The sequence below is a fragment of the Streptomyces sp. NPDC059010 genome (assembly GCF_042740355.1).
GTDB lineage: Bacteria > Actinomycetota > Actinomycetes > Streptomycetales > Streptomycetaceae > Streptomyces.
Genome location: NZ_JBHYJA010000019.1, coordinates 103,790 through 159,934 on the forward strand (window position 1 = coordinate 103,790; position 56,145 = coordinate 159,934).

53 protein-coding genes (2 of these 53 only partly in view) are annotated in these 56,145 nt (G+C 69.8%); 19 read left to right on the forward strand and 34 right to left on the reverse strand.

The features are described from left to right. The 20 genes from ACFWYS_RS22090 to ACFWYS_RS22185 form a co-directional block, all read right to left on the reverse strand. Positions 1–269, reverse strand: the 5' end (the start) of a protein-coding gene (locus ACFWYS_RS22090) for an ABC transporter permease (RefSeq protein WP_384771457.1). It extends 529 nt beyond the left edge of the window; 269 of the gene's 798 nt are visible here — the first part of the coding sequence; its start codon is at positions 267–269; the stop codon falls past the left edge of the window. Then, positions 266–1,237 carry an ATP-binding cassette domain-containing protein gene (locus tag ACFWYS_RS22095; RefSeq protein WP_384771459.1) on the reverse strand — a complete coding sequence of 324 codons (972 nt, stop codon included), beginning with the start codon at positions 1,235–1,237 and terminating at the stop codon, positions 266–268. The genes ACFWYS_RS22090 and ACFWYS_RS22095 overlap by 4 nt, the downstream gene beginning before the upstream one ends. Next, a complete protein-coding gene (locus ACFWYS_RS22100; RefSeq protein ID WP_384771462.1) occupies positions 1,234–2,424 on the reverse strand; it encodes a twitch domain-containing radical SAM protein in 1,191 nt (396 codons plus the stop codon). The genes ACFWYS_RS22095 and ACFWYS_RS22100 overlap by 4 nt, the downstream gene beginning before the upstream one ends. Next, entirely contained in the window at positions 2,421–3,257 is an 837-nt protein-coding gene (locus ACFWYS_RS22105; protein WP_384771465.1) for a class I SAM-dependent methyltransferase, read from the reverse strand. Before ACFWYS_RS22105 ends, ACFWYS_RS22100 begins: the two co-directional genes overlap by 4 nt. Further along, positions 3,254–4,195 (reverse strand): phytanoyl-CoA dioxygenase family protein, encoded by a 942-nt coding sequence (locus ACFWYS_RS22110; protein WP_384771468.1) that lies wholly within the window; start codon positions 4,193–4,195, stop codon positions 3,254–3,256. The genes ACFWYS_RS22105 and ACFWYS_RS22110 overlap by 4 nt, the downstream gene beginning before the upstream one ends. Continuing rightward, positions 4,192–4,923 carry an FkbM family methyltransferase gene (locus ACFWYS_RS22115; RefSeq protein WP_384771470.1) on the reverse strand — a complete coding sequence of 244 codons (732 nt, stop codon included), beginning with the start codon at positions 4,921–4,923 and terminating at the stop codon, positions 4,192–4,194. Before ACFWYS_RS22115 ends, ACFWYS_RS22110 begins: the two co-directional genes overlap by 4 nt. Position 4,924: 1 nt before the next feature. Next, positions 4,925–5,641: a methyltransferase domain-containing protein gene (locus ACFWYS_RS22120; protein ID WP_384771473.1), complete on the reverse strand. Its 717-nt coding sequence runs from the start codon at positions 5,639–5,641 to the stop codon at positions 4,925–4,927. Then, positions 5,638–6,651, reverse strand: coding sequence for an SDR family NAD(P)-dependent oxidoreductase (locus ACFWYS_RS22125; protein ID WP_384771475.1), 1,014 nt, complete (start codon positions 6,649–6,651; stop codon positions 5,638–5,640). The genes ACFWYS_RS22120 and ACFWYS_RS22125 overlap by 4 nt, the downstream gene beginning before the upstream one ends. Further along, entirely contained in the window at positions 6,648–7,940 is a 1,293-nt protein-coding gene (locus tag ACFWYS_RS22130; protein WP_384771478.1) for a nucleotide disphospho-sugar-binding domain-containing protein, read from the reverse strand. Before ACFWYS_RS22130 ends, ACFWYS_RS22125 begins: the two co-directional genes overlap by 4 nt. A 58-nt stretch (positions 7,941–7,998) precedes the next feature. Then, positions 7,999–8,670: a phytanoyl-CoA dioxygenase family protein gene (locus ACFWYS_RS22135; RefSeq protein WP_384771481.1), complete on the reverse strand. Its 672-nt coding sequence runs from the start codon at positions 8,668–8,670 to the stop codon at positions 7,999–8,001. 36 nt (positions 8,671–8,706) lie between these two features. Further along, positions 8,707–9,396: a class I SAM-dependent methyltransferase gene (locus ACFWYS_RS22140; protein WP_384771484.1), complete on the reverse strand. Its 690-nt coding sequence runs from the start codon at positions 9,394–9,396 to the stop codon at positions 8,707–8,709. An 83-nt stretch (positions 9,397–9,479) separates the two neighbouring features. After that, positions 9,480–10,508: an NAD-dependent epimerase/dehydratase family protein gene (locus ACFWYS_RS22145; RefSeq protein ID WP_384771487.1), complete on the reverse strand. Its 1,029-nt coding sequence runs from the start codon at positions 10,506–10,508 to the stop codon at positions 9,480–9,482. A gap of 69 nt (positions 10,509–10,577) precedes the next feature. Next, entirely contained in the window at positions 10,578–11,633 is a 1,056-nt protein-coding gene (rfbB, locus tag ACFWYS_RS22150; RefSeq protein ID WP_384771676.1) for a dTDP-glucose 4,6-dehydratase, read from the reverse strand. 29 nt (positions 11,634–11,662) lie between these two features. After that, positions 11,663–12,730, reverse strand: a complete 1,068-nt coding sequence (locus ACFWYS_RS22155) for a glucose-1-phosphate thymidylyltransferase (RefSeq protein WP_384771490.1) — start codon at positions 12,728–12,730, stop codon at positions 11,663–11,665. A gap of 112 nt (positions 12,731–12,842) precedes the next feature. Next, positions 12,843–16,646, reverse strand: coding sequence for an acyltransferase domain-containing protein (locus ACFWYS_RS22160; protein ID WP_384771492.1), 3,804 nt, complete (start codon positions 16,644–16,646; stop codon positions 12,843–12,845). Between the two features lie 26 nt (positions 16,647–16,672). Beyond that, positions 16,673–17,707: a ketoacyl-ACP synthase III family protein gene (locus tag ACFWYS_RS22165; protein WP_384771495.1), complete on the reverse strand. Its 1,035-nt coding sequence runs from the start codon at positions 17,705–17,707 to the stop codon at positions 16,673–16,675. Positions 17,708–17,856: 149 nt separating this feature from the next. After that, the gene (locus ACFWYS_RS22170) at positions 17,857–19,275 is read right to left on the reverse strand and encodes a cation:proton antiporter (protein WP_384771497.1); all 1,419 of its coding nucleotides are present in this window, start codon (positions 19,273–19,275) and stop codon (positions 17,857–17,859) included. 13 nt (positions 19,276–19,288) lie between these two features. Continuing rightward, positions 19,289–20,512 (reverse strand): class I SAM-dependent methyltransferase, encoded by a 1,224-nt coding sequence (locus ACFWYS_RS22175; RefSeq protein WP_384771500.1) that lies wholly within the window; start codon positions 20,510–20,512, stop codon positions 19,289–19,291. Next, positions 20,509–21,204 (reverse strand): NAD(P)-dependent oxidoreductase, encoded by a 696-nt coding sequence (locus tag ACFWYS_RS22180; RefSeq protein ID WP_384771503.1) that lies wholly within the window; start codon positions 21,202–21,204, stop codon positions 20,509–20,511. Before ACFWYS_RS22180 ends, ACFWYS_RS22175 begins: the two co-directional genes overlap by 4 nt. Beyond that, positions 21,201–21,611 (reverse strand): cupin domain-containing protein, encoded by a 411-nt coding sequence (locus ACFWYS_RS22185; RefSeq protein WP_384771507.1) that lies wholly within the window; start codon positions 21,609–21,611, stop codon positions 21,201–21,203. Before ACFWYS_RS22185 ends, ACFWYS_RS22180 begins: the two co-directional genes overlap by 4 nt. A gap of 354 nt (positions 21,612–21,965) precedes the next feature. On the opposite strand from ACFWYS_RS22185, the gene ACFWYS_RS22190 reads away from it, so the two are divergent. Then, the gene (locus ACFWYS_RS22190) at positions 21,966–22,217 is read left to right on the forward strand and encodes a LuxR C-terminal-related transcriptional regulator (RefSeq protein ID WP_384771509.1); all 252 of its coding nucleotides are present in this window, start codon (positions 21,966–21,968) and stop codon (positions 22,215–22,217) included. 438 nt (positions 22,218–22,655) lie between these two features. Beyond that, entirely contained in the window at positions 22,656–22,907 is a 252-nt protein-coding gene (locus tag ACFWYS_RS22195) for a response regulator transcription factor (protein WP_384771512.1), read from the forward strand. Here the strand turns inward: ACFWYS_RS22195 and ACFWYS_RS22200 are convergent. Continuing rightward, on the reverse strand, positions 22,904–23,971 hold the full coding sequence (locus tag ACFWYS_RS22200) for a GDSL-type esterase/lipase family protein (RefSeq protein WP_384771515.1): 1,068 nt from the start codon (positions 23,969–23,971) through the stop codon (positions 22,904–22,906). The genes ACFWYS_RS22195 and ACFWYS_RS22200 overlap by 4 nt on opposite strands. Before the next feature lie 168 nt (positions 23,972–24,139). Here ACFWYS_RS22200 and ACFWYS_RS22205 point away from each other — a divergent pair, with 168 nt between their 5' ends. After that, positions 24,140–25,021, forward strand: a complete 882-nt coding sequence (locus ACFWYS_RS22205; protein WP_384771516.1) for a glycosyltransferase — start codon at positions 24,140–24,142, stop codon at positions 25,019–25,021. Positions 25,022–25,079: 58 nt separating this feature from the next. Here the strand turns inward: ACFWYS_RS22205 and ACFWYS_RS22210 are convergent, their stop codons facing one another. Next, positions 25,080–26,048 (reverse strand): NAD-dependent epimerase/dehydratase family protein, encoded by a 969-nt coding sequence (locus ACFWYS_RS22210; RefSeq protein WP_384771519.1) that lies wholly within the window; start codon positions 26,046–26,048, stop codon positions 25,080–25,082. A gap of 182 nt (positions 26,049–26,230) precedes the next feature. Here ACFWYS_RS22210 and ACFWYS_RS22215 point away from each other — a divergent pair, with 182 nt between their 5' ends. Both ACFWYS_RS22215 and ACFWYS_RS22220 read left to right on the forward strand, forming a co-directional pair. Further along, positions 26,231–26,983, forward strand: coding sequence for an rRNA methyltransferase (locus ACFWYS_RS22215; protein WP_384771521.1), 753 nt, complete (start codon positions 26,231–26,233; stop codon positions 26,981–26,983). Positions 26,984–27,073: 90 nt separating this feature from the next. Continuing rightward, a complete protein-coding gene (locus ACFWYS_RS22220) occupies positions 27,074–28,105 on the forward strand; it encodes a hypothetical protein (RefSeq protein ID WP_384771524.1) in 1,032 nt (343 codons plus the stop codon). On the opposite strand, the gene ACFWYS_RS22225 is transcribed toward ACFWYS_RS22220, so the two are convergent. The 3 genes from ACFWYS_RS22225 to ychF all read right to left on the reverse strand — a co-directional run bounded on the left by ACFWYS_RS22225 (position 28,077) and on the right by ychF (position 31,687). Further along, the gene (locus ACFWYS_RS22225) at positions 28,077–28,940 is read right to left on the reverse strand and encodes an RNA methyltransferase (protein WP_384771528.1); all 864 of its coding nucleotides are present in this window, start codon (positions 28,938–28,940) and stop codon (positions 28,077–28,079) included. The genes ACFWYS_RS22220 and ACFWYS_RS22225 overlap by 29 nt on opposite strands. Before the next feature lie 87 nt (positions 28,941–29,027). Then, positions 29,028–30,446, reverse strand: coding sequence for an ATP-binding protein (locus ACFWYS_RS22230; RefSeq protein ID WP_384771531.1), 1,419 nt, complete (start codon positions 30,444–30,446; stop codon positions 29,028–29,030). 152 nt (positions 30,447–30,598) lie between these two features. Next, positions 30,599–31,687 (reverse strand): redox-regulated ATPase YchF, encoded by a 1,089-nt coding sequence (gene ychF / locus ACFWYS_RS22235; RefSeq protein ID WP_384771534.1) that lies wholly within the window; start codon positions 31,685–31,687, stop codon positions 30,599–30,601. 365 nt (positions 31,688–32,052) lie between these two features. Between ychF and ACFWYS_RS22240 the strand changes: the two genes are divergently transcribed. Beyond that, positions 32,053–32,688, forward strand: coding sequence for a DUF6542 domain-containing protein (locus ACFWYS_RS22240; protein ID WP_384771537.1), 636 nt, complete (start codon positions 32,053–32,055; stop codon positions 32,686–32,688). Between the two features lie 19 nt (positions 32,689–32,707). Here the strand turns inward: ACFWYS_RS22240 and ppgK are convergent, their stop codons facing one another. Both ppgK and ACFWYS_RS22250 read right to left on the reverse strand, forming a co-directional pair. Beyond that, positions 32,708–33,460: a polyphosphate--glucose phosphotransferase gene (ppgK, locus tag ACFWYS_RS22245; protein ID WP_384771540.1), complete on the reverse strand. Its 753-nt coding sequence runs from the start codon at positions 33,458–33,460 to the stop codon at positions 32,708–32,710. Between the two features lie 29 nt (positions 33,461–33,489). Next, positions 33,490–34,515 carry a 4-hydroxy-3-methylbut-2-enyl diphosphate reductase gene (locus ACFWYS_RS22250; protein ID WP_384771543.1) on the reverse strand — a complete coding sequence of 342 codons (1,026 nt, stop codon included), beginning with the start codon at positions 34,513–34,515 and terminating at the stop codon, positions 33,490–33,492. A 323-nt stretch (positions 34,516–34,838) separates the two neighbouring features. Here ACFWYS_RS22250 and xseA point away from each other — a divergent pair, with 323 nt between their 5' ends. From xseA to ACFWYS_RS22265, 3 genes are all read left to right on the forward strand, one after another. Beyond that, positions 34,839–36,059 carry an exodeoxyribonuclease VII large subunit gene (gene xseA / locus ACFWYS_RS22255; protein ID WP_384771545.1) on the forward strand — a complete coding sequence of 407 codons (1,221 nt, stop codon included), beginning with the start codon at positions 34,839–34,841 and terminating at the stop codon, positions 36,057–36,059. A 9-nt stretch (positions 36,060–36,068) separates the two neighbouring features. Continuing rightward, positions 36,069–36,320: an exodeoxyribonuclease VII small subunit gene (locus ACFWYS_RS22260; RefSeq protein WP_384771548.1), complete on the forward strand. Its 252-nt coding sequence runs from the start codon at positions 36,069–36,071 to the stop codon at positions 36,318–36,320. A gap of 146 nt (positions 36,321–36,466) precedes the next feature. After that, entirely contained in the window at positions 36,467–37,057 is a 591-nt protein-coding gene (locus tag ACFWYS_RS22265) for a malonic semialdehyde reductase (RefSeq protein WP_384771551.1), read from the forward strand. Between the two features lie 100 nt (positions 37,058–37,157). Here ACFWYS_RS22265 and ACFWYS_RS22270 read toward each other — a convergent pair whose 3' ends face one another. Further along, positions 37,158–37,679 (reverse strand): DUF4245 domain-containing protein, encoded by a 522-nt coding sequence (locus ACFWYS_RS22270; protein ID WP_384771554.1) that lies wholly within the window; start codon positions 37,677–37,679, stop codon positions 37,158–37,160. Between the two features lie 127 nt (positions 37,680–37,806). Between ACFWYS_RS22270 and glpX the strand changes: the two genes are divergently transcribed. Further along, on the forward strand, positions 37,807–38,844 hold the full coding sequence (glpX, locus tag ACFWYS_RS22275; RefSeq protein WP_384771557.1) for a class II fructose-bisphosphatase: 1,038 nt from the start codon (positions 37,807–37,809) through the stop codon (positions 38,842–38,844). 78 nt (positions 38,845–38,922) lie between these two features. On the opposite strand, the gene ACFWYS_RS22280 is transcribed toward glpX, so the two are convergent. Further along, a complete protein-coding gene (locus ACFWYS_RS22280; RefSeq protein WP_384771560.1) occupies positions 38,923–39,300 on the reverse strand; it encodes a WhiB family transcriptional regulator in 378 nt (125 codons plus the stop codon). A gap of 174 nt (positions 39,301–39,474) precedes the next feature. After that, positions 39,475–40,158 (reverse strand): DUF1707 domain-containing protein, encoded by a 684-nt coding sequence (locus ACFWYS_RS22285; RefSeq protein ID WP_384771563.1) that lies wholly within the window; start codon positions 40,156–40,158, stop codon positions 39,475–39,477. Positions 40,159–40,344: 186 nt separating this feature from the next. Here ACFWYS_RS22285 and ACFWYS_RS22290 point away from each other — a divergent pair, with 186 nt between their 5' ends. The 4 genes from ACFWYS_RS22290 (at position 40,345) to ACFWYS_RS22305 (ending at position 46,760) form a co-directional block, all read left to right on the forward strand. Next, positions 40,345–42,012 carry a fumarate hydratase gene (locus tag ACFWYS_RS22290; protein WP_384771566.1) on the forward strand — a complete coding sequence of 556 codons (1,668 nt, stop codon included), beginning with the start codon at positions 40,345–40,347 and terminating at the stop codon, positions 42,010–42,012. A 178-nt stretch (positions 42,013–42,190) separates the two neighbouring features. Beyond that, entirely contained in the window at positions 42,191–43,576 is a 1,386-nt protein-coding gene (locus ACFWYS_RS22295) for a class II fumarate hydratase (RefSeq protein ID WP_384771568.1), read from the forward strand. A gap of 72 nt (positions 43,577–43,648) precedes the next feature. After that, the gene (locus ACFWYS_RS22300; RefSeq protein WP_384771571.1) at positions 43,649–44,344 is read left to right on the forward strand and encodes a DUF402 domain-containing protein; all 696 of its coding nucleotides are present in this window, start codon (positions 43,649–43,651) and stop codon (positions 44,342–44,344) included. Between the two features lie 277 nt (positions 44,345–44,621). Beyond that, positions 44,622–46,760: a SpoIIE family protein phosphatase gene (locus ACFWYS_RS22305; protein ID WP_384771574.1), complete on the forward strand. Its 2,139-nt coding sequence runs from the start codon at positions 44,622–44,624 to the stop codon at positions 46,758–46,760. Between the two features lie 109 nt (positions 46,761–46,869). Here the strand turns inward: ACFWYS_RS22305 and ACFWYS_RS22310 are convergent, their stop codons facing one another. Further along, positions 46,870–49,281: a transglycosylase domain-containing protein gene (locus ACFWYS_RS22310; protein ID WP_384771577.1), complete on the reverse strand. Its 2,412-nt coding sequence runs from the start codon at positions 49,279–49,281 to the stop codon at positions 46,870–46,872. A gap of 237 nt (positions 49,282–49,518) precedes the next feature. Here ACFWYS_RS22310 and ACFWYS_RS22315 point away from each other — a divergent pair, with 237 nt between their 5' ends. From ACFWYS_RS22315 to ACFWYS_RS22335, 5 genes are all read left to right on the forward strand, one after another. Next, positions 49,519–50,475 carry an SPFH domain-containing protein gene (locus ACFWYS_RS22315; protein WP_384771580.1) on the forward strand — a complete coding sequence of 319 codons (957 nt, stop codon included), beginning with the start codon at positions 49,519–49,521 and terminating at the stop codon, positions 50,473–50,475. Then, positions 50,472–50,717 carry a hypothetical protein gene (locus tag ACFWYS_RS22320; RefSeq protein WP_384771583.1) on the forward strand — a complete coding sequence of 82 codons (246 nt, stop codon included), beginning with the start codon at positions 50,472–50,474 and terminating at the stop codon, positions 50,715–50,717. The genes ACFWYS_RS22315 and ACFWYS_RS22320 overlap by 4 nt, the downstream gene beginning before the upstream one ends. A gap of 116 nt (positions 50,718–50,833) precedes the next feature. Beyond that, a complete protein-coding gene (locus ACFWYS_RS22325) occupies positions 50,834–51,358 on the forward strand; it encodes a PadR family transcriptional regulator (protein WP_234766647.1) in 525 nt (174 codons plus the stop codon). Continuing rightward, positions 51,355–52,044 (forward strand): ABC transporter ATP-binding protein, encoded by a 690-nt coding sequence (locus tag ACFWYS_RS22330; RefSeq protein ID WP_384771586.1) that lies wholly within the window; start codon positions 51,355–51,357, stop codon positions 52,042–52,044. Before ACFWYS_RS22325 ends, ACFWYS_RS22330 begins: the two co-directional genes overlap by 4 nt. Continuing rightward, positions 52,041–54,377, forward strand: a complete 2,337-nt coding sequence (locus ACFWYS_RS22335; RefSeq protein ID WP_384771589.1) for an ABC transporter permease — start codon at positions 52,041–52,043, stop codon at positions 54,375–54,377. The genes ACFWYS_RS22330 and ACFWYS_RS22335 overlap by 4 nt, the downstream gene beginning before the upstream one ends. Positions 54,378–54,453: 76 nt before the next feature. Here the strand turns inward: ACFWYS_RS22335 and ACFWYS_RS22340 are convergent, their stop codons facing one another. The 3 genes from ACFWYS_RS22340 to ACFWYS_RS22350 form a co-directional block, all read right to left on the reverse strand. Next, a complete protein-coding gene (locus ACFWYS_RS22340; protein WP_384771592.1) occupies positions 54,454–54,882 on the reverse strand; it encodes a hypothetical protein in 429 nt (142 codons plus the stop codon). 4 nt (positions 54,883–54,886) lie between these two features. Next, the gene (locus ACFWYS_RS22345) at positions 54,887–55,285 is read right to left on the reverse strand and encodes a roadblock/LC7 domain-containing protein (RefSeq protein ID WP_384771595.1); all 399 of its coding nucleotides are present in this window, start codon (positions 55,283–55,285) and stop codon (positions 54,887–54,889) included. Between the two features lie 91 nt (positions 55,286–55,376). Continuing rightward, positions 55,377–56,145 carry the 3' portion of a MarR family transcriptional regulator gene (locus ACFWYS_RS22350; protein ID WP_384771598.1) on the reverse strand. Its footprint extends 77 nt past the window's final position, so only the last 769 of its 846 coding nucleotides appear in the window; the start codon falls outside the window, past its right edge; it ends in the stop codon at positions 55,377–55,379.

Sequence of the window (56,145 nt, forward strand, 5' to 3'; positions counted from 1 at the left end):
ACCGCGCTGGTGACGGCCAGCATGCTCGTCACGACGCCGAACATCATCGCCTGTCCGAACAGCCCCGGCATCAGGAACTCGCGGTAGTCCCCGCCGCCCGCCACCGACATGGCACTGCCGAACACGTACCCGAAGACCACCGTCATGATCGGGAACATCATGCAGTAGAAGATCAGCCCGGGATTGCGGCGCCAGTTGATCATGTTGGCGCGGCCGACCACCCAGCCGTCGGCGAGGGCCCACCGGGCCCTTCCCAGCAAGGCCGTCATCCGACCGGCTCCTTCCTACGGCTGGAACGGTTGGTCGCGTGCAGGAACACGTCGTCCAGCGTCGGGCGGCGCAGCGACACGTCGGCCACGCCGTGGCCCTGTCCGCGCAGCGTCTGCACGATCTCCACGAGGTCCCCGACCCGGTCCCGTACCGGCGCGTCGATGCGGCGGGCCTCGGTGTCCACCTCGGGCTCGGTCCCCGTGAAGCGGGCGACCTGCGACGCGGCGGCCGACAGGTCCGCGGTGGCCGCCAGGGTCACCACGATCCGGTCGCCGCCGACGAGGGACTTCAGGGTCTCGGGGGTACCCTCGACGACCCCGCGTCCAGCGTCGATCACGGAGATCTGGTCGGCGAGCCGGTCGGCCTCCTCCAGGTACTGCGTGGTGAGCAGCACGGTCGTGCCCTGCTCGACCATCGAACGGACCATCTTCCAGACCTCGTTGCGATTGCGCGGGTCGAGGCCGGTGGTGGGCTCGTCGAGGAAGAGCACCTTGGGAACGGTGAAGAATCCGGCGGCCAGGTCGAGCCTGCGCCGCATACCGCCCGAGTAGTGCTTGAGCCGCTTGTCGGCGGCCTCGGTCAGGTCGAACAGCTCCAGCAGTTCGGCCGTACGGCGCCGCGCCTCCTTGCGGCCCACGTGGTAGAGGCGGCCCCACATCTCCAGGTTCTCGCGGCCGGTCAGGATCTCCTCGACCGCCGGGTACTGGCCGGTGACCCCGATGCTCCGGCGCACCTCGGCGGGTGCGCGGGTCACATCGTGGCCGGCCACCACGGCACGGCCGCCGTCGGGCTTGAGCAGGGTGCTCAGGATGCGTACGGCGGTGGTCTTGCCCGCGCCGTTGGGACCGAGCAGGGCGCACACGGTGCCCTCGGGCACGACGAGGTCGAACCCGTCCAGCGCGGTCTCGGACCCGTAGGTCTTGCGCAGGCCCTCGGCGACCAGGGCGGCGTTCGCCGACCCGCTCATACTCCTCCTTCCGCGACCAGTTCGGACGGGTCGGCGGCGTTCATGAACGCGGTCAGTGCCCGCAGGTGTCCGGCGGGCTTGGTCCAGTCCAGGCCGTCGCACCACTCGGCGAGTTCGGTGAGCTCGACGGTCGCCCGACGCTTCTCCTCGTCCGGGAGATTGGCCACCGACAGGTCGTCGGGCCACTGCACGACATTGGCCAGGTCCGCGTCGAGGCCCTCCTCGCGGGCGAAGTGCAGCAGGTCCCGCAGCCCCCACAGGTTCAGCCGCTGCGGTGCGACCTGGAGCCACAGGTTCACCTCGGTCTTGGCGCGGCGTACGTTCGCGACGAAGACGTCCCACTTCGCGGGCTGGCGAATGAGCTCGAAGACCTCGCCGACCCCGTCGCAGGACGCGCCGATCCCGATGCTCTTGAAGTGCGGGAAGCGATCGAAGATCTTCTCCGGCAGCACCGTGAGGTTGGAGTTGTAGACGATGTCGACGTTGCCCGCGTTGCCGGTCTCGATCAGCAGGTCCAGCATCGCGAAGTGGCCGGGCTGCATGAACGGCTCGCCGCCCGCGAAGTACAGCCGCCTGATGAGGTGGGCGTTCTCGCGCAGCGTCGCCCACAGCTCCTCGTCCTCCCGGTAGGGGTCGATCACCGCGGACGACCACGGCGGCCGCTTCTTCGCACCCCAGCCGGAGCTGACCGGGTAGGCGCACATCACGCAGCGCAGGTTGCAGGTGTTGCCGAACCGGATGTCGAGGAAGAACGGGAACGCGTCGAACGAGCCGTCGGGAGCGGTGCGTTCGGCCAGATCGGCGAAGTCCACGGTGTCGGCGAACCGCTCGTTGATGCTCTGCCGGTAGGAGGTCGCGCCCCGGTCCTCGCGGTGGTAGCAGTAGTCGCACGCGGACACCCGCTCGCCGGCGAGCATCGCCAGCCGGGTCCGACGCATGTTGGGGCTGTTGAACGCCTCGGTCAGCCCCCGCACCTCGTCGGGATTGTCGCGCGCGTAGCGGGAGTGGGGCGCACAGCCGATCGCGTCCTCGTTGAGCTTGAAGACCGGCTCGTCCACGGATTCGTACAGCTCGTTGTGGTACATGGAGTCGTCCACACAGCAGCGGCCGTAGACACCGTCGATGGAGGCGCACTGGTGGATCCACGGCAGCACACACATGGTGGGGCTCGGCGGGTGCTCGGTCATGTCGCGTGCCTCTCCGGCTTCTCCGGTACGCCCGGCTTGGTGGCGGTCAGCAGGATGTCCAGGTAGAACGGCTCGGTCGGGCCCTCGACGCGGCCCCGGTCGGCGAAGACCCTGTCGAGGTAGTCGTCGACGAGGCGCGGGCGCAGCCGGTCGGCCAGGGTCAGGGTCCGCAGCAGCAGGCCCACCGGACCGCCCGCCGGCCAGCCGTGCTGCCGGCCGTGGTAGCGCAGCAGGAGCAGCAGACCACGGGGTCCGCAGGTGAGCTTGACCGCGCGGTCCACGGTGAACCCGGACCGCTCGGCCTGGGCCGCGAGTCCGTCGGCGGTCCAGCGCCACAGGTCCTGGCCGCCGTGCTCCTCCCAGACCCCGTGCGTGGAGAGCACCAGCCGGCCGCCCGGCCGCAGCAGCCGCAGCGCCTCTCGCAGGTGCGTGTCCGGGTCCGTCACATGCTCCAGGACCTGGGTGGAGAGCACACCGTCGAACGAGCCGTCGGGAAGGCCGGACAGCCCGTCCTCGTCGAGTTCGTGATCCGCCGTCAGGTCCTCGCCACCGCGCATCTCGGCGGTCTCCAGCCGGGCGCCGGGGAGCAGATCGCGGTACGGCGAGGTGCCCGCACCGAAGTCGAGCCAGCGACCCGTCGCCCCGGCGAGCTGCTCGGCCAGCGCCAGGCGCAGGTCGAGCAGATGGGCGTAGGCCCAGTCGCCGGGACGCGGATCGGTCCGCTCCCGGTAACGCTCGGCGATGACCTCCTCCGCGGTGGGCGCACCGCCCGAGCGCGTCATCGCCGGGGCCAGCGCACCCACCAGTGGCAGACGGTTCAGCAGGTTCGTCACCGCCAGTACTCCTCGTGCGGGAACCGCAGTCCGGAGATCGCCGGGGACTCGTCCCACAGCCGGTACTGCTCCACCGGGCGGTACTCGAAGGGCTCCTCGTCCTGGTGTGCCCCGGACGCGGCCCGCTGCTCCAGGCAGGAGCGCAGCACCTGCTGCTTGAGCCCCACGTACTCGGGCACGTGCGGGCCGATGTGGCGCTCCACCTCGCCGGGCCGGTACTCGTAGTAGACGACCCTGCGCTGCTTGCCCACCACCGCCGGAGCACCGTGCAGCGTCAGGATGTTGTGCAGCAGGGCGTCGCCCGGGTTCATCACGGCCGGGACGGCCCCGGTCGCGTCCCACTCGGTGGCGTTGAGCCGCTCGGCGGTCTCGGTGATCTGCTCGTCCGGCCAGTAGTTGGACTGCGGGATGGCCCAGACGCAGTTGTCCTCGGGGGCGGGGTCCAGGTAGACGCCGACGTCGATGACACGGCCGCCGCCGGTGACCGCGACCGGGTCGGAGTACATCTGGCCGTCGCGGTGCCAGGCCAGCCGGGGCGCGCCCGCGGTGGTCTTGAACACCATGCTGTCCCAGGTCGGGATCAGGTTCGGTCCGACCAGGGCCTCCATGGCCTGCAGCAGCAGCGGATGGCCCGCCAGCCGGGCCATCACCGGGGACTTGTCCACGACGTACTCGATACGGACCGGGGCCGCGTCGGGGTCGTCGGGCTCCAGCGTCCAGATGGTGTCGTGCAGGGACCGGGTGCGCCAGGCGTCGTCGATCAGGCCGGCCGCCGCCTCCTGCACCGACTCCAGTTCGGCGGGGCTCAGCAGGCCGCGCACGGCCAGCACACCCTGCCGCCGGAACGCGGTGATGTGCTCGGGGAGCAGGCCGGTCTCCCGGATATGGCATTCGGGGACCGCGAGGGAGGTGAGGGAGGGGGCAGTTGTATCGGTCATGACGGATGCTCATCTCCTCGGGGGGAACGGGCGGACAGGGACGCACGGTCGGCGACGAAGTACCACTGCGTGCGCAACTCGGCTGCCAGGGCGGCCCGGTCGAGTCCCGGTTCCGCCGCCAGCCAGCCCGGCAGGGTGTACAGCGTGTAGCCGAGGTCGTCGACCAGCAGTGCCCACAGTTCGTCGCTGGTGGTGCCGTAGTCGCGCATCGCGTGGTCGCCGCCGTGTTCGAAGACCACGACGGGGGACTGCCGGCGCAGCAGCTCCGCGGCCCCGCGCAGGGCGCCCACCTCACCCCCCTCCACATCCACCTTCACCAGATCGACGCGGGTGTCCTCGGGGACGACGTCGTCCAGCCGTACCGTGTCCACCACGATCTCTTCCAGGGTTTCGTCGGCGCGGTCGTACGGACGGCGGCGCAGGCCGCTGTAACCGGGGTTGGAGACCACGTGGACGAAGCTGTCCCGGCCGTTGGCGGCGGCCGCGGCGGCCTGCCAGACCGTGACATCGGGGAAGTCGCGGCGCAGTTGGTCGGCGTAGTACGGCAACGGCTCGAACGCGAGGTGCCGGCCCTGCGGGGCGGCCCGGCGCATGTGCGTGAGGATCTCGCCGCCTCCGGCACCGATGTCCAGACAGCCGGAGTCCGGGGCGCAGACGCGCTCGATGATCTCGACGGTCAACTGGTCGTACCAGTCGTTGAGCTGGGGAACGGGCACCTCGGAAGCCATCTCAGTCCGATTCCCTGCGCAGGGTGAGGAAGCAGACGCCGCCGTGGTCGTCCAGTGACCCGGGGACCGGTGTCAGCCCGGCCTCCGCCGCGAGCTTGTGGATCACGTCGGTGCCGAGCCAGGACATGAATCCCTTCACGGCGACCGGGTGGGCCCCGGGGTAGCTCTTGACGTACTCGTGGAACTGCGGCCGGGTGACGTCGCCGAAGTCGAGGTAGTTGAAGAGGAATCGGCCGCCGGGCCGCAGCACCCGCCGGATCTCGCGCAGATAGAGGTAGACCTCGAAGGCGTTCAGGTGGATGAACACATTGAGCGCGAATCCGGCGTCGAACGAGGCGTCCTCAAGTCCGGCCAGATAGTCGTTCTCGATGTGGTGGAAGGCGACGTTCGGCGCCCCCTCACAGGTGGCGCGGGCCTTGTCCAGGAAGGACCGGCTGACGTCCGCGCACAGCAGGCTGTTGACCCTGGGCGCCAGCTCGCGGGCCATGACGCCCTCGCCGCTGCCGATCTCGAACAGATCGGTGCCCGGGTCCAGGGACAGCGCCCCGGCTATCTGGTCGATCCGCCCGGCACGGTCGCGCAGATACTCGTCACGCGGCTGGTAGCCCGCCAGCCGCACCTGCATTCCCTCGGGGTCGTCCCATTCCCAGACCACGTTGAGGTCCTCGACGCTCCTGGGCATGCGCACCCCCTTGCCCGCCGGTGTCTCGCTTGTCATGCCGCTCCACTCCTGATCTCGCTGGAACCATTCACGCCGTCGCGGGCCGTGTCTTGCGGGTAGGCGCTCTCCCACCAGAGCAGGGTGCGCTTGAGCCCTTCGGCCAGGGGCACCTCGGGCTTCCAGCCCAGCTTCGTCCTGGCGGTCTCGATGTCGGGGCAGCGTCGGCCGGGCTCGTCCTCCGCGGGCGCGCGGAACTCGGTCCGCAGCTCCACCCCCGCGTGTCCGGCGATCGCTTCCGCGATCTCGCGCACGGTCATCTCACCGGTCGCGCCGATGTTGACCGGGCCCGGGAAGGAGGAGTCCATCAGGGCCATCAGGCCCCGCACCGTGTCCTCGACGTAGCACAGCGACCGGGTCTGCTCACCGGTCCCGTTGATGGTGAGCGGCGATCCGGCGAGCGCCTGGTCGATGAAGGTCGGCACCACCCGCCCGTCGTCGCGGCGCATCCGCGGCCCGTAGGAGTTGAACAGGCGGGCGATGCCGGTGTCCGCGCCGAGCGTGCGCGCGTAGGCGGCGGTCAGCGCCTCGGTGAACCGTTTGGCCTCGTCGTACACCGAACGCGGACCGATCGGGTTGACGTTGCCCCAGTAGCTCTCGGACTGCGGGTGCTCCGCGGGATCGCCGTAGATCTCCGAGGTGGAGGCGACCACGAAGCGGGCGCCGTGCTCCAGCGCCAGCCGCAGCGCGTTCTCGGTGCCGGCCGAGCCGACCCGCAGTGTCTCCAGCGGCAGCGCCAGATAGTCCAGGGGGGACGCCGGCGACGCCAGGTGGACGACGTGGTGGACCGGCCCCTCGACGGAGAACGGCTCGGTCACGTCGGCCCGCAGCAGCGTGAACCGCTCCTCGTCCGCCAGCGCCTCGACGTTCGCGGTCCTGCCGGTCGACAGGTTGTCCACGCAGGTCACCGACAGACCCAGCTCGATGAGCCGTTCGCACAGGTGGGAGCCGATGAACCCGGCTCCCCCGGTGACCACGGCCCGCTGTCCCTTCTTCAGACCGACTGTCACGCGACCCTCCGGGCCTCGGTGTTGTTGTCCATGGCCTCGGCGACGTCCTGCGCCGTCAGCCCGCCCTCCGCCGCGAGGCGGGTCAGCAGCCCGGCGACCACGGCGGGCGAAGGCGCCCGCTCGACGCCGTCGCGGAGTTTCTCCGCCGCCTGGCGGTAGCGGTGGTCGAACAGCGTCTTGCGCAGCGCCTCATCGACCTTCTCGGCGGTGGTGTCCAGGCCGGAGAGGGTCAAGGTGGCGCCGGCGGGATCGATACGGCGGCCGCAGATCAGCGTGTCGTAGTTGAGGGCGAGCGCGAGCTGCGGGATCCCCGCCACGATGCCGTTCATGTAGCAGTTGGCGCTGCCGTGATGAACCAGCAGGTCGCAGTGCGGGAGGATGAGTTCCACCGGGCAGTTGCGCAGCACGCGGACGCCGGCCGGCAGGGTTCCCAGCTGCTCCACCTGTTCCGCCGGTGCCGTGAGCACCACCTCCGCGCCCTGCTGCACCGCCGCGTCGACGGCATGGCGCAGCGCCGGTACGTTGGCGCCGAAGACGCCCGATGCCGAATTGCCCCAGACGATGCACACGCGTTTGCCGCGGACCGGTCCCAACTGCCACGGGTCCACGCCCTGTGCGCCGTTGTAGGGCACGTATCGCATGGGCAGCCGCAGCGCGCCGCCCAGCGGCGGCACCGCCACATCCGGCGAGGGGTCCACGGCGTACTCGATCCGGTCGCGGCCCCATTCGACGCCGTACTTCTCGAAGCACGACAGCGGGTCCGCCGAGACCAGGTCGAGGCCCGGCTCGGTCTCCACGGTCCCGATGAACCCGGGAGAGGCGTAGACACTCGGTACGCCCCTCAGCGCGGCGACCAGTGCGCCCTCGACGGCCATGATGTCGTGCACCACCAGGTCGGGCTTCCAGTGTTCGCCGAAGCTCACCGCGTTGTCATAGCTGCGCTGCACCGCTTCGATCGACTTCTTCCAGAAGTCGCGCAGTTCGCCGGCGTCGAAGTCGTTGAGCGACTCCATCGGCCGCCCGGTGAACGGGTGCAGCGGCAGCGGCCGCGGACCCGCCTGCGGCGGTGTGTACATGGCCTGCACATAGAACGCCAGCCGGGCGCTTTCCATCATGTCCGGCCCGTCGAGCACCGGGACCGGCATCAGGCCGGTCGAGGCGACTCCGCGTTCCTGCGACGGCGAGCACGCCACCCGGACCTCGTGCCCCGCACCGCGCAGCGCCCAGGCCAGGGGCACCATGCACATGTAATGTCCCGCCCAGTTCGAGGCGGTGAACATAATCCTCATCCGAAAGACTCCCTGACCTGCCGTTCGATCATTCCCGGCGCTCGGCGGCGCAGCGCTTTCAGGGCGCCGGCGGTGCGGCCGGGTCGGCGTACTCGATGACGACGGTCCGCCGCCATGAGCCGTTGCTGTTGGGGCCCGAACCGTGGACGAGCCGGACGTCGTGCACCATCACATCGCCCTGCTTCGACGGCACCGGAACCACGGGTCCGGCGGCGCGCACCTGCGCCACCTCGGCGTCGTCGGGGAGCAGTTGCGATCCCGGGACCGCCACCAGGCATCCGTTCTCCGGTCCCGCCTCGTCCAGGCAGATGCTCAGATTGCAGACCGTGCGCGGGCCGACGTTGACGCGGTCCCGGTGCCAGGGCACCTCCGCGGCCCGGTACGGCTCCTTGAGGACGAGTGCGTAGGCGGTGGGCACGACCGGCCCGTCCACGAACGCGGCGGCGAGCTCCGCCAGTTCCTCGCGGTGCAACAGGTCCCGTTCCGGGGCCCAGTCCTGCTTCTCCAGGTTGTGCACGCGGTAGAGGACGGGACGCTCGTCGCCCTCGACGGGGAAGTTCCAGTAGTCGTCGGAGCGCAGGCCCTCGTCGGTGAAGCGGGCGATGAGCCGTTCGGCGCCGGCCTTGAGACGAGCGATCGCGTCCGGGGCGAGAACCGGACCCGCGTTCGCGAAGCCGTCCCGTCGGAACTGCTCGATCGCCGCGGTCCGGTCGGGTGTCACCGTGGTCATGGATTCATCCACTCCTTTCGCCTCGTCCTGGCAGCGTCACGAGCGGGGCACGCCGGCCTTGCGGCAGGCCGTGACGATGTTGCAGACCTCCGGCGTGACCCGCTCCTGGAGGACCTCGACGTCGGTGAAGCCCGCCCGCTCCAGGGCGCGCATCAGCGACGGCCGGTCCAGCCAGCGCACATCGACGCTGAGGCCACGGGCCTGGGGCTCGGGGTGGTCTTCGCGGACGGGGTGGAACGCGTAGCCGTCGACCTCGGTCAGCCCTTCCGAGCTGCCCCAGTAGTGGGTGGAGAGGTAGAGGCAGTCGGAGACGGAGCCGATGTCGGCGAGCAGTTCCCAGGGCCGCTGCACGTGGTAGAGGAGGCCGGCGCACAACGTGGCGTCGAAGTGGCCGAGTTCGGCGTACTCCATCGCCTCCACGTCGGCGAGCCGGAGCTCCACGTTGGTGACCCCGTGCACCTCCATGACGAACTCGGCGCGGCGCAGGTTCTCCTCGCGGCCCTCCAGGGCGAGGATGTCGACGCCGGGCTGCCCCGCCAGTGCCAGCGTGTCCGCGCCTTCGAGCGCGCCGAGCTCCAGGACGCGCTTGGCCTTCGGGAACGCCGCGAAGAACGCGTCGGCCCGGTCCTGCGGCGGGTGGCTCAGCAGGTAGTCGCGCGTGGAGGCGGTGGCGTACCGGACCCCGTTGTAGACGAAGTCGCCCACCCACGGTTCGAGCTCACGCACCCGACGCTGAATCTCAAGATCGTTCACTGTGCCTTACCTCCACTGTCACTGCGCTCTGGAACGAGACCGGCCTGGGCCGGGGATCACCGGTCGGCGGCGCTCAGCCGGTCGGCCACGCACTGCGCCCACTCCGGGACGCGCTCTCCGCCGATCTCGATCTCGAAGGAGGAGCGCAGTTCGGCGGGGCCGACGGAAGCGGCCCACGCGGCGGTCCGGGCCAGCCCGTCCGCGAGCGGGGTGTCCGCCCAGTCACCGAAGACCTCGCGGGCCTCGTCGGTGGCGGTGTAGGCGACCATCACCTCGTCCCGGGCGGGCAGGTGCGCGATGGGATGGCCGGGGACACCGGCCGCCTGGCGCACGGCCTGAGCCAGTTCCAGCACCGTGTTGGTGCGGGACGAGCCGACGTTGAAGGCCCGGCCCCAGGCCTGCTTCGTCTCGGGGGCGCGGACGATGACGTCCACGATGTCCTTCACATAACTGAAGGCGCGCACCTGACCGCCGTCGCCGTAGACCGAGATCGGCTCACCGCGCAGGATCTGGTTGAAGAAGATGGCGACCGCGTTGCGATAGGGGTCGCGCATGTTCTGCCATTCGCCGTACACGTTGTGCATACGGAATGCGGTGAAGCGCAGGCCCTGGGTCCGCATCGTCGTTTCCAGCTCGCGCTCGACCGTGAGTTTCGCGTTGCCGTAACTGTCGGCCGGCACCGGGATCGACGACTCCCGCATCGGAGTCTCGCCGTGCCCGTACACCGCGACCGAGGATGCGAAACAGAAGAACGAGACACCGGTCCGCAGCGCCGCGTTGACGAGGTTCACGCTGCCCATCACGTTGGTGCCGTAATTGAGGCTCTTCACGGAGTGGCTGATCGCCTCCGCCGCGAACGCCGCGAAGTGGAAGACCTGGTCGAATCGCTGCTCGGCGAAGAGCTTGTCGACCAGTTCCACATCGGTCACCGACCCGGTGAACAACTCCGCACCGTCGGGAACACGTTCGGCGCTGCCGCCGCTGAGGTCGTCGAGGACCGATACCCGGTGCCCGCGACTGAGCAGAGCCTCCGCCACATGCGAGCCGATGAAGCCGGCTCCGCCGGTCACCAGACAGTGCGCCATCAAGTCTCCTGGAAAATAACGCGAAATGGAATTTCGTCAGCGAAGGGGAATATCGCGGGCAGCGTTTCCCTAGTCATGGGTACGGCCGGCGCCGGCCAGCGCCGCGCCGTCGGAGAGCGCGCGCTTGTTCAGCGGCTCCCACCAGTCCCGGTTCTCGGCGTACCAGCGCACGGTGTCGGCGAGGCCCTGCTCGAACGACACGCGGGGCGCGTAGCCGAGCGCGCCGAGCCGGGCGTCGGAGAGCGAGTAGCGCCGGTCGTGTCCCTTGCGGTCGGGTACGCGCTCGACCCGGTCCCAGTCGGCGCCCAGGGTTTGCAGCAGCCGTTGCGTGAGTTCCAGATTGGTCAGCTCGGCCGAGCCCGCGATGTGGTAGACCTGCCCCGGCTCGCCGCGTTCGGCGACCAGCCGGATGCCCCGCACATGGTCGGACACGTGCACCCAGTCCCGGACGTTGCCGCCATCCCCGTACAGCGGGATGCCGTGTCCGTCCAGCAGCCGGGTGGTGAACAGCGGAACGACCTTCTCCGGGAACTGGTAGGGCCCGTAGTTGTTGCCGCACCGCGTCACGCTCACCGGCAGCCCGTGTGTGCGGGCGTAGGCGAGGGCGACCATGTCGCCGCCCGCCTTGGACGCCGCGTAGGGCGAGTTGGGGGCGATCGGCGCGTCCTCGTCCCACGAGCCCGTCGCGATGCTGCCGTACACCTCGTCGGTGGAGATCTGCACGACCTTGGGTGTGCCGGCCTCCACGCACGCCTGCATGAGGGTCTGCACGCCCTGCACATTGGTGTGGATGAAAGGCGCCGCGTCGGCGATCGACCGGTCGACGTGCGACTCGGCCGCGAAGTTGACCACCAGATCGTGTCCGGGGACCACTTCGGCGAGCAGCCGGGCATCGCAGATGTCGCCGTGGACGAAGGTGTACCGGCCCGCGACCGGCTCCAGGTTCGCCAGGTTCCCGGCGTAGGTCAGCTTGTCCAGCACGGTCACCCGCGCCGGACCGCCGTCGCGGATCAGTTCGCGCACGTAGTGGGAGCCGATGAAGCCCGCTCCACCGATGACCAGGACGTGCAGTCCCTGTTCCGCGCCCGCGCCGCCGCCTCGCACGTCGCCGTACGCCGTCTTCATCGTCGCGTTCCCCGTCTCCGGAAGCCTGCTCACACCGGGACCTGGACGCGGCTGTGGTCTCCCAGCACCAGACGGTGCGCGGTCGACGCCCGGGGGGCGGCGTTCACCTCGGTCTCCCGGCCGATCACCGAGTCCTCGACACGGGCGACCCCCTCGATCGAAGCGCCGCGCAGAACGATCGAGTACTGGATCTCACTGAGTGCGACCCGGCAGTTTCCCTCGATGGACGTGAAGGGGCCGACGTAGGAGTCCTGCACCACCGTGTCCGGGCCGATGACGGCGGGACCGACGATGCGGGAGCCGGAGATCTTCGCTCCCGCCTCCACCACGACTCGGCCCACGAGTTCGCTGGCCTCGTCCACCTCGCCGTCGATGCGGGTCTCCAGAGACTCCAGCAGATGCCGGTTCATCTCCAGGATGTCGGTGACGCTCGCGACGTCCTTCCAGTACCGGTCGATCACCGTGGAGCCGACCTCGTGCCCCTGGTCGACCAGCCACTGCAGCGCGTCGGTGATCTCCAGCTCGTTCCGCCAGGAGGGCCGGATGCCGGCGACGGCCTCGTGCACCTGCGGGCCGAAGGCGTAGACGCCGACGATCGCCAGGTCGCTCCTGGGGTCCTGGGGCTTCTCCACGACCGCGGTCAGCCGGCCGTTCTCGTCCAGCTCGGCCACGCCGAACGCACGCGGGTCGGCGACCCGGGCGAGCATGACCTGCGCGGCGGGCGAGTCACGGCGGAAGTCCGCGACGAAGTCGACGATGCCGTCCACCACGTAGTTGTCGCCCAGGTACATGACGAAGGGGTCGTCGCCGAGGAAGTCACGGGACACGAGCACGGCGTCGGCCAGCCCGCGCGGGGCATCCTGCTGGATATAGGTGACGTCCAGGCCGAACTCCGCACCGTCTCCCACGGAAGCCTGGATCTCCGCCGCGGTCGCCCCGACGACAATCCCGACCTCCGTTATTCCGGCCTCCTTGACGGAATCCAGAACATAGGAGAGGACGGTCCTGTTGGCCACCGGAACCAATTGCTTGGCCGAGGTATGCGTTATAGGCCGCAACCTCGAACCAACCCCACCCACCAATATGAGTGCCTTCATATCCCGCACCTTGCCGTCAACGCCGTCAGATCAGGTCGTTTCAAGGGAACTCCAGATGGCATCGGCTTTCTCCGCCAACAACGATCGTAGTGGCGTGTTCTTCAGGTTTTCCCTAAGCTTCGGAGAGGCTTTCGGTCAGGTGATCGACGATGGCGCTGATGGTGGGCAGCTTCCAGAAGATATTGGCGGGCACGTCCCGGCCCAGGCGCTTGACCAGCCGGCGGCGGACCACCACCGTCATCACCGAGTCGAGCCCCTGCTCCACCAGCGGGCGGCGGACATGAAGGGCCGTGGGTGCCAGTCGCATCTCCTGCGCGATCTGGTCGCGCACCTCTTCGAGCACCCGGGAACGCAGCTCGTCCGGCGACAGACCCTCGAACGACACCGCGTCCGCGTCCGCTTCGCTCCCCGGCTCGTCGGTCTCCGGTGCGGCCGGCTGCTCGACCACCGGGTACCGCAGCCCGCGCAGGCTCGCCACCGGGCGGCCGTCCGGGTCCGTGACCAGGGCGTGCACCGTATCGGCGGCACGGGGATCGGGCACGATCTCGACCGTCGCCTCCCGCGGTGGTGCGCCGTCGACCGTGATCTCGTCGACCTGCACGACCATGCGCAGCAGCGGGAGGCCCACGAAGGCGGCGGGCGCGATCGACATCACCGCGTCCAGCAGCGGGGCCCAGGACCCGGTGTCGGGCGAGACGACCTGGGCGCGCAGCACACCGAGACCGGCGGACAGGCTCTCGACGCTCCAGTCGAAACCGGTCGAGGGCACACCCACCTCGGCGAGGCGCCGGGAGACCAGGCCGGGGTCCGCGGGTTCGAGCCGGTGCTCGGCCGGGTCCAGCAGCGTCCGTGCCGCCAGCGCGGCGCGGTCCGGCGCGGCGGTCCCGGCCTCGGAATGCACGAGCCAGGCGGGGTTCGGGTCGGACGCGTCCGCGACTGTACGCGAGGCCAGGCGCACCGCGTCGCCGTCGCGGACGACCTGGAGCTGCCGCTGACCCGCCGTCAGCACCGGGTGGGTCATCGTCATGTCCGTGAGGGCGCAGCCCTCGTCGCCCTCGGCTCCGGCGGCCAGGAACGTGGCCACCAGCACGGCGGCCGGGACGATCTCCACGCCGTTGAGCGCGTGGCTGCCCGGGTAGGGGCGGCTGTCGTCGTCCAGTGTGCTGTGCCACAGCCGCAGGTCGCTGCCCGCGACACCGCCGGGCGTGCCCAGCAGCGTGTGGGAGTTGACGTCGTGGCCCCGCTCGGCCCCGCGCGAACCGGCGATGGAGCGCCAGAGCGAGCGATGCTGCCAGGGGTAGGGCGGCAGGGTTTCGAGGGTGCCGTTCGCCGGCTGGAGCGCCGACCAGTCCACGGTCACACCGTGGCAGTGGGCCGCACCGACGTTGGTGCGGAAGGTCTGCACCTCGGGTTTGTTCCGGCGCAGCGTCGTGCCGATGAACACGTCCTCCACGTCGCGCTCGGCCAGCGTCTCGTGGATCGAGTGCGCGACGACGGGGTGCGGGGCCAGCTCTATGAACGCCCGGTGGCCGTCCTCGGCCGCGGCGGTGATCGCCGCGGCGAGCCGCACCGGGTTGCGCAGGTTCGCCGCCCAGTACGCGCCGTCGGCGGTCACCGTGGCCCGCGGGTCGGCGAGCGCCGTCGTGTAGAGGGGCGTGTGCGGTGCGCGCGGGCTCAGCTCGGCGGCGGCCGCGCGCAGCCGGTCGAGCAGGGGCTCCATGTGCGGGCTGTGGAAGGCCACGTCGGAGGCGACCCGCCGCACGATCAGTCCCTCGTCGGTCCAGCGGTCGACGACCTTGTCCACCTCCGCGGGATCACCCGAGATCACGGTGGACGTCGTCGAGGACGCGATGGCCGCGACGACCGCCTCGTTGCCCGCGAGCCGCTCGGCGGCCTCGTCGAAGGGCAGGGTGACCATCGCCATCGCGCCCCGCCCCGCGGCCTCGCGCAGCAGCAGCGACCTGCGGCAGATCAGCCGGGCCCCGTCGGTCATGGTCAGCGTCCCGGCGGTGACGGCGGCGGCGATCTCACCGACCGAGTGGCCGATGACGGCGGCGGGCACGACGCCCTGTGACCGCCACAGCGCGGCGAGCCCGAGCTGCATGGCGAAGATCATGGTCTGGGCGCAGTCGACCTCGGTGTGCTCGCCCTCCAGCAGCATCTGCCGGGGCGAGAACCCGATCTCTTCCTTGAACACCGGCTCCAGTGCGTCGATCACCTCGGCGAAGACCGGCTCGGATTCCAGCAGTTCCCGGCCCATCCCGGCCCACTGGGAGCCGTGCCCGGAGAACACCCAGACGGGATGCCCGGCGTCCGGCAGCGCGGCCCCGGTGACCAGACCGGACGCGGGTTCCGCGGCGGCCAACGCGCGCAGTGCGGCGGCCAGTTCGTCGCGGTCGGTCGCCACGACGGCCGCCCGGTGGCCGAGTGAGGACTGCCGGTGGGCCAGGGTGTGACCGACCGAAGCCAGGTCCACGCCCTCCTCGACCAGTTCGGCGAGCGCGCCCGCGCGGTCCCGGAGCGCCTCCGGGGAGGCGGCGGACACCGGGAACAGGGCTCCGGCCGGCTCCGGCTCGGGGCGGGCGGACGCGGTGGGCGCCTGTTCGAGGATCACATGGGCCACGGTGCCGCCGTAGCCGAAGCCGGACACAGCGGCACGGCGAGGGTGCGGACGCTCGGGCCATGCCTCGGCCCCGGTCGCCAGCCGGATGTCGAGGCCGTCCCAGTCGATCTCGGGATTCGGGTCGCCGTCCAGCAGGGTGGCCGGGATCCGGTCCTGGCCGAGGGCGAGGACGGCCTTGATGACCCCGGCGACCCCGGCGGCCCCTTCCAGATGCCCGATGTTGGACTTCACCGACCCGACCACGCACGGCTCCGAGCCGGAGCGGTCACGTCCGTAGACCGCGCCGATCGCGCCGATCTCCATGGGGTCGCCGAGGCGGGTACCGGTGCCGTGGGCCTCTACGAAGTCAACGGTGTCGGCCGCGACGCCCGCGGCCGTCAGGGCGCGCCTCATGACGTGCTCCTGGGCCTGACCGCAGGGAGCCATGATGCCGTTGGTACGCCCGTCCTGGTTGACGGCGCTGCCGCGCAGCACCGCCAGCACCCGGTCGCCGTCGCGTTCGGCGTCCGCCAGCAGTTTGAGGATGAGGACGCCGCAGCCCTCGCCCCGGCCGTAGCCGTCGGCCGACGCGGCGAACGGCTTGCTCCGGCCGTCGGGGGCCAGCGCGCCGGCCGTGCCCAGGGCGAGCGTCTGGCCCGGTGACACCACCAGGTTGACGCCTCCGGCCACCGCCAGGGTGCACTCGCCGAGCCGCAGGCTCTGCGCGGCGGTGTGCAGCGCCACCAGCGAGGCCGAGCACGCGGTGTCGATGGAGAGGCTGGGCCCGCGCAGGTCGAGCGCGTGCGAGATGCGGTTCGACACGGCGCACACCGCCGCGCCGATCCCGGTCCACGCGTCGATGTTCGGCAGGTCTTCCAGCTGGCCGGCGCCGTAGTCGTAGGTGCAGACTCCGGCGAACACACCGGTGTCGGTCCCGGCCAGGGCGTGCGGCGGGATGCCCGCGTGCTCCAGCGCCTGCCAGGCCACCTCCAGCATCAGGCGCTGCTGCGGGTCCATCAGTTCGGCCTCGCGCGGGGAGATGCCGAAGAACTCGGCGTCGAAGCCCGCGATGTCGCCGTCCAGGAAGCTGCCGGAGCGAATCGCTGTCCGCAGCGCCGCGTCGAATCGCGGGCCGAAGTCCCGGTAGCCTTCCCAGCGGTCGGGGGGCAGCTCGCCGACGGTGTTACGTCCGGCCGTCAGCAGGTCCCAGAATTCTCCGGGTGAGTTGACACCACCGGGGAACCGGCATCCGATCCCGACCACGGCCACCGGGGGGAGGGAGTCCGCCGGGCGATCAAGGGATATCACGGGCATATTCCGTTCGTCGTTGCCGGTATTCATCATTCGTCCCAGTCCGGCGATTCGAGAACTTGAAGGACGGCGCTGGACACCACCAGGCCCGGGGCCGTGGCGAGTTGCAGGACATGGTCGCCGGGGGCGAGCTCACCGGTCCGTACGAGGTGTTCCATGGAGAGCAGGTGGTCGCTGGCCCCGCAGTGGCCGATCTCCCGGCCGAATTCCCAGGTCGAGCGGGACAGCGGCAGTTCCCAGGCCGCCATGCAGCGCTGCTCGACGACTTCTCGCGAGTAGTTCATGAAGGAGACGCGGGCGACGTCCGACATTCCGATGCCGGCCCCCGCGAGGGCGCGCTCGGCCACGTCCGTCATATGGTCCTGGATATCGGCCATCGCGATGGAGGCAGGGCTGCGGGTGGCGAACTGCTGGCCGATACGGGCGCTGAAGTCGGTGGGCCGGCCCCGGGTGATGCTCGGCGGGAACAGCGGCTCGTCCCCCCGGTGCAGCGACTCGATCTCCGGCAGCCCCTTGGAGGACAGCGAGCAGAGCCGGGCGAAGCCGGGCCGCTTGGTCAGCACCAGTGCCGAGGCGGCATCACCGCCGATGAAGCCGGGACCCATCCGCCACCGGTCGATCAGCGGCGTTCCGTAGTTGTCGGCGGCGACGATCAGCGCGCTCGTGCGGTTCGGATCGGCCTGGAGGTAGGCGGCGGCGAGTTCCAGCGCGCTGAACACGCCGTTGCAGCCCTGTCTGATCTCCAGGGCGAGCATGTCCCCGCCCACCAGGTGCCGCTGCAGATATGCCTGCGGCGGCCAGCCGTCCGGGCCCTGGTGCCAGGTGCTCGCATAAAGCAGCAGATCGAATTCGGTCGGCGATCCGCCCCACCTCTTCACCGCCTGCTGCGCCGCCCGCAAGGCCATTTCCGGAGGGGGGATGTCGCCTGCGATGGCGACTCCGCCGAGCTCGTGTGCCTCGGCCTCTTCGACCGGATAGAGGCCGCGTTCCACGGCCCATTCGACGCTCACCACGGGCGGTACGAAGACGCCGAGAGCACCGATGTACAGGTCGGCTATTTGCACCAACCCACCTCCCTGTTTTCAGGCTTACTGGACCCGGCGTGCACAAATCCGCATTCCGTGACGATCATAGTCAGTGAGTTGTCGGCATTCTTGAGGGAATCACCTAGACCCGACCCGGCATTTCGTGGTCGGAATTCGCCGCGCTTTCGTCAGCCGACGGCGGACGTCGCCTTTGTGCGCGCGGGCGCGGTGCGCCGCTCGGCGCGGTCGAGCAGGTCGAGCAGGGGCGCGGTCATGACGGTGGCGCACAGGGTGACCATGACCAGCATGGTGAACAACGCCGGTGACAGAACGCCGAGTTCGAGCCCGATGGTGAGGATCACCAGCTCGGTCAGTCCGCGGCAGTTCATGAGCACGCCGATGCGCAGGGCGTCGATGCGTTCCACCGACATCAGTGCCGCTGCCGCCGCGCTGCCCGCCAGCTTGCCGGCGACGGCCACCAGCAGAGCGACGCCGGCCCACGCCCACAGGGCTCCGCCGCTCTGGCCGAGCCGCAGCAGGTCTGTCTTGAGGCCGACCGAGGCGAAGAACGGCGGCAACAGCACGGCGGTGACGAGTTCCTGCAGTTTGCCTCGGGCGCCGACCAGGGCCGGCTCGTTCTTCGGGCAGATGGCGCCGAAGAGGAAGGCGCCGAAGATGAGGTGGATGCCTATGAGTTCGGTGGCGACCCCCGACAGCAGTGCGCAGGGGATGATCAGCGCGAGCACGCCGCCGTCGGGGAGCCAGCGCTCGGGCCGCTGCAGGACGCGCCGCAGAGCGGGGCGGACGAGCGTCACCATGACGCCGAAGAAGACCGCGGTGAGTGCGAGGGTGCGCAGCACCCCCAGGAGCGAGTCGCTGCGCAACAGCGCGACGACCCCCGCGAGCAGCAGCCAGCAGGCGAGATCGGCGGTGGCGGCGCCCACGATGGCGTACGTGCCCGCCCGGGACTGGAGCATGCCGCGTTCCATCAGCAGCCGGGCCAGCACGGGGAAGGCCGTCACGCTCATGGCGATGCCCAGGAAGAGGGTGAACGGCAGAAATCCGATGCCGTCCGGAGCGTAGCCGGAGTACAGCGCGTACCCCAGGCCGCAGCCGAGGGCGAGCGACAGGCAGACGCCGACGACACCTACGGCGACGCCTGTGCGGCCCGCGCGTTCGTGCCGGGTGTCACCGAACTCCATGCCGATCAGGAACATGAACAGCGCCAGCCCGATCTGGGCGACGAGATTGAGATAGGAGTGGAGGGCTGCGGGGAAGAGGGCGTCGTAGACCCCGGGGGCGACGATGCCGAGCGCCGACGGGCCGAGGACGATCCCGGAGATCATCTCGCCCACCACGCGTGGCTGGCCCAGGTGCCGGCTGACCAGCGCTCCGACGGCCCGCGCGGTGGCCACCACCACGGCGAGGGCCAGCAGCAACTGCCACCCCTCGACATGCGACGCACCCGGCGTGCCGCTCGCGGACCCGGGCCGCTGCGCGGCGTCCTCGCCCGTGGCGCCGTGCCACAGCAGCAGCGCCGCGGCCAGCAGCGGCAGCACGGCCAGCAGCACCACGGCGAGCACCCGCCTGGTGCCGCGTGCTTTCACGTTCGGCACCTGATCACACCACTTCCAGGGCGGGCAGCGGGAACACCAGGTTGCCGCCCGAGGCGAGGAAGTCGCGTTCGCGGGCGACCATCGCGTCCCGGTAGATCCACGGCAGGACCAGGAACTGGTCGGGCCGCAGCGCCCGGGCCTCCTCCTCGGAGACGATCGGGATCCCCGTGCCGGGCGTGTAGCAGCCGAACTTGTCCTCGTTCACCTCGGCGATGCAGGGCAGGAGGGTGTCATCCAGACCGCAGTACTGAAGGATGACGTTGCCCTTCGTCGAGGCGCCGTAGCCAAGCGTGCAGAGCCCCTTGTCCCGCGAGGCGGTGAGGAATTCCAGGAGCCGGTCGCGGGACTCCTCGGTCCGCCGGGCGAACTCCGTGAAGGGCAGGTCCGTCTCACCGGCGCGGATGCGGGCCAGGGCCGGCTCGTTGACCTTGCGGGTGGAGCCGCGCCGGGCCAGCACGATCGAGAGGCTGCCGCCGTAGACGGGGGTCAGCTCGGCGTCCACCACCTTCAGGCCGGTGCGCTCGGCCATCCACTCGATCTGGCGGAGTCCGTAGTAGTCCAGGTGCTCATGGCAGACGACGTCGTAGGCGGAGGCCTGGAGCATCGCGGGCAGGTAGCTCTGCTCGGTCACCCAGATGCCGTCGTCCGTCAGGAGACGGCCGACCTCCCGCATGAACTCCATCGGACGCGGCAGGTCGTAGAACATCGCGATCGAGGTGACGACCTTGGCGCGGCGCCCGCCGAGCAGGTCGTAGGCGAAGAAGTCGGGGATCAGCTCGACCCCCGGCGGATAGGACCCGGCGAAGACGGTGGCGGCGGGGTCCACGCCGACCAGGGAAGGCCCGTCGGCGGGGTAGGCCGCGAGCAGGGTGCCGTCGTTGCTGCCGATGTCCACGACGAGGTCACCGGGGCCGAGGTCGACCAGGTTCCTGATGGCGGCGACCTTCCCGCGCAGGTGGTCCGCCATGGAGCGGTTGAGGCTGGACCGGTAGCCGTAGCCCTCGCCGTACATGAGGCCGAAGTCGGCGGTGTGGCGCAGCTGCACCAGCCCGCACCCGCCGGGCGAGCAGCGCACCAGCTCCAGCGGAACGTACGGCACGTCCTCGTCGCGGGTCCGCGGGAACACGCCGGTGAGGGCCTGCGCACCGAGGTCGAGTACGGGCAGCAACTCGGTGTTGTCGCAGATCCGGCAACGGTCGATAACTGTCGAGTGACCGATCGTGGTCATGATTCTCCAGTCAGTGCTCGGCTTCGGGCCCTGAGCCAGCCGATGACATCCGCGGCATCCGGCCAGTCGGGTTCGGTGGCCAGGGGGAACTGGTCGTCGTTGCGGTCGCCGGCGAAGACGGAACGCGAGCCGACCGCGTCTCTGATCTCCCGCAGGCTGACCGTGGTCCGCGCGCCCACCTCCCGAACACCCTCGGCGCCGAGGTGGGAGGCCACCCATTCGCCGCACCACTCGACGGGCGCGAAGCTCTGGCGCGACTCGCCGTGCGTGTAGACCGGCTGCTCCTTGAGGATGTCCATGAGGACGCCCTTGGTGTTGCTGTCGCCGTACATGGGGCCGAGGCGGACGACCAGGTGGCCCTCGCAGAGCTTCTCGGCCTCGGCCCGGTTCCTGCCGTAGGGGGTGTCCAGCTGGGTGCGCGCGGAGATGGTGCTGATCTGGACGAAGCGGTCCCACTCCCAGTCGCGAAGGAGTGCCCGGGTCGTGTCGAGCGTCTCGCGGCGGTCGTCGTCGGGGTGCTGCCGGGCCCAGTAGCGCCGGGACGAGCAGGCCGCGTTGACCAGAACGTCGAAGGGGCCGCTACGGCGCGCCTCCTCGTAGTTCGCACGGGTCACGGGAACGGCCGCGGACCCCAGCGCCCGGGTGACGGCCGTGCCGACGAACCCGCCGGCGCCGACCACCGCGACCCTCACCCGCGCTCCAGGGTGTGCGGCAGCGGCTCGACCTGGACCAGCGGGGGATCGCATTCGTCCCAGGGCTTGGTGAGCATGGCGATGAACGTCAGGGGCGTGATGGCGTGGACGGCGTGCATGACCCCGGCCGGCGTCCTGGTGCAGATCCCTCGCGAGACGTGGATGAATTCCTCTTTGCAGTTGGGGTCTTCGGCGTCGTCCTTGGTGGTCAGCACGCCCGAGCCCTCGACGAAGAGCAGGTATTCGACAAAGTGCGGATGGTAGTGCAGGCCGCGCACCTTTCCCGGATACAAGTGCAGCATATTGAATTCCAGGATGGGCTCCGGGGGCACCCAGGTAAAAATTCCGCCGCGCCCGTCCCGGACCGTGTCCAGGTTGCAGGTCGGCTGGAGCACATCGATTTTCATGGCCGTCTCCACTCGTTCCGCGCCACGTATTCGCAGACGTCGAGGATACGGCGTACTCATATAAGGAAATTGCTAGTCCTGTCGGCGGTTCCCTTGATTCGGGACGTGTCCGGTACGTCCCGGCACGCCGCCAAATCGGCAGCCCCACGACGGTTGCGGGCCAGCCTGGTCACAGGCTCCGACAGCCGCCCCACCTGCCCAAACATTCAATGCGCAACTACTGTCGTCCCCGCTTGAACAAAAGTCCACTACTTTTCCCGTGGGGGTGTTGGGTAGAAATGAAGTCAGCTGCCGGCGCTCGGTCCCGCTGCGGCTCTCTCGACCTCTCAGCACTCTTCCCCCAGGGAGTCCTAGGTGAAAACCGCCCCCACAACCCTATCCAGCCTGGACGCCAAGATCATGGAGCGCATCGCCGCAGGTGAGCGCACTACCTGCATCGCGAACAAGCTCTACCTCAGCCGCCAGGGGGTCGAGTATCACGTGAGCAAGATGATGGAGCGCTTCCGGGTGCCCAACCGCACCGCCCTGGTCGCCAAGGCCTACGCGTCGGGAATACTGAGCTCCGAGGTATGGCCCCCCAAGGTTCTGCAGGATCGCGTCAATTAACACGCATATCACCGACGCGTAGGCTCATCGAAACAGTCTTTATATCGACCGAAAAAGGTCCACAGAATTACGGAGTGAGCAGGTCGGCTGCTCGAAGCGTGCAGCGTGCACACTGCGGCGGGCGACCACTGCAGCGTCAAACGGAACTCACAGTTCCCCTTCTGCGCAGCGCCATTTACCGCGCCCATACACCAGGCACTGGACGCTTTATCCACCTTTCCCGCCACCTCGGCCGGAGCCTCAGGGTCCACAACCCGGCCGCCGATGCGCTAAGATCACCGAGATGAGTGATGTCTTGGGACGGTGCCTCGATACTCAAATGCGTCGAATGACTCCCCAGGGCATGCAAGGACCACACGCTCATACGGGGGCCATACCATGCCGTGTTTCGGCTTCGATACCTACGACCAAATTCTCCACGAGACTCAGTTCCCCTGGTTGGAGGGGCTGAGCCAGGTTCATTTACTGTCCGAGCGCGAACTCCAGGTCTTCTCCCTGCTGAGCCATGGCTACTCCAACCGCGAACTCGCCGCGCTGCTCGGGGTCACCGAGCGCACGGTCAAGGCCCACATGGCCCAGATACTCGCAAAGCTCGGAGTCGAGTCCCGCCTGCAGGCCGGACTCGTTTCGTTCGCCCACAAACTCCCGGCGCACATCAGCGATTCAGAAGGATCGGACCCCGGGAGTTAACACCGCACCAGGTCCGGCACCAGTTCCACCAGCTTCCGCTGGAAGGCGGCCGCCAGCAGGTCGTGTCCCTCTTGGTTGAAATGCAGCGGATCAAGAGGCCACGGCTCGATGTACAGGTGGGCGGTGTCGGGGCCGGCGAGGCTCGGACCGTGGACGTAGTGGACGTTCTCATCGCCGTCCGCGCGCAGCAGCTCGACCACCTCGCGGGTCTGTTCCCGGACCTCCGTCAAGGACAGGTATCCGTCTCCTTCCAGCGGGTCGTGCCAGGGCGAGTAGTGGTGGGACGCGATGACCAGCGGGGTCGAGGGGTGTCGCTCCCGGATGATCCGGATCATCCCGACCAGGTTCGGCCGGTAGGTGAACTGGTTCAGGGCACGCGTGCCATAGACGTTCATGCCGACGATGCAGGTGATCAGATCGGCCGGCAGGTCGCGGAGCAGGGTCGCGAAGAGCGGCTGGAGGTAGCAGCCTGCCCCGATGGCCAACGACGTGAGATCCAGGCCGAGTTCGGTGGCGACGGTCGCGGTCCAGTTGCGGGTCGGCGACAGCGCGCCCCGGCCCTGCGACTCGGAGGACCCGTAGTGGAGCCAGCGGGGCGCGGTATGCGTGTCCCGGTCCACCTCGGCGCCCGTCGGCATCTCCACACCGTGCAGGACGAACTGGTTCAGGCCGGGCAGCCACAGCTCCGCAAGACGGCTGCCGCCGCCCGGCAGCGCCCCGACCCGGCACGTGTGGATCTCCCCGTCGGTCACCAGGGGGAGACTGATGACCGGCTTGCCGTCCACGCGTACGTCGACATGCGCCGTCTCGGGCGGGCCCGGCATCTCGGGGGCAGGACGGGCGGTGTACTTGAATGCGAACCCATCGGCGTCGGTGCGGAAAGTGACCCGCACCCCCGATGGCATCGCAGCGCGCCCCACGCCGCCCTCGGGAAAGAACAGGTGCCGTTCCTGAAAAGGTATTCGCCAGGGCGCTATTCCACCGTCGACCTCCTGGAGGGAGACCGCACCGCGATACGTCAGCACCGGGTCGTTCGCCCGGATGAGGCGCCCTGCTTCTGACATCTTTCACCCGTCCAGTCGTTCTGATCGGCCGACGCATCGAGACTAACAGCAGGTAATACAGGGGAAGTCACTGATTCTTTAGCATATTTCTTAGACCGCAGTTCCTACGATGAATGACCACTGGCACTCGCAAGTGCCCCCACGGAACGCAGCCATACGGGAGTGACTGTGGACAAGAAAGAGACTCCGGATCGGAACTCCCCCAGCCGGCGTCCGATGGTGGTGGCGGTCTGTGCCTTCCGTCTGGAGAACGTCCGCCGCCATCTGCGGCACAACCTCGACCAGTTGAACGGCGACGAATACGTCGTGCTGCTGGACCGGCCCGTGACACCCGAGGCCGAGAAGGTCGCGACCCAGGTGAACGAGGCCGGGGGGACGATGCGCGTCCTGGGCGCCACACGAGGGCTGTCGGCGTCCCGCAACACGGTGCTGCGGGAGTGGGCAGGGCGCCATGTGCTGTTCGTGGACGACGACGTACGGCTCGACGCCGCCGCCGTGGACGCCATCCGCGCCGCGTTCCGCGCCGGGGCACATGTGGTCGGTGCGCGGCTGCGACCGCCGCCGGAGTTCGGCCGGCTGCCCTGGTTCCTGTCCTCGGGGCAGTACCACCTCGTCGGCTGGCACCGCGACCGCGGGGACATCAAGATCTGGGGCGCCTGCATGGGCGTCGACGGCGACTTCGCGCACCGCCGAGGCCTGACCTTCGACCTGGAGTTGAGCCGAACCGGCGGCAACCTGCAGTCCGGTGAGGACACTTCCTTCATCGCGTTGATGAAGCAGGCGGGTGCCCGGGAGATCCTGCTTCCCGAACACGCGGTCGTCCACGATGTCGACCCCGGTCGGCTCACCCTCCGCTACCTGTTGCGCCGGGCCTACTGGCAGGGGCGTTCGGAGGCACGACGCCACCAGTCGGCGGCGGGGCTCCGCAAGGAGCTGACACGGCACCGCACCGCACCGGAGTCCCGCTGCACACCCCTGCTGTTCTGCCTGTACGGGACCGCCACCGCGGTCGGCGTCGGCCACGGACTCCTGCTGCGCCTGCGCAAGTGAGTCCGCGGCCACGCGCGCGAGATGCCGGGTCCTGCTGCTCTGTCCGCCGTCCGCCGGGTCAGGCCCGCTGCCGGACGGGCGAGCCGGAATGCACCCAGCCGTAGGTGGCGGCGACGCCCTTCTCCAGCGGGACCGACGCGGTCCAGCCCAGGTCGGCTTCCGCGCGGGTGACGTCCAGTGTGCTGTGCTGGATCTCGCCCGGCCGGCGCGGCGCGAAATGGGGACGCAGATCGCGCCCGGAGGCGGCGGCGATGTGGTCGAGGACCTCCACGACCGTGCTCCCCCTGCCCGTACCGATGTTCCAGACGCCGGGCCGGCGGTGCCGTACGGCGGCGACGAACGCGGCGGCGACATCGCCGACGTACACGTAGTCGCGGGTCTGCGAACCATCGCCGAACACCGTGGGCACTCCCCCTTCGGAGGCCAGCCCGCAGTAGATGGCGATGACGCCCGCCTCACCGCCCGGGCTCTGCCGGGGCCCGTACACGTTGCCGAGCCGCAGCACGCTGTGCTCGGTTCCGTGCAGCCGGTTGAACAGGCCGATGTACTGCTCCGCGCAGTACTTGGCCGTGCCATAGGGCGCCCCCGGCCTGGGCAGCGTGTCCTCGTTCGTCGGGACCGGAACGCCTTCCCCGTAGAGGGCCCCGCCGGTGGAGGCGAACACGACCCGCGCGCCCACGGCCCGCGCCGCTTCCAGAACGTTGATCGTGCCCTCCACGTTGACCCGCGCGTCGACGGCCGGCGTGGCCACCGAGACCCGGACGTCGATCTGGGCGGCGAGATGGCAGATGACGTCGGGGCGTGCCGACCGCACGGCCTCGTTGAGGGCGGCGGCGTCGGTCACGTCGACGCGGCGGCTGATCGCACGCGGGTCCAGACGTTCCGGGTCACCGGTGGTCAGGTCGTCCAGCACGGTGACCTCGGCCCCTGCCTCCAGGAAGGCGTCGGCAACGTGCGAGCCGATGAAGCCCGCCCCTCCGGTCACCAGCAGACGTGTTCCGTCTGAGAACCCCGGGAACATGGACATGGCCCGCCTTCCTCGCAACTACGGCATCGAAGCGCGGCAATCCTAGGTCGGGACAGACTCGGGAAATCCTCAGAGTTTCCGCGGGCAGGCTCCGCCGGTGACGCGAACCTCACCGGGACGCGGCACTATGATCGCTTCAGGGCTGCGATGGAGGCGGTTCCGAATTGCTGGGGAGTGGACAGGTGAGTTCGTACCGCCACGCCGTGGAGCGGATCGACAGTTCCGATTTCGCCTGCGGTGTCGTGCTCCACTCCGCGCCCGGTTACCCCGCCTTCCCCGTCCGGCTGGCCACGGAGATCTTCCTGCGGGCCCGGGCCCTGCTCCCGGGCGACGGTCCGGTGACGCTGTGGGACCCGTGCTGCGGCAGCGGTTACCTCCTGACGGTGCTGGGGATGCTGCACCGCAGCTCGCTGCGCCGGGTGATCGCCTCCGATGTGGATCCCGCCCCGCTGGAACTCGCCGCCAAGAATCTCGCCCTGCTCTCACCGGACGGGCTGACCGCCCGCGAGCTGCAGCGGCGCGAGCAGAGCGAGCGTTTCGCGAAGCCCTCCTACCTGGAGGCCGCGGATGCCGCCCGCCGCCTGCGGGGGCGCCTGACGGCGGATGGCGGTGCACTGCCGTTCGCCATCGGGACCGCGGACGTCTTCGATCCCCGTTCACTGTCCGCCGTCGTCGCCGGGTCCGCCCCCGATGTCGTACTCACCGACCTGCCGTACGGCGAGCGGACGCACTGGGAAGGGCAGGTGCCCGGGCAGCCGGTGGCGGGCATGCTGCGTTCACTCGCGTCCGCGCTGCCCGCGCATGCGGTGATCGCCGTCACCGACCGCAGCCGCAAGATCCCGGTGGCTCCGGTACGGACCCTGGAGCGGCTGAAGATCGGGACGCGGTCGGCCGTGCTGGTCCGGGCCGCCGATGTACTGGACGCCTGCTCCTGAGCGGCGGGCCGGGCTGAAGTTTTCCCCAGTTCCTTTTCTCTAGACTCACAGCGCCGGTAGTGGCTTCAAGTGTGTTCTTTGGAGGGCGGGATGGCGGGAGCCCGGGTGCTCGTGGCCGGGAATTTTCATTGGCAGGCGGGATTCAGCCAGACCGTCGCCGCCTATGTGGAGGCGGCGGGTGAGGCGGGCTGTGAGGTCCGGGTCAGCGGCCCGCTTTCGCGGATGGACGAGCAGATCCCGCGGCATCTGCCGGTGGAGTCCGACGTGCGCTGGGCAACCCATCTGGTGTTCATGTTCGAGGCCCGGCAGTACCTGTCGGACGAGCAGATCGAGCTGGCCTGCTCGGTGCCCAGGGACCGGCGCCTGATCATTGATTTCGACGGCCACTGGGGCGGCGTCGCCTCCGCCGACGACAGCTCCGTCGGCACCTACTCGATCGAGAGCTGGCGACGGCTCTACTCCACGCTCAGCGACCTCGTACTGCAGCCCAAGCTGGGCCCCTTGCCGGACGGGGCGGAGTTCTTCCCGTGCTTCGGAATGCCCCGACTGGTACGGCATCCACTGGAGCTCGGCCGTGAGCGGGACTACGAGCTTCAGTACATCGGCAGCAACTGGGGGCGGTGGAAACCGTTCATCGAGGTCGTGGAGGCCGCCAGGACGGCCGGGCTGCGGCGTATGCGGGTCTGCGGGCGGTGGTGGGACGGGGAGACCTGCCCCGGGTTCGAGGACATCACCTCCGGTGAGCCGGAGCGGTTGACCGGCGTCGAGGTCCAGCCGCCGGTGCCGTTCGGACATGTCGTCACGGAGATGGGGCGGGCCATGATCACGCCGGTGCTGGTCAGTCCGCTCGTGGCCGACACGAAGCTGCTCACGGCCCGGATGCTCGAAACGCTCGCGTCGGGCTCGCTGCCGGTGCTGCCGGCCGAAGCGGAATTTATGTCCCCCATGTACGAGGGCGACGTCGAGTCCCTGACGCTGGGCTCGGACCCCGCCGCGACAATGAGCCGTCTGGCGGGCGACTTCGAGCTGCACGCGCAGACCGTGGGACGGCTCCAGGACCGGGCCCGCGCCAGGTACGGCTATCCCCGGCTGCTCACGGAGCTGTTGGCGTTCTTCCGCTGATCCGCTGGCGAACGGCTTCGTAGAGGATCGCGGTCGCGGCGTTCGCCGCGTTCAGCGAGCTCGCGGAGCCGGTCATCGGGATGCTGACCGTGTAGTCGCACAAGGTGCGCCAGGTGTTGCTGAGCCCGGCCGTCTCATTGCCGATCAGCAGCAGCGTCGGCTGGGTGAAGTCGAAGTCGAACACGTCGCAGTCGCCATGCTCGTCCGTACCGACCAGGACGATCGGCGTTCCGGCGGCCCGGCGAGCCTCCACCCACTCCATCACCTCGGCCGGTGACGGCACCCGGACCGCGGGCAGGGAGAACATCGAGCCGGTGCTCGACCGGACCGACTTCGGGTCATAGACGTCGGCGGCGTGGCCGGCCACGATCAGACCATGGGCGCCCAGGGCGTCCGCGGAGCGAATGATGCTGCCGATGTTCCCCGGACTGGTCGGCCGGTCGAAAAGTACGCCCAGGAAGTCATCCCCGACCGTGATCCGGCCCAGGTCGTCGGCCGGCATCTCCACGACGGCGACGATCTCGGGCGGGGCCTCGGTCTTCTCCCCCAGCTCCATCAGCAAGTCCGGGGCCATCGCGATCTGCTCCGTGCTCACCGTACGAAGGATCTCCCGCGCCCACTTCGACAGCTCCCGCTGTCCGTCGTAGAGGAGCGTTCGTACCGGCCAGCCGTGCTCCACCGCGAGCGAGATCGGGCGGACTCCCAGGACCAGGAACTCACCGGCGCGCGTGCGCTTGTTGCGGTTGCCGAGCAATGCCTGCCACTGCTGGAAGCGAGCGTTGCGTGAGGTGATCCGCCGGGCCGACGGGCTTCGCTCTCCACGTGATCTTGCCATTCTCAGGACCCTATCTTCCGGTCCAGGCACTTACAAAATGACTGAAGTCCGGGTGCTCGCGCCGCTGTCGCCGCCGCGTTTCGCCGCTCACAGCGGCCATGCCGTCAGCAGATCGGCGGGGCCGTAGGCGGCTTCGAGTCCCGGGCAGTCGATGCCGCTGCGGGAGACCGCCACGACCGGGACGGGTTCGGCGGTGAGCGCGGCCCGGTGGCGGTGGAGGGCTGCCAGGTCGTGCCGGTCGAAGGGGGACTGCTCCTGCCACTTGACGGAGCCGACGAACAGCAGCTCCTTGGCGACGGGGGCGCGGTCCGCCCCGACGATGTCGATCTCGATGTCGTTGGTGCGCGTCCAGTAGCCGCCCACCGCGGGGGCAGCGGGCAGCGGGCCGTCGGGCAGCATCCGGGCGAGCGCCTCGCGGACGAGCGGCTCGACGGCCCGGCCGCGCCAGCTGGTCCAGTTCTCCCGGATCCGGGCCAACGCCAGATCACCCCGTCCCCGCTCGATCTCCTGCATGGAAGGGCCGAGAAGGTGCAGCCAGAACCGCAGGTACGGATCCGTCACCCGGTAGCGGCGGTCCTTCGACGGGCGCAGGGACACGGGCAACTCCCCGGCGACGATCCGCTTGTGCGTGAGCAGCTCCAGCGCTCGCTGCAGCGGCGTGGCGCCGATACCGCCGGCCGCACGGGCGATGTTGGTGAAGGTCCGCTCGCCACTGCCGATCGCCGCCAGCACCGCACGGGCCTGGGCCTGCGGCGGGAACTCCGCGGCCAGCGAGCGTTCGGCGGACACCAGCAGTGCCGAGACCGGATCGTTGAGCGCCTCGCCGAGGAAGTCCCACAGTCCCGCGCCGTGCGGCCACTCCGCGCAGATCAGCGGCAGCCCTCCGGTGACCAGCGCTGCGTCGAAGGCTTCGGCCGGATCCAGTCCCAGCATCCGCCCGACCTCGGCGGGGTTCAGTGGGCCCAGCACCATCTCCCGACCACGCTGGTGGAAGGGGCGTCCGTAGCTGTTCAGCGCCTCCATCATCGACAGATCCGAGCCGATGAGGACCAGCAGCACCGGTTTGGTCTCCAGCGCCCGGTCCCAGGCCCGCTGGAGCATCCCCTCGAACGCGCCATCGGCATCCATCAGGTACGGCACCTCGTCGACGACCAGCACACTGGCCCGGTCGGCGGGCAGCGCGGCGGCCAGTACGTCGAACGCCGCATCCCAGCTCTCCGGTCGCGCGGCGGACACCAGCTGTGCCAGTGGCAGCGTCGACACCTGGGCGTCCCGGGCCAGCCGCGCCAGATCATCCCCCGGTGACGCACCGGTGGCCGCGTAGAACAAGAAGGGCGCCCCGGCACCCTCCACGAACCGCTCGACCAGCCGCGACTTCCCCACCCGGCGCCGCCCGCGCAGCATCACACACCGACCGGGCCGCTCACCGCCGACCCCTGCCGCCACCTTCTGAAGCTCCCGCTCCAGCGTCGCCAGCTCCTGCCGACGGCCTACGAAATCCACCATGTCCGCCGACCTCCACCCATGACACTAACGGCAATGTTAGTAACATTGAAGTTATCAGAGTCGGGTGAATGGACCAGGGGCCCGACTCCGAAGAGCCGAGCCCCTATGACCTGTATGTCTGCCAGGTCAGTGACGTGGTGGTGAGGCACCCGCTACACGTTGAAGCGGAACTCCACGACGTCCCCGTCCTGCATCACATAGTCCTTGCCCTCCATACGCGCCTTCCCCTTCGCGCGGGCCTCCGCCACCGAGCCGGTCTCCACCAGGTCGGCGAAGGAGATGACCTCGGCCTTGATGAAGCCCTTCTGGAAGTCGGTGTGGATGACGCCGGCGGCCTCGGGGGCGGTGGCGCCCTTCTTGATGGTCCAGGCGCGGGATTCCTTGGGGCCGGCCGTGAGGTAGGTCTGCAGGCCGAGGGTGTTGAAGCCGACGCGGGCGAGGGTGGCGAGGCCGGGCTCCTCGGTGCCGACGGACTCCAGCAGCTCCATCGCGTCCTCCTCGTCGAGCTCGGCGAGGTCGGCCTCCAGCTTGGCGTTCAGGAAGATCGCCTCGGCGGGGGCGACCAGGGCACGCTGCTCGGCCTTGAAGTCCTCGTCGACCAGCTCGTCCTCGTCGACGTTGAAGACGTAGAGGAAGGGCTTGGTGGTGAGGAGGTGCAGGTCGTGCAGGAGCTCCTCGTTGCCCGAGCCCTGGACGATGCCCGCGGAGAACAGCGTGTCGCCCTTCTCCAGGATCGCCTGGGCCTCCTCGACGGCCTTGACCTTCGGCGCGATGTCCTTCTTGATCCGCGACTCCTTCTGGAGCCGGGGCAGGACCTTCTCGATGGTCTGGAGGTCGGCGAGGATGAGCTCGGTGTTGATCGTCTCGATGTCGTCCTTGGGCGAGACCTTGCCGTCGACGTGGACGACGTTCTCGTCCTTGAAGGCGCGGATGACCTGGCAGATCGCGTCGGACTCACGGATGTTCGCCAGGAACTTGTTGCCCAGGCCCTCGCCCTCGGAGGCGCCGCGCACGATGCCCGCGATGTCCACGAAGTCGACGGTCGCGGGGAGGACCCGCTGGGAGGAGAAGATCTCGGCCAACTTGGTCAGCCGCGCGTCCGGGACGCCCACGACACCGACGTTCGGCTCGATCGTGGCGAACGGGTAGTTGGCCGCCAGCACGTCGTTCTTGGTCAGGGCGTTGAACAGGGTCGACTTGCCGACATTCGGCAGACCGACGATTCCGATCGTGAGCGACACGTTGCGACTTCCCGTACGTGAGAGGACTTCAGGGGCTGGGCTGGGGCCCGGTCCTTCTTCGATCTTCGATGCCGATCGATCTTCGACGCAGATGCACGGGCCGATCCACCAGTCTACGGCGTGCCGGGCCCGGCCCCGGCGTCCCGTCGAACAGGTGGCCAAGGTCCGCCCCAAGGCGTGTCTGAGGGCCGATTCACCACATAAACCGACCTAGGTTGGTGCAGTGGAGCAAGACAGGGCGCGACCTGCCGAGTACGAGTCACGACGGGGTCCGTCACCGCCATCGCCGGCACGGGCCGATGTCGATGAGGGGTGACGGTGGCTTTGCACGGGGTGGGTACGGACCGATGAGGGGTGAGTGGGTTTTGGCACGGGGTGGGGACGAACCGGTCCGGGGTGAGGGGCGTTTCGCCGGAGAGGGGTTCGGCCCGCCCCGGCCGGCCGGGGCCACCCGGCCGGCTCGCCCCTCCCGACCCGCCCGGCCTGCGCGCCCCGCCCCGCCCGCCCGCTCGCCCCGGCCCGTCGCCCAGCGCCGTCCGGGCACGGCCCCGGCGGCGGAGGCGGTACGACGCCCGGGGCCGCCCCCACCGCCGCAGCCGGTACGCCGGTTCCCCAACCCCCGGCTCACCGGGCTGGGCAGCGGCCTGTTCGGCGCCGCCGTGATGCTCGTGCTCGGCTATGTCGACGCGCTGCTGTTCGGGTCGTCGCTCACGGCGTACAGCGTGCTCTTCCTGCCGGTGTGCGTGCTGACCGCGGTCTGGGTGCGCAAGGGCGACCTGATGACCGCGCCGGTGGTCCTGCCGATCGCGTTCACGGTGGGGCTGATCCCGGTGGCCGACACCGGCGGGGGACTCGGCGATCACCTGATGGGGCTGTTCACCGCCCTCGCCACCCAGGCCGGGTGGCTGTACGGGGGGACGCTGATCGCCGGCCTCATCGTGACCGTACGCAAGGCCGCCCTGCTGGCACGCAGGGCAGCGGCCCGCCGCCGGCCACAGTGACCGTCGGCCGGCCGTCCTGCTAGTAGCCGTCCTTCTCGGCCGCCCGCATCGCCGCCCCCACGATCCCCGCGTTGTTCTGCAGCTGGGCCGGGACGATCTCCGCCTTGATGCCCTCGATGTAGTGCAGGAACTTGTGGGACTTGCGGCTCACCCCGCCGCCGATGATGAACAGCTCCGGGGAGAACAGCATCTCGACATGGGCGAGGTACTTGTGGACGCGGTGGGCCCAGTGCTCCCAGCTCATCTCCTCGTCCTCCTTGGCCTTGCTGGAGGCGCGCTTCTCGGCGTCGTGGCCGTGGAGTTCGAGGTGGCCCAGCTCGGTGTTGGGGACGAGGGTGCCGTCGACGAACAGCGCGCTGCCGATGCCCGTGCCGAAGGTGAGGAGGATCACCGTGCCCCGGCGGTCGCGGCCCGCACCGAAGTGCATCTCGGCGACGCCGGCCGCGTCCGCGTCGTTGACCACCGTCACCGGGTGGCTGCCGAGACGCTCGCTGAACAACGCGCGCGCGTCGGTGTCGATCCAGCTCTTGTCGACGTTCGCCGCCGTACGGATCGTGGCGCCGTCGGTGACCACGCCGGGGAACGTGAGCCCGACGGGCCCCGTCCAGCCGTAGTGCTCGACGACCTGCTTCACCCCGTCGGCCACGCCGTCGGGTGTGGCCGGGTGCGGAGTGAGCACCTTGAAGCGCTCCTCCGCGAGGTCGCCCCTGTCCAGATCCACCGGGGCACCCTTGATCCCGGATCCACCGATGTCCAAGCCGAAGATCTGCATGGCTCTACGTTACGACGCAGGACTGACGGTCACTCCACGGAGTCGCTGGAGTCACCGGACCCCGTGCGCTCGGCGATCAGCGCCGCCGCCTCCTCACGCAGGTCACGGCGCAGTTCCTTGGGGAGCGAGAAGGTGATGGACTCCTCGGCGGCCTTGACGAGCTCGACGTCGCCGTAGCCGCGCTCGGCGAGCCATTCCAGGACCTCCTCGACCAGCACCTCCGGTACGGAGGCGCCGGAGGTGACGCCCACCGTGGTCACGCCCTCCAGCCAGGCGTCGTCGATCTCGCTGGCGAAGTCCACGAGGTAGGCCTCGCGGGAGCCGGCCAGCTTGGCGACCTCGACCAGCCGCTTGGAGTTGGAGGAGTTGCGGGAGCCGACCACGATGACCAGCTCGGCCTCGGCGCCCATCTGCTTCACGGCGAGCTGGCGGTTCTGCGTGGCGTAGCAGATGTCGTCGCTGGGCGGGGAGATCAGCTGCGGGAACTTCTCCTTCAGCGCGTCGACGGTCTCCATGGTCTCGTCGACGGAGAGGGTGGTCTGGGAGAGCCAGACGATCTTCGACGGGTCGCGGACCTCGACCTTGGCTACGTCCTCGGGTCCGTCGACGAGCTGGATGTGGTCGGGGGCCTCGCCGGACGTGCCGATGACCTCTTCGTGGCCTTCGTGCCCGATCAGGAGGATGTCGTAGTCCTCATTGGCGAAGCGGACGGCTTCCTTGTGGACCTTGGTGACCAGCGGGCAGGTCGCGTCGATGGTGGCGAGCTGTCCCCGCGCGGCCTCTTCGTGCACGACGGGAGCGACACCGTGCGCCGAGAACATGACGATGTTCCCCGGCGGAACCTCCTCCGTCCGCTCGACGAAGACGGCGCCCTTCTTCTCCAGGGTCTGCACGACGTACTTGTTGTGGACGATCTCGTGTCGGACGTACACCGGAGCGCCGTACTGCTCCAGGGCTTTCTCGACGGCGATCACGGCGCGGTCCACGCCCGCGCAGTAGCCACGGGGGGCGGCGAGCAGGACACGGCGGCCAGGCGAAGCAGTCATGCACCCCATCGTAAGGGTGCGCCCGGGGCACCGAAGATCGCGCAGGTGACGGCTTGGTGCCGGGATTGGCGACGGGGTGTGAGGGGAGGGGGCTCTGAGGACGGGCGAGGCTGAGGAGGGGCCGTGACGACCGGGTGGGGCGCGGCGGGAGTACGCCGATCGAGGGACCCGAGGCAGGCGGAGCCGCGGCTTCCACCGCTCGTCCGCCACTGCCCCGTCGTCCCGTGCCCGTCCTCCCGCTTCCCGTGCCCGTCCTCCCGTGCTCGGCACCCACGCGCCACGGCCTCCGCCGCTCGCCCGTCCCTGTCAGTGCCGCCCGTTACGCTCGGCGCATGGCTGTGAACACGTCCCCCGAATCCGCCCTGCCCGTCGGCGAGGTGTCACGCCTCATCGGCGGCTGGATCGACCGCCTCGGAGCGGTGTGGGTCGAGGGCCAGATCACCCAGCTGTCGAGACGCCCCGGCGCCGGCGTCGTGTTCCTCACCCTGCGCGACCCGTCGTACGACATCTCCGTCAGCGTGACGGCCTACCGCCAGGTCTTCGACGCCGTCGCCGACGTGGTGAGCGAGGGCGCCCGCGTCGTCGTACTCGCCAAACCCGAGTGGTACGCCCCCCGCGGCCAGCTCTCCCTGCGGGCCACCGAGATAAGGCCGGTCGGCGTCGGCGAGCTCCTCGCCCGTCTGGAGATGCTGAAGAAGGCACTCACCGCCGAGGGACTCTTCGCCCCGGAGCGCAAGAAGCCGCTCCCCTTCCTGCCCCAGCTCATCGGCCTCGTCTGCGGGCGGGCCTCCGCCGCCGAGCGGGACGTCCTGGAGAACGCCCGGCACCGCTGGCCCGCCGTCCGCTTCGAAGTGCGCAACGTCCCCGTGCAGGGCGTGCACGCCGTACCGCAGGTCGTCCAGGCGGTGAAGGAACTCGACGAGATCGACGCGGTGGACGTGATCATCGTCGCCCGCGGCGGCGGCAGCGTCGAGGACCTGCTGCCCTTCTCCGACGAGCAGTTGGTGCGAGCCGTGGCGTCCTGCCGTACCCCGGTGGTCTCCGCCATCGGGCACGAGCCCGACAACCCCCTCCTGGACCACGTCGCCGACCTGCGCGCCTCCACCCCCACCGACGCCGCCAAGAAGGTCGTACCGGACGTGGGCGAGGAGTACGAGCGCGTACGGCTGCTGCGCGACCGGGCCCGGCGCTGTGTCGAGGCGTTCATCGAGCGGGAGGAGCGCGGGCTCGCGCACGCCCTCGCGCGGCCCTCGATAGAGGACCCGCACCGGATGATCGACGAGCGTGCCGATCATGTGGCGTCCCTGCTCGACCGCGGCCGCCGCTGCCTCGGCCACCACCTCGACCGCGCCGACTCCGAGCTGACGCACACGCACGCACGCGTGGTGGCCCTCTCCCCCGCCGCGACCCTGAAGCGGGGGTATGCGGTGCTGCAGAGGGCCGACGGGCACGTGGTCCGTGACCCGGACGAGGTGACCGCGGACGAGGCGCTGCGGGCGCGGGTCGCCGAGGGTGAGTTCTCCGTACGAGTCGACGCACGAGCCGATGCATAGGGTGGGCGCATGACCAGCAAGGTGGAAGAGGCACTGGGCTACGAGCAGGCCCGGGACGAGCTGATCGAGGTCGTACGGCGACTGGAGGCGGGCGGTACGACGCTGGAGGAGTCCCTCGCGCTGTGGGAGCGGGGCGAGGAGCTGGCCAAGGTGTGCCGACGCTGGCTGGAGGGGGCACGGGCGCGCCTGGACGCCGCGCTCGCCGAGGAAGCCGAGGCCGAGGCGGGAGCCGGGGAGGAAGACGGCGCGGGCGAGTCGTAGCCGTCGGAGCAGCAGGGCGGGACTGTGAAGCGGATCACCACGCCCTGCTTTTTGTTGAACCTTGAACTTGTGTCGCGTACCGTCGAAGACGAAACCGGTCCCCGGTCCGTTTACCCGCACGCCGCACACCCCGAGAAGGTTCACGCATGTCTCTCGCCCTTGACCCCGCCGCCCAGGACCTGCTGTTCCGCGAGGCCCGCACCGCGAACGCCTTCACCGACGAGCCGGTGACCGAGGAGCAGGTCCAGGCGATCTACGACCTGGTCAAGTACGGCCCCACCGCCTTCAACCAGACGCCGCTGCGCATCACCCTGGTCCGCTCGGCCGAGGCCCGTGAGCGTCTGGTGCAGCACATGGCCGAGGGCAACCAGGCCAAGACCGCCGCCGCCCCGCTGGTCGCGATCCTCTCCGCGGACAACGAGTTCCACGAGGAGCTGCCGACCCTGTTCCCGGCGTTCCCGCAGGCCAAGGACCTCTTCTTCAGTGAGCGCGCGGCCCGTGAGAACGCCGCCGGGATGAACGCCGCCCTGCAGGCCGCGTACTTCATCGTCGGCATCCGCGCCGCGGGGCTCGCCGCCGGCCCGATGACCGGCTTCGACTTCGAGGGCGTCCGCAAGGAGTTCCTGGACGACGACCACACCCCGCTGATGGTCGTCAACATCGGCAAGCCGGGCCCGGACGCCTGGTACCCGCGCTCCCCGCGGCTGGAGTTCGACCAGGTCGTCACCACGGTCTGAACCGACCGCGCATGAGGAAGGCCCCCGGCACCGACGCCGGGGGCCTTCGTCATGCGTGGGAGGTCACGACCGTCATGCCCGGGAGGTCACGCCCGATCGCTCACGCCGTCTTCAGCGCCGCCGCCATCTGCTTCAGCTGCTCGAACGAGCCCGTGCCCGCCACCACGGTCGTCGCGCCGTTCTCCTGGTGGACGAGCGCGTCGTAGCGGCCGCCCGTGTACCGCGTCCACGTCCGGTCGCCGATCTTCTGGGTGCCCTTGGTCTGCCGGCCGCCCTGGCTGGCCTCTTCGATGAACTCCGCCGGCTTCTGAGTGGACTGCTCGATCTGCACGTACTGCCCGTCGGGGGTGTGGAAACCGAGATGCCAGGCGTCGGCCTTGTCGCCCCGGAACCGGACGGAGGTCGGCTTCCAGGTGTCGGGCAGACCCTGGGGCGCGGCCACCGGGTAGGACGCCGCCCGGCGGGCCGTCAGCAGTTCGACGCGGTAGTCGACCCGCGGGAGGTCGGGGGTGCCGCCCTCACGGGGAACGAAGAGATAGATGACTCCCGCCGCGAGCACGGTCACTCCCAGGGAGAGCACCATGTTCCGGACCGACTTCTGCTTGCCGTTCGAACCTGCCACGCCCCCTATCGTCGCAGGTGCCCCGGTCTGCTCATCCGTGGGGCCCCCTGCTCATCCTGCAGGCCCGAGGATAGAGTCAGGGCGTCACCCTCATCCGGCCGTCGTCGTATCAGAAAGGTGCGTTCCGATGACCGAGAATCATCATCATCTGCCGTCCGAGCTCGAAGTACCGAGCGAAGCCCCCGACCGCAACCTGGCCCTGGAACTGGTCCGTGTGACCGAAGCCGCGGCGATGGCCGCGGGCCGCTGGGTCGGGCGCGGCGACAAGAACGGCGCCGACGGTGCCGCGGTGCGCGCCATGCGGACCCTCGTCTCCACCGTGTCGATGAACGGCGTCGTCGTCATCGGTGAGGGCGAGAAGGACGAGGCACCGATGCTCTTCAACGGGGAGCAGGTCGGCGACGGAACCGGACCGGAGTGCGACATCGCCGTCGACCCGATCGACGGGACCACGCTGACCGCCAAGGGCATGCCGAACGCGATCGCCGTCCTCGCGGCCGCGGACCGGGGATCGATGTTCGACCCGTCCGCCGTGTTCTACATGGACAAGCTGGTCACCGGCCCCGAGGCCGCCGACTTCGTCGACATCAACGCGCCCGTGGCGGTGAACATCCGCCGGGTCGCCAAGGCGAAGCGGTCGACGCCGGAGGACGTCACCGTCGTCATCCTCGACCGGCCCCGGCACGAGGGCATCATCAAGGAGATCCGGGACGCCGGCGCGCGCATCAAGCTGATCTCCGACGGTGATGTCGCGGGGTCGATCTACGCGCTGCGCGAGGGCACCGGCGTCGACATGCTGCTCGGTATCGGCGGTACGCCGGAGGGCATCATCTCGGCGTGTGCCGTGAAGTGCCTCGGCGGAACCATCCAGGGCAAGCTGTGGCCGAAGGACGACGAGGAGCGGCAGCGGGCGATCGACGCCGGGCACGACCTGGACCGCGTGCTGATGACCGACGACCTGGTCGCCGGGGAGAACGTGTTCTTCGTCGCCACCGGGATCACGGACGGTGAGTTGCTGCGCGGTGTGCGGTATCGGTCGGAGACCGCGACCACCGACTCGATTGTGATGCGGTCGAAGTCGGGGACGGTGCGGCGGATTGATTCCGAGCACCGGCTGAAGAAGCTGCGGGCCTACAGCGCGATTGACTTCGACAGGGCGAAGTGAATTAGCGCCGCGCGGCTGCGCGGCCCTTAAGACGTTGGGCGCCCCCGGTGCGGAGGGGGCGCCCAATTTCTTTACTTCTCAGCCTGCCTGCGCTATCCGGTTCGCCGCCCGCGCCGCCTTCGTCAGTTCCATTTCGCGGCGGCGGCGCCTGGCCAGGACCACCCGGCGCTCGGCCGCCGTGAGGCCGCCCCAGACGCCGTACGGTTCGGGCTGGAGGAGGGCGTGTTCGCGGCACTCGACCATGACCGGGCAGCGGGCGCAGACCCGCTTGGCGGCCTCCTCACGGGAGAGCCGGGCCGCGGTGGGCTCCTTCGAGGGGGCGAAGAACAGGCCGGCCTCGTCGCGGCGGCACACCGCCTCCGTATGCCACGGGGCGTCTTGATCCCTGTCTCGCGCTGGCACCCGCTGGGCCGGAACGGCAGCTACCTGCAGGGACGAATGCGGCGGTTGCAGCACGGTCTACTCCTGACGACGGCTTCGCGAGCGAGAGACGATGCAGCAAGGTCTACCCGCTGTACGCGCGCCTATGCAGTCAGTTTCGAACCGCTGGATTTCGGGGGGTCCTGAGCGCCGTTGTGGGGTGTCCGGGGGGCCTTGGAGGGCCGTGGGAATCGGTTCGATTCACAACCGTCAACGGTCGAAATGCTTGCGCAAACTCCGGTCCAGCTTGCGTTCCACACGATCGAGAATGTCGGCGACGAGTTTCCCCCGCTTCGGCCTGCCCTCGATGCTGCCGAGCACGGCCCAGCCGTCGACATGGACGACCGGCGCCGCCGGGTCCTCCGCGTCGAGGGGGTTCACCTCGAAGTGGCCGAGCACTCCGCCGCCCGCGCCACGCAGCGAGACGTTCTCCGGGACGCGGACGTCGACGCTGCCGAAGACCGATATCGCCCGGATCACGACCTGCTGGTACTCGAAGAGGGCCTCGCTGAGGTCTATCTCGACGCTGCCGAAGATCGCGTACGCGTGGATACGGCGGCCCGCGCGCCAGCGGCCCTTGCGGACGGCGCTGCTGAAGACCGCGACCACGTGGTCGTCGGGGTCGGCCGGGACGGCGCCGGGGGCCGGACGGTCGTAGGCGGGGGCGCGGGGTGCGCGAGGCTGGTGGGCGGCGGGCAGGTCCCGTATGAACACGTCCAGTTCACCGACCGTCTTGGCCGCCAGCACGCCCTCGACGCGCTCGGCGTGCTCGTCGGCGGTGAGGCGGCCCTCGGCCAGGGCGTCGCGCAGGATGTCGGCGATCCGGTCGCGATCGGCGTCGGAGGCGCGAAGCTCGGCGGTGGCAGCGGGCGCGGTCTGCTTCTGAAGGTCCACGGCAGCAGCGTACCCAAACACGATAGATCGCGATACCCCCTGTGGACGAAGCCCATGAAGCCCCCGCGAACCCTGTGTGCGACGAACTGAGCCTTACCTCACAAGCTTCCGGCCTTGGACAGGTTCTACGCTGATGAGGCCGCCAATGGAGGCGGCAGTCGTCTGCCGAGTGAGGAATGGGCTGAGATGCCTGAGTTCGCGTACACCGATCTGCTCCCCATGGGAGAGGACACCACCCCGTACCGGCTGGTGACCTCCGAGGGTGTCTCCACCTTCGAGGCCGACGGGCGGACGTTCCTCAAGGTCGAGCCCGAGGCGCTGCGCAAGCTCGCCGAAGAGGCCATCCACGACATCCAGCACTACCTGCGCCCGGCCCACCTGGCCCAGCTGCGCCGGATCATCGACGACCCCGAGGCGTCGAGCAACGACAAGTTCGTGGCGCTGGACCTGCTGAAGAACGCGAACATCGCGGCGGCGGGCGTCCTGCCGATGTGCCAGGACACCGGTACGGCGATCGTGATGGGCAAGCGCGGGCAGAACGTGCTGACCGAGGGCGGTGACGAGGCGGCCCTGTCGCGCGGCATCTACGACGCGTACCTGAACCTCAACCTGCGCTACTCGCAGATGGCCCCGCTCACCATGTGGGACGAGAAGAACACCGGGTCGAACCTGCCGGCGCAGATCGAGCTCTACGCCACCGACGGCGGCGCCTACAAGTTCCTCTTCATGGCGAAGGGCGGCGGCTCGGCCAACAAGTCCTTCCTCTACCAGGAGACGAAGGCCGTCCTGAACGAGGCCTCCATGATGAAGTTCCTGGAGGAGAAGATCCGCTCGCTGGGTACGGCCGCCTGTCCGCCGTACCACCTGGCGATCGTGGTCGGCGGTACGAGCGCCGAGTACGCCCTCAAGACCGCGAAGTACGCCTCCGCGCACTACCTGGACGAGATCCCGGCCGAGGGGTCGGAGCTGGGCCACGGCTTCCGGGACAAGGAGCTGGAGGAGAAGGTCTTCGAGCTGACGCAGAAGATCGGGATCGGGGCGCAGTTCGGCGGCAAGTACTTCTGCCACGACGTGCGCGTGGTGCGCCTTCCGCGGCACGGGGCCTCCTGCCCGGTCGCCATCGCCGTGTCCTGCTCGGCCGACCGGCAGGCCGTAGCGAAGATCACCGCCGAGGGCGTCTTCCTGGAGCAGCTGGAGACGGACCCGGCACGGTTCCTGCCGGAGACGACCGACGAGCATCTGGACGAGTCGTCCGACGTCGTCAGGATCGACCTCAACCAGCCGATGGACACCATCCTCGCCGAGCTGACCAAGTACCCGGTCAAGACCCGGCTTTCGCTCTCCGGCCCGCTGGTCGTGGCCCGTGACATCGCGCACGCCAAGATCAAGGAACGCCTTGACGCGGGCGAGGAGATGCCGCAGTACCTGAAGGACCACCCGGTGTACTACGCGGGTCCGGCGAAGACGCCCGAGGGCTATGCGTCGGGTTCCTTCGGTCCGACGACGGCCGGCCGTATGGACTCCTACGTCGAGCAGTTCCAGGCGGCCGGCGGCTCCAAGGTCATGCTCGCCAAGGGCAACCGCAGCAAGCAGGTCACCGACGCGTGCGACGCGCACGGCGGCTTCTACCTCGGCTCCATCGGCGGCCCGGCCGCCCGTCTCGCCCAGGACTGCATCAAGAAGGTCGAGGTCGTCGAGTACGAGGAGCTCGGCATGGAGGCCGTCTGGAAGATCGAGGTCGAGGACTTCCCGGCGTTCATCGTGGTCGACGACAAGGGCAACGACTTCTTCCAGGACCCGGCGCCGGCGCCGACGTTCACGTCGATTCCGGTGCGGGGCCCGGGACTGGCGTAGCGCCTCGGGTGCGGCGGGGACGGATTTCACCCCGCCGCCCCACCGCCCCACCACCAAGGTCGGTCCGGTTGATCGAGACGGCTGCCCCGCGCGCGGTGCACAACACCCGTTCGCCCGAAAAGAAGGGCAACCGGAGCGATCTCCGGAACATCCGCCCCGCCTCGATCGCTATACGGGCATGAGCGACTACCGCATCGAGCACGACTCCATGGGCGAGGTCCGAGTCCCCGCCGACGCCAAGTGGCGGGCCCAGACGCAGCGTGCCGTCGAGAACTTCCCGATCTCCGGCCAGCGCATCGAGCGCGCCCACATCGAGGCGCTCGCCCGGATCAAGGGCGCCGCCGCGAAGGTGAACGCGCGGCTCGGGGTGCTCGACAAGGACATCGCCGACGCCATCCAGGAGGCCGCCGAAGAGGTCGCCGAGGGGCGGTGGGACGAGCACTTCCCGATCGACGTGTTCCAGACCGGGTCCGGCACCTCGTCCAACATGAACGCCAACGAGGTCATCGCCACCCTCGCGACCGAGCGGCTCGGGCGGGACGTCCACCCCAACGACCATGTGAACGCCTCCCAGTCGTCCAACGACGTCTTCCCCTCCTCCATCCACATCGCCGCCACCGCCGCCGTCACCCGCGACCTCGTCCCGGCACTTGAGCACCTCGCCGCCGCCCTGGAGCGCAAGGCCGCCGAGTTCGCCGACGTGGTGAAGTCGGGGCGTACGCATCTCATGGACGCCACGCCCGTGACACTGGGCCAGGAGTTCGGCGGGTACGCCGCCCAGGTCCGGTACGGCGTCGAGCGGCTGCACGCCTCCCTCCCCCGCCTCGCCGAGCTCCCCCTCGGCGGCACGGCGGTGGGCACCGGCATCAACACACCCCCCGGCTTCTCCGCCGCCGTCATCGAGGAGGTGGCCCGCGCCACCGGGCTGCCGCTCACCGAGGCCCGCGACCACTTCGAGGCACAGGGCGCCCGGGACGGCATCGTCGAGACCAGCGGGCAGCTCAGGACGATCGCGGTCGGGCTGACCAAGATCGCCAATGATCTGCGGTGGATGTCGTCCGGGCCGCGCACCGGGCTCGCCGAGATCAGCCTCCCCGACCTCCAGCCCGGCTCCTCGATCATGCCCGGCAAGGTCAACCCGGTCATCCCGGAGGCCGTGCTCATGGTCGCCGCGCAGGTCGTCGGCAACGACGCCACCGTGGCCACCGCCGGGGCCGCCGGCAACTTCGAGCTCAATGTGATGCTCCCGGTCATCGCCAAGAACGTCCTGGAATCCGTCCGGCTGCTCGCCAACGCCTCCCGGCTGCTCGCCGACCGGACCGTCGACGGCATCGTCGCCCACCGCGAACGAGCCCTCGAATACGCCGAGTCGTCGCCCTCCGTGGTCACCCCGCTCAACAAGTACATCGGGTACGAGGAGGCCGCCAAGGTCGCCAAGAAGGCGCTCGCGGAGCGCAGGACGATCCGCCAAGTCGTCCTGGAGGGCGGCTATGTGGAGCGCGGCGACCTCACGCTCCAGCAGTTGGACGAGGCTCTGGACGTCCTGCGGATGACGCGGCCGTAACCGATGATCACCGTTGCGTGAACCGTGACCGGCGCCGCAGCGTCGTATGCCTGTGGCACCTAATATCTGTTCATGGCAGACGGTGGAGCGGTGACGAGGGACGTGGAAGCGGGCGGGTCGACGGGCTTCTGGGCGCCCGGGACACAGATCCTGTGGCGGTACCGGGAGAACGCCGGCCGTCGCTTCCACATCGCGCGTCCCGTCACCGTGGTCCGGGACGACGACGAGATCCTCGCCGTATGGCTGGCTCCGGGGACGGAGTGCGTGAAGCCGGTGCTCGCCGACGGAACGTCCGTGCACCTGGAACCCCTTGAGACGCGGTACACCAAGCCGCGTTCCGTCCAGCGCGACCACTGGTTCGGGACCGGGGTGCTCAAGCTCGCGCGGCCCGGTGAGCCGTGGTCGGTGTGGCTGTTCTGGGAGCCCGGATGGCAGTTCAAGAACTGGTACGTGAACCTGGAGGAACCGCTGGCCCGTTGGGCGGGCGGAGTGGACTCCGAGGACCACTTCCTCGACATCTCCGTGCACCCGGACCGCAGTTGGCACTGGCGGGACGAGGACGAGTTCGCGCAGGCCCAGCGGGACGGGCTGATCGACGAGCGGCTGGCCGCACGGGTGCGGAAGGCGGGGCGCGACGCGGTGGAGGTGATCCGCGCCTGGGGGCCGCCGTTCTCGGACGGCTGGCCGCACTGGCGCCCGGATCCCTCCTGGGCTGTACCTTCTTTGCCGGAGGACTGGGATCGCACACCCGCGCACCAGTCGTCGTGAGACCCTTGATGCGCCCCAGGGCAACAAACGTAGGATCGTCCTCCGCAAGGGCGCGCACGGGCAACTACCGCAGGGCGCGCCGGGCTTGACCGATCGTCACCGAGGGGCGGCAGGACGTGAGCGAGGGTTACCAGGGCGATGCCGGTACGGCCAGACGGCCGGCCGGCGGCACAGGAACTGCCGCTGGCCCCGCGGGAATTCCGTTCCTGGGGCACGCATTCCGGGTATCGGAGTTTCGGCGGGACGAACTGCACGCGTGGCGCGCAGCCCCGGACGGATGGATTCGAAAGGCGTGACGGAGCAGCCGACCTCCTTCGAACGCCCCGAGACGGGCGTCGACCCCGCGGAGCCCCGCGGGGCGCTTGTGCGTACCTCGACACCGTCGACGACGCACTCCACGCCACCTCAGACCACCGGCGGTGACACGCGCGGGGGCACCGCCTTACCCGCGCAGGCACGCGCCGGAGAGACCCCTTCCACGCCGGGCACCACCACGCCGTCCGGCCCGAGCAAGGAGCCCCCAGACATCGTCGGCAACGGCCCCGAGCACTCACAGCCCTCCGTCGCCGAGCCCGACGCACACCGGCCGCGGCCCGTTCCGGAGGCCATCCCGCCGCAGCCCGGCGCCGAGCAGCCGGCGGGCTCGGGCGAGCGGCGCACCGGACAGGGCGTGCAGTCCGGCCGGCCCACGCCCATGCGGCGGGACGGCGACCGGCTGCGCTTCGTGGGCGCCGCCACCCGGCGGATCGCCCGCGGCATAGACCTGGACGAGATCGTGATGGGGCTGTGCCGGGCGACCGTGCCGACCTTCTCCGACGCGATCCTCGTCTATCTCCGCGACCCGCTGCCGGTCGGCGACGAACGGCCCACCGGCCCCGTCGTGCTGCGGCTGCGCCGCACCGACCGCATCCCGGAGGAGCGCGACACCGAGGGCGGCGGCTTCCTGCCCGCGCAGGCCCAGCCGGAGCCGAGCGAGCTGTCCGAACTGTCCGCCCTCACCTCCGAGCTGTGCGAGGTACGGCCCGGCGGCGCGCTCGCCGAGGTACTGCGCGGCGTACGTCCGGTCTTCGCCGACGCACCCGCCGCCCGTGCCGCCCTGCCCGAACTCCTCGGGGACGACGGCGAGTTGATCATCCCCGACGGCCAGCGCGCGATCCTCGCCCCGCTGCGCGGCCGACGCCGGGTGATCGGCGCCGCCGTCTTCCTGCGCCGCCCCGACCGCATCGCCTTCGAGCCCGACGACCTCCTGGTCGCCGCCCAACTGGCCACACACAGCGCGCTGGGCATCGACAAGGCGGTGCTGTACGGCCGTGAGGCGTACATCGCCGACGAGTTGCAGCGCACCATGCTGCCCGAGACCCTCCCCCGCCCGACCGGCGTACGGCTGGCCTCCCGCTACCTCCCGGCGGCCGAGACGGCCCGGGTGGGCGGCGACTGGTACGACGCGATCCCGCTGCCCGGCAGCCGGGTCGCCCTGGTCGTCGGCGACGTGATGGGCCACTCCATGACGTCGGCCGCGATCATGGGCCAGCTGCGGACGACGGCCCAGACCCTCGCCGGGCTCGACCTGCCCCCGCAGGAGGTCCTGCATCACCTCGACGAACAGGCCCAGCGGCTCGGCACCGACCGCATGGCGACCTGCCTCTACGCCGTCTACGACCCGGTATCGCACCGCATCACCATCGCCAACGCCGGTCATCCGCCGCCCGTCCTGCTCCACCTGGGCGGCCGCGCGGAGGTACTGCGGGTCCCCGCCGGTGCCCCGATCGGCGTCGGCGGCGTCGACTTCGAGGCCGTGGAACTGGACGCACCGGCAGGCGCCACCCTCCTCCTCTACACCGACGGCCTGGTCGAGTCCCGGCTGCGCGACGTGTGGACCGGCATAGAGCAGCTCCGCGAGAAGCTCGCCGCCACCGCACAGCTCACGGGCCCGGACCACCCGCCGCCGCTGGAGGCCCTGTGCGACGAGGTGCTCGACATGCTCGGGCCGGGCGACCGGGACGACGACATCGCGCTGCTCGCCGCGCGCTTCGACGGGATCGCGCCCAGCGACGTGGCGTACTGGTTCCTGGAGCCCGAGGACGCGGCACCCGGCCGCGCCCGCCGGCTGGCCCGCCGTGCCCTGTCCCGCTGGGGCATGGAGGAGCTCACCGACTCGGTCGAGCTGCTGGTCAGCGAGGTCGTGACGAACGCGGTGCGGTATGCCTCACGGCCGGTGACCCTGCGGTTGTTGCGGACCGATGTGCTGCGGTGCGAGGTCGGTGACGACGTGCCGCAGTTGCCGCGGTTGCGGCAGGCCCGGGCGACCGATGAGGGTGGGCGGGGGCTTTACCTCGTCAATCGGCTTGCTCGGCGGTGGGGGGCCACTCGGTTGAGCACCGGGAAAGTCGTCTGGTTCGAGTTGAACCGGGGCTGATCGCCGTAGGGGGAACTGCGCGATCCCGGCCGCGGGTTCGTCGTGGCTCGTCGCGCCCACGTGGCAGAGCCGCACATCGATACAGCCCCGCGCCCCCAAGGGCGCTGCACTACTGGTCGTTGTCCGGTCTGGCCGGGTCCAGCGTGATGTCGCCCGTCGGTGGTTCCGTCGTGGGCTCGTCCGTCGGTGGTTCGGTGGTCGGCTCGTCCGTCGGCTCCTGAGTCGTCGGCGTCTCCGTCGGCTCCTCGGTCGTCGGCGTCTCCGTCGGCTTCTGGGTGGTCGGTTCCTCCGTCGGCTCCTGGGTCGTCGGCTCCTGGGTCGGAGTCGGCGTCCAGGTCGGCTGGACCGCCGCGCCCTGGTCGGTGTCGAGGTCGAACTCGGCGTCCGTCTTCGTCACGCCGAACATGTAAGCCGCCCATATCTCCGCCGGGTAGCCACCGCCGTTGACCCGGTCGTGGCCGCCCGCGCCGTACATCTTGACCTGCGCGTGCGGAGCCTTGTCGTCCTCGCCGAACAGCCCCACCGATGTCACCAGGTCGGGGGTGTAACCCGTGAACCAGGCCGACTTGTTGTCGTCCGAGGTACCGGTCTTGCCGGCGACGACCCGGCCGTCGCGCGCCGGGTTGCCGCGCACCGACTCGCGGGCCGTACCGTCGTCGACCACGCCGGTCAGCACCGAGGTCACCGTGTCGGCGGACTCGGGGCTGATGACCTGCTCGCCGATCGGGTTCGGCATCTCGACCGCCTGGCTGTTGTGCTCGGCTGCCTTGACGATGCTCGGCGTGACCTTCTTGCCGTGGTTGTCGAGGGTGGCGTAGACCCCGGCCATCTGCAGCGGGCTCGCGCCCATGGAGCCCAGGGTCTGGGCGGGTACGGCCTGCTCGTGGCTGGTGTCCATGCCGAGCTTGTCGGCCATCTCCATGACGTTCTTCATGCCGACGTCGACGCCCATCTGGGCGAAGACCGAGTTGACCGACGCGTTCATCGCCCGCTGGACGGTGATGTCGCCGTAGTTCGTGTCGTCCTCGTTCTCGGGGGCGAACCCGACCTTCCTGCCGTCGTCCACGGCCGGCCGCTTGCTGGTGCCGTCGTAGATCGTGTTCGCGGTGATCGGCTTGCCGGACTGCGTCTTGGCGTTCTCCTCCAGGGCGGCGGCCAGGATCACCGGCTTGAACGTGGAGGCGGGCTGGTAGTCCGGGCGGGTCGCGTTGCTCAAGTAGTGCTTGAAGTAGTCCACGCCGCCGTACAGCGCGACGACCTTGCCCGTCTTGGGGTCGACCGAGGCCGCGCCGGCCTGGACGTCCGCGTCGACCGGCCGCTTCTTCTTGTCCAGCTTGCTGGTGAGCTGGGCCTTGACCGACTTCTCCAGCGCGGCCTGCTTCTTCTTGTCGATGTTCAGGGTGATGGTCCAGCCCTGGTCGACGACGGCGGCCTCGGCCTGGGTGCGTGTGAGGCCCTGCTGCTTCATCAGCTGGTCCTCCAGCTGACGGTTGGCCAGCTCGATCAGATAGCCCTTCTGGCCTTCCTTGCCGGCGGTGGGCTTCGGCTCCCTCGGCGTCGGGAACTTCATGCCCTGGCGTTCGGACTTGGCCAGCCAGCCCTCCTCGACCATGTTGTCCAGGACGTAGTTCCAGCGGGCCGTGACCAGCTTCCTGCCGGTGTCGGACGCGGCCTGCCAGTCGTACTGGCTCGGCGCCTGGAGCAGCGCGGCGAGATACGCGCCCTGTGCGACGCTGAGCTTCTCGGCGTCGACGCGGTAGTAGGCCTGGGCCGCGGCCTGGATGCCGTAGGCGTTGCGGCCGTAGTAGCTGGTGTTGATGTAGCCCGCGAGGATCTCGTCCTTGGACATCTGGCGGTCGACCTTCAGGGAGATGACCATCTCCCTGAGCTTGCGGCTGACCGTCTGTTCCTGGCTGAGGTAGTAGTTCTTGACGTACTGCTGGGTGATCGTCGAACCACCCTGCGCGCCCTTGCCCATCACGGTGTTGAGCAGACCGCGGGCCGTGCCCTTCAGGTCGATGCCGTTGTCGTGGTAGAAGCTCTTGTTCTCCGCCGCGACAAAGGTGTCCTGCACCGGCTTCGGCACCTTGGACAGGTCCACGATCTCGCGGTTGACCTCGCCGTCACGGGCCAGGACCGAGCCGTCGCTGAACTTGTAGACGTTGCTCTGGCGTTGGGCGGCCTGGGCGGCGGCGTTGTCCTTCGGGATGTCCACGTAGAGATACAGCGCGATGAAGGAGCCGATGCCGAGCAGGCACACGCCGAGGAACGTGCCGAGGATCTTCTTCCAGGTGAAGAGCCGGCGTATTCGGCCCTTGCCGTCACCGACCTTGCCGCCGCCCCTGTTCCCGGCCTTGGCCGCCCGGCGGGCCGCGGCCCGGCCGCCGACGGCCTCCGACGGCGCGCCGATGACGGTGGTCGACTCGGCTGCCCCGGTGTTCGACGGAGACCCGGAGGAACGCCGGGGCGCCGCGCGGCGGCCACCACGCTGCCGCGCTCGTCTTTCTTCCGCTCGTCCCATGGGTCCGTTCCGCTCCGCTTCGCTCTCTCAGGTCAGCTCCGAAAGCTAACACCGGAAGTTGTGACAAAGACTGGTCGATCCGGTCTTTTACGGACGTGACAATCAGCACCTGTCCCAACGGAACCGACGGCTCAGGCATGCGTAGGGTTGCTCTGGCAGGGTAAAGTGATATCACTTGGATAGGCTGACGCTAGTCGAAGCCAACCAGCGGCTCCACAGGAAACGGGGGAACCACCTATGCCGAACGACAAGAACGACGCCAGGAACGACGGCACATCCGTCACCGCCGACGTACCCGACATGCCCGCCCCGCGTGTGCGCGAGTTCACGGCGCACAGCATCGGCGGCGGGTTCGCCCTGCTCCTCGGACTGCTCGGGCTGCTGCTCGGCAGCGGACTCGTCGTCGGCGCCACCGCCATATCCGGCACCGGCGCCAAGGCGGCGCTGATCATCACCGGCGTCCTGGTCGCCGTCGCCGCACTGCTGGCGATGTCCGGGCTGAACATGGTCGCGCCGGGCGAGGCGCGGGTCGTGCAGCTCTTCGGGCGGTACCGGGGGACGATCCGGCAGGACGGGCTGCGCTGGGTGAACCCCTTCACCTCCCGTACGAAGATCTCGACCCGGGTCCGCAACCACGAGACCGCCGTCCTCAAGGTCAACGACGCGTACGGCAACCCGATCGAGCTCGCCGCGGTCGTCGTATGGAGGGTCGAGGACACCGCGCAGGCCAGCTTCGAGGTGGACGACTTCCTGGAGTTCGTCTCCACCCAGACCGAGGCGGCCGTGCGGCACATCGCCATCGAGTACCCCTACGACGCCCATGACGAGGGCGGCCTCTCCCTGCGCGGCAACGCCGAGGAGATCACCGAGAAGCTCGCCGTCGAACTGCACGCGCGCGTGGAGGCGGCCGGGGTGCAGATCATCGAGTCGCGCTTCACGCATCTCGCGTACGCTCCCGAGATCGCCTCCGCGATGCTCCAGCGGCAGCAGGCCGGGGCGGTCGTCGCGGCCCGGCGGCAGATCGTCGACGGAGCGGTGGGCATGGTCGAGGCGGCGCTCGCGCGGATCTCCGAGCAGGACATCGTGGAGCTGGACGAGGAACGGAAGGCGGCGATGGTGTCGAACCTGATGGTGGTGCTGTGCGGCGACAGGTCCCCGCAGCCGGTCCTCAACACCGGGACGCTCTACCAGTGACGGTTCCGTCCGGGGGCTCGGCCCCGCAGGGTCGGCCGCAGCGCAAGCAGGTGCTGCTGCGGCTCGACCCGTCCGTGTACGAGGCGCTCGCGCGCTGGGCCGGGGACGAACTGCGGTCCGCCAACGCCCAGATCGAGTTCCTGCTGCGCCGCGCCCTCGCGGAGGCGGGGCGGCTGCCGGGTGAGGCCAAGCCGATTCCGCGCCGAGGGCGCCCTCCCGTGAATCCGCCCGAATCCCAGTAGCAGAACCGTGACAATCGGCCCCCACCTGGGCCGATACCCGGTATCCGCACCGGCTGCCTTGGTCTACACACTCTGCGTATACAGGGGGCGTATACACCCCGTGTAGAGTCATGGCCATGTCCATCGGTCACACCCTTCTAGGGCTCCTGGAGTCGGGCCCCCGCCACGGTTACGACCTCAAGCGGGCCTTCGACGAGAAGTTCGGTCACGACCGGCCGCTGCACTACGGCCAGGTCTACTCGACGATGTCCCGCCTGCTGAAGAACGGCCTCGTCGAGGTCGACGGGATAGAGCCCGGCGGCGGGCCCGAGCGCAAGCGGTACGCGATCACCGACGCCGGGATCACCGACGTGCAGCGGTGGCTCGCGACGCCCGAGAAGCCGGAGCCGTATCTCCAGTCGACCCTGTACACCAAGGTCGTCCTGGCCCTGCTCACCCGGCGCGACGCGGCCGACATCCTCGACACCCAGCGTGCCGAGCATCTGCGGATGATGCGGATCCTCACCGACCGCAAGCGCAAGGGGGACCTCGCCGATCAGCTGATCTGCGACCACGCCCTGTTCCATCTGGAGGCCGACCTGCGCTGGCTGGAACTCACCGCCGCGCGTCTCGACAAGCTGGCCGAGGTGGTGGTCAAGTGACTCCGCCTCCGGGTTCCCTGCTCGCGGCCGAAGAGCTGCGCAAGGCCTACGGTCCGACCGTCGCCCTCGACGGCGCCGAGTTCTCCATCCACCCCGGCGAGGTCGTCGCCGTGATGGGGCCGTCCGGCTCCGGCAAGTCGACGCTGCTGCACTGCCTCGCCGGCATCGTGCCGCCCGACTCGGGGTCCATCACGTACAACGGGCGTGAGCTGGCCACCATGAGCGACGCCCAGCGCAGTGCGCTGAGACGATCCGAGTTCGGGTTCGTCTTCCAGTTCGGGCAGCTCGTGCCGGAGCTGACCTGCGTCGAGAACGTCGCCCTTCCGCTGCGGCTGAACGGGACCTCCCGCAAGGACGCCGAGAAGGCCGCCCTGACCTGGATGGAGCGGCTGGAGGTCGACGACCTCAGGAAGAAGCGCCCCGGCGAGGTCTCCGGCGGTCAGGGGCAGCGCGTCGCCGTCGCCCGCGCGCTGGTCACCAACCCGCGCGTGCTGTTCGCCGACGAGCCGACCGGCGCGCTCGACTCCCTCAACGGCGAGCGCGTGATGGAGCTGCTGACGGACGCCGCGCGCTCCACCAACGCCGCCGTCGTGCTGGTCACGCACGAGGCCCGGGTCGCCGCCTACTCCGACCGCGAGATCGTCGTACGGGACGGCAAGTCCCGGGACATGGAGCGGGCCGTATGAGCATGGGTCAGTGGGCCAAGGATCTGGGCATGGGGGTCCGGTTCGCCTTCGCCGGCGGACGTGAGGGATGGGTCCGGGCCCTGCTGACGGCCGTCGGAGTCGGGCTCGGCGTCGCGCTGCTGCTGCTGACGACCGCGTTCCCGAGCATGCAGTCCGTCCGGCACGAACGGGAGGAGGCCCGCACCGACTTCACCTACAACGGCGAGGTCGTCAAGCAGTCGGATGCCAGCCTGCTCGTGGCCAACGTCGACACCGAATTCCGCGACAAGGACATCCGGGGCCGGGCGCTGGAGCCCGAGGGCCCCCGGGCACCGCTGCCGCCGGGTGTCGAGAAGTTCCCGGCGGAGGGAGAGATGGTCGCCTCCCCCGCGCTGAAGCGGCTGCTGGAGTCGGACGGCGCGAAGCTGCTGCGGGAGCGGCTGCCCGAGCGGGTCGTCGGGACCATCGGCGAGAGCGGGCTGATCGGCTCGCAGGAACTCGCCTTCTTCCGGGGCGGCGACGACCTCGCGTCGCGCATCGACGGCGGCCGGGTGACCCGTATCGACAAGTTCGGGGACCCGGAGCCGAGCGAGCAGCAGACCGACCCCGTGCTGCTCCTGCTGGTCCTCGTCGTCTTCGTGGTGCTGCTGATGCCCGTCGCCGTCTTCATCGCCGCGGCCGTGCGGTTCGGCGGCGAGCGGCGTGACCGGCGGCTCGCGGCGCTGCGGCTGGTCGGCTCCGACGGCTGGATGACCCGGCGGATCGCGGCCGGCGAGGCCCTGGCCGGAGCGGTGCTCGGGCTGGGCTTCGGTACGGTCTTCTTCCTGATCGGCCGCCAGATCGCGGGCACGGTCGAGGTGTTCGACGTCAGCGTGTTCCCGAGCTACCTCAACCCCTCCCCCGTACTGGCCCTGCTGGTCGGCCTCGCTGTCCCGGCCGCGGCCGTGCTGGTGACACTGTTCGCGATGCGCGGCGTGGTGATCGAGCCGCTCGGCGTGGTGCGTACGGCGAAGCCCTCGCGGCGCCGGCTGTGGTGGCGGCTGCTGCTGCCGATCGGCGGCCTCGCGATGCTCTACCCGATGATCGGCCAGGGCCGCGACAACGGCACCTTCAACGAGTACCTGGTCATCGGCGGTGTGCTCCTGCTGCTGATCGGCGTGACCACTCTGCTGCCCTGGGTCGTCGAGGCGGTTGTCGCCCGGCTCGGCTCGGGTGGTGTCGCCTGGCAACTGGCCGTCCGCAGACTGCAGTTGAGCAGCGGCACGGCGGCCCGCATGGTCAACGGCGTCGCCGTGGCGGTCGCCGGGGCGATCGCCCTGCAGATGCTGTTCGCCGGAGTGGAGAGCCAGTACACCGAGGACAGCGCGTTCGACACCGAGCGGGCCCAGATGCAGGTGTCGATGTCCAGCGACGTGCAGCTCGACCAGGCGGTGGCCAGGTTCCGGGAGACCAAGGGGGTGCAGAAGGTCTACGCGTACGGCGAGGGGTACCTGGGTGATCGGCCCGTGGAACCCGAGTTGTCCGCCGAGATGACCGTCGGCGACTGCGCCGCGCTGCGCGAGGCGGCGAAGCTGCCCTCGTGCCAGGACGGCGACATCTTCTACGTGACGAAGCCCGGAGACGACGAGTACACCCAGAAGCTGCGAAAGCAGCCCGGCCTGAAGCTGTACCTCGACCCGGTGTACGACGGCGAGGTGAAGCGGAAGGAGATCCTCTGGACCGTGCCGCGGAACATGAAGGAGGCCAAGTCACGCGAGGACATGAGCGGGCGGGAGCGCAGCGGCTTCCTCATCACGCCGAAGGCGCTGCCCGCCGCGGACGCACCGGCGCTGACCGGGCAGGCGTACTTCAAGCTCGACGGCACCGTGCCGGACGTGTACGACCGGGTACGGACCACGGCGGCGGCCGTGGACCCGCTGGCGTACCCCATGACCTGGTACTCCACCAGTACGTCCAACCGCTACGGCACCATCCGTACCGGCCTGTTCGTCGGAGCCGTCTGTGTCATGGCACTGATCGGCGCGAGCCTGCTTGTCTCCCAGCTGGAGCAGCTGCGCGACCGCAAGAAGCTGCTGTCGTCGCTGGTCGCCTTCGGCACCCGGCGCCGCACGCTGAGCCTGTCGGTGCTGTGGCAGACGGCGATCCCGATCGCCCTGGGCCTGGTGCTGGCCTCGGCGGTGGGCATGACGCTGGGCGCGGTCCTGCTGAAGATGACGAGCACGCCGATCGTCGTGGACTGGACGAGCGTGCTGTCGATGACCGGCGTCGCCGCCGGCATCGTCCTCGCGGTGACGCTGTTCAGCCTGCCGCCGCTGATGCGGCTGATGCGGCCCGACGGGCTGCGGACGGAGTAGTACGGCAGGCGCGGCAGTGCGGCGGTGGGGTTCCGACGGGGGAGGTCGGGGAACCCCACCGCCACTCGCGCTCAGCTCAGAGGTTGTACTCCCGGATCACCCGCCGGACCTGGGCGAACAGCATGCCCACGTTGACCGACTTGCGGCAGACGACGACGGCCACTATGTCCTGCTGCTCGCTCAGCCGCACGAACAGGTGCGTGAGGTTCTCGCTGTTGACCAGGATCTCCTGGAAGAAGTGGGTGTCGCTGGTGATCCCGCGGCGCTCCTTGAAGACGTCCTCGATCATCACGACCGTACGCCCCTGGAACAGATCGAGCGTCGCACCCGCCAGCAGGTCCAGGACCTCCGGCGGATGGTTCTCCACGGTCTCGTACGACAGCAGCATTCCGGTGGCCATGTCGACCACCCCGGAGGCCACGCAGTCGGGGGCGTCGGTCCGAAGGTGCTTGACCAGGCCCATCACCTGGTCCGAGAAACCTGAGGTCATACGCTTCGTCGCCATCCCTTCAAACTCCTTCTGGTGCCTTGTCGGTTGCTTTGTCGGTGAGGATGAGGTCGATGCGCCGCAGGGCCGACTGGGTCGCCCGGTGCAGATGGTCCACGTCCATGCCCTCGTCGCCGAGCACGACCATGAGGGCGGTGTCGCCGACGGCGTAGAAGGCGGCACAGCCGTGGCTGCCGTACGTCACCGTGCGCCGCAGGGTGCCGCGGGAGGTGGCCTCGGCGGTGCGCCTGGCGAGACCGAGGCCGGCCGCGGCGAGGGCGGCGAGGCCCTCCGGGTCGATCGAGTCGGCGGTGTCCGCGGCGATGAGCAGCCCGTCGGAGGCGGCGACCGCGGTGTCGGTGATGCCGGTGACCTGTTCGCGCAGACCGCGCATTTCCAGGGTCAGGGCTTTGTGATCCATGTACTCGGCTCTCCTGTTTCCTTTTTTCTCTTCACATCTGATCGGCCGGCTCAATGCGGCTGGCACGATATGGCTGGCTCAATATGGCGGCTCATTTCGGAATTCCGTTCCACAGCCGGAAGAAGCTGCCGGGTTTACGGCGGGGCAGCGCGGTCTGTGGCGCGGGCGGGTGCGGTGGGCGGTCCGGGATCTCGGCGGGAGCCGCTCTCCGGGGCCGCAGTGCCCGGCCGTCCGGGAGCGGGCGGACCGGGATCGGCGTGGGCGACTCGACGCAGACCAGGAGCCCGTCGCCGAGCATCCGCGCCACCTCGACCGTCACGGTGTAGACACCGCGCCCGACCCGGAAGGCGAGGTCCCGGGCCGTACGCCGGCCGTCGGCGTTGGCGAGCAGCTCGCGCCGCAGGACGGTGAGTTCGGCATCCGGGACGGCGGGCGCGGGTGCGGGCACGGGCCGTTCCCGGTCGGGGTGGACGGGGTGGGGCAGCGCCACGAGGGCGGCGAGCCTGCGGGCCGAGCCCTGCATCAGGCTGAGCGGCGGTTCACCCACGGGGACCTGCGCGAACGGCTGGACGGTGGGGACGCGTTCACAGTCGTCCACCCGTCCGGCGGCGATCGCGAACGCGGCGTCGTGCAACGCCATCGCGCAGACGACCCGGAGCTGGGCGGCCCCCGCGTACCCGCGCGCGATGAGCGCCGTCACCGGCCAGCGCGCGCCCCCGGACTCCCGCACCAGCTCGGCCCACTGCTCGCCGCTGACCCGCCCGGAGCGCAGCAGCAGCGCCTCGGGGCCCGGAGCGCCGGGGGACTCGGCCGCGACCACCCGTCCGCCGCCGAGGTGGAAGGTGCCGCCCGGTGTCCCG

Excerpts from the sequence above, each read along its gene's own strand:
- xseA (WP_384771545.1), top strand. The coding sequence starts at position 34,839 with ATGGCTGTGAACACGTCCCCCGAATCCGCCCTGCCCGTCGGCGAGGTG.
- ACFWYS_RS22310 (WP_384771577.1), bottom strand. The coding sequence starts at position 49,281 with ATGGGACGAGCGGAAGAAAGACGAGCGCGGCAGCGTGGTGGCCGCCGC.
- ACFWYS_RS22120 (WP_384771473.1), bottom strand. The coding sequence starts at position 5,641 with ATGACAAGCGAGACACCGGCGGGCAAGGGGGTGCGCATGCCCAGGAGC.
- ACFWYS_RS22210 (WP_384771519.1), bottom strand. The coding sequence starts at position 26,048 with ATGTCCATGTTCCCGGGGTTCTCAGACGGAACACGTCTGCTGGTGACC.
- ACFWYS_RS22130 (WP_384771478.1), bottom strand. The coding sequence starts at position 7,940 with ATGAGGATTATGTTCACCGCCTCGAACTGGGCGGGACATTACATGTGC.
- ACFWYS_RS22175 (WP_384771500.1), bottom strand. The coding sequence starts at position 20,512 with ATGACCACGATCGGTCACTCGACAGTTATCGACCGTTGCCGGATCTGC.
- ACFWYS_RS22115 (WP_384771470.1), bottom strand. The coding sequence starts at position 4,923 with ATGGCTTCCGAGGTGCCCGTTCCCCAGCTCAACGACTGGTACGACCAG.
- ACFWYS_RS22100 (WP_384771462.1), bottom strand. The coding sequence starts at position 2,424 with ATGACCGAGCACCCGCCGAGCCCCACCATGTGTGTGCTGCCGTGGATC.
- ACFWYS_RS22335 (WP_384771589.1), top strand. The coding sequence starts at position 52,041 with ATGAGCATGGGTCAGTGGGCCAAGGATCTGGGCATGGGGGTCCGGTTC.
- ACFWYS_RS22185 (WP_384771507.1), bottom strand. The coding sequence starts at position 21,611 with ATGAAAATCGATGTGCTCCAGCCGACCTGCAACCTGGACACGGTCCGG.
- ACFWYS_RS22305 (WP_384771574.1), top strand. The coding sequence starts at position 44,622 with ATGGATTCGAAAGGCGTGACGGAGCAGCCGACCTCCTTCGAACGCCCC.
- ACFWYS_RS22135 (WP_384771481.1), bottom strand. The coding sequence starts at position 8,670 with ATGACCACGGTGACACCCGACCGGACCGCGGCGATCGAGCAGTTCCGA.
- ACFWYS_RS22250 (WP_384771543.1), bottom strand. The coding sequence starts at position 34,515 with ATGGGGTGCATGACTGCTTCGCCTGGCCGCCGTGTCCTGCTCGCCGCC.
- ppgK (WP_384771540.1), bottom strand. The coding sequence starts at position 33,460 with ATGCAGATCTTCGGCTTGGACATCGGTGGATCCGGGATCAAGGGTGCC.
- ACFWYS_RS22155 (WP_384771490.1), bottom strand. The coding sequence starts at position 12,730 with ATGAAGGCACTCATATTGGTGGGTGGGGTTGGTTCGAGGTTGCGGCCT.
- ACFWYS_RS22110 (WP_384771468.1), bottom strand. The coding sequence starts at position 4,195 with ATGACCGATACAACTGCCCCCTCCCTCACCTCCCTCGCGGTCCCCGAA.
- ACFWYS_RS22295 (WP_384771568.1), top strand. The coding sequence starts at position 42,191 with ATGAGCGACTACCGCATCGAGCACGACTCCATGGGCGAGGTCCGAGTC.
- ACFWYS_RS22225 (WP_384771528.1), bottom strand. The coding sequence starts at position 28,940 with ATGGCAAGATCACGTGGAGAGCGAAGCCCGTCGGCCCGGCGGATCACC.
- ACFWYS_RS22145 (WP_384771487.1), bottom strand. The coding sequence starts at position 10,508 with ATGGCGCACTGTCTGGTGACCGGCGGAGCCGGCTTCATCGGCTCGCAT.
- ACFWYS_RS22325 (WP_234766647.1), top strand. The coding sequence starts at position 50,834 with ATGTCCATCGGTCACACCCTTCTAGGGCTCCTGGAGTCGGGCCCCCGC.
- ACFWYS_RS22095 (WP_384771459.1), bottom strand. The coding sequence starts at position 1,237 with ATGAGCGGGTCGGCGAACGCCGCCCTGGTCGCCGAGGGCCTGCGCAAG.
- ACFWYS_RS22300 (WP_384771571.1), top strand. The coding sequence starts at position 43,649 with ATGGCAGACGGTGGAGCGGTGACGAGGGACGTGGAAGCGGGCGGGTCG.
- ACFWYS_RS22260 (WP_384771548.1), top strand. The coding sequence starts at position 36,069 with ATGACCAGCAAGGTGGAAGAGGCACTGGGCTACGAGCAGGCCCGGGAC.
- ACFWYS_RS22220 (WP_384771524.1), top strand. The coding sequence starts at position 27,074 with ATGGCGGGAGCCCGGGTGCTCGTGGCCGGGAATTTTCATTGGCAGGCG.
- ACFWYS_RS22345 (WP_384771595.1), bottom strand. The coding sequence starts at position 55,285 with ATGGATCACAAAGCCCTGACCCTGGAAATGCGCGGTCTGCGCGAACAG.
- glpX (WP_384771557.1), top strand. The coding sequence starts at position 37,807 with ATGACCGAGAATCATCATCATCTGCCGTCCGAGCTCGAAGTACCGAGC.
- ACFWYS_RS22340 (WP_384771592.1), bottom strand. The coding sequence starts at position 54,882 with ATGGCGACGAAGCGTATGACCTCAGGTTTCTCGGACCAGGTGATGGGC.
- ACFWYS_RS22230 (WP_384771531.1), bottom strand. The coding sequence starts at position 30,446 with ATGGTGGATTTCGTAGGCCGTCGGCAGGAGCTGGCGACGCTGGAGCGG.
- ACFWYS_RS22315 (WP_384771580.1), top strand. The coding sequence starts at position 49,519 with ATGCCGAACGACAAGAACGACGCCAGGAACGACGGCACATCCGTCACC.
- ACFWYS_RS22200 (WP_384771515.1), bottom strand. The coding sequence starts at position 23,971 with ATGTCAGAAGCAGGGCGCCTCATCCGGGCGAACGACCCGGTGCTGACG.
- ACFWYS_RS22265 (WP_384771551.1), top strand. The coding sequence starts at position 36,467 with ATGTCTCTCGCCCTTGACCCCGCCGCCCAGGACCTGCTGTTCCGCGAG.
- ACFWYS_RS22160 (WP_384771492.1), bottom strand. The coding sequence starts at position 16,646 with ATGCCCGTGATATCCCTTGATCGCCCGGCGGACTCCCTCCCCCCGGTG.
- ACFWYS_RS22290 (WP_384771566.1), top strand. The coding sequence starts at position 40,345 with ATGCCTGAGTTCGCGTACACCGATCTGCTCCCCATGGGAGAGGACACC.
- rfbB (WP_384771676.1), bottom strand. The coding sequence starts at position 11,633 with ATGAAGACGGCGTACGGCGACGTGCGAGGCGGCGGCGCGGGCGCGGAA.